General features: G+C 61.8%; 53 protein-coding genes. 28 read left to right on the plus strand and 25 right to left on the minus strand.

From position 1 onward, the window contains the following. Nucleotides 1-42: 42 nt before the first annotated feature. The gene (locus HX815_RS07385; RefSeq protein WP_177028015.1) at nucleotides 43-1,077 is read right to left on the minus strand and encodes a type IV pilus twitching motility protein PilT; all 1,035 of its coding nucleotides are present in this window, start codon (nucleotides 1,075-1,077) and stop codon (nucleotides 43-45) included. Nucleotides 1,078-1,134: 57 nt separating this feature from the next. Between HX815_RS07385 and HX815_RS07390 the strand changes: the two genes are divergently transcribed. From HX815_RS07390 to HX815_RS07430, 9 genes are all read left to right on the plus strand, one after another. Then, nucleotides 1,135-1,821, plus strand: a complete 687-nt coding sequence (locus tag HX815_RS07390; protein WP_134327465.1) for a YggS family pyridoxal phosphate-dependent enzyme — start codon at nucleotides 1,135-1,137, stop codon at nucleotides 1,819-1,821. Between the two features lie 33 nt (nucleotides 1,822-1,854). Then, the gene (gene proC / locus HX815_RS07395) at nucleotides 1,855-2,673 is read left to right on the plus strand and encodes a pyrroline-5-carboxylate reductase (RefSeq protein ID WP_177028016.1); all 819 of its coding nucleotides are present in this window, start codon (nucleotides 1,855-1,857) and stop codon (nucleotides 2,671-2,673) included. Nucleotides 2,674-2,697: 24 nt separating this feature from the next. Then, nucleotides 2,698-3,285: a YggT family protein gene (locus HX815_RS07400; protein ID WP_003213764.1), complete on the plus strand. Its 588-nt coding sequence runs from the start codon at nucleotides 2,698-2,700 to the stop codon at nucleotides 3,283-3,285. A gap of 230 nt (nucleotides 3,286-3,515) precedes the next feature. Beyond that, nucleotides 3,516-4,655, plus strand: coding sequence for a homoserine O-acetyltransferase (locus tag HX815_RS07405; RefSeq protein WP_008434158.1), 1,140 nt, complete (start codon nucleotides 3,516-3,518; stop codon nucleotides 4,653-4,655). Nucleotides 4,656-4,662: 7 nt separating this feature from the next. Continuing rightward, nucleotides 4,663-5,283, plus strand: a complete 621-nt coding sequence (gene metW / locus HX815_RS07410; RefSeq protein ID WP_003213768.1) for a methionine biosynthesis protein MetW — start codon at nucleotides 4,663-4,665, stop codon at nucleotides 5,281-5,283. A 21-nt stretch (nucleotides 5,284-5,304) separates the two neighbouring features. Then, nucleotides 5,305-5,739, plus strand: a complete 435-nt coding sequence (locus HX815_RS07415; RefSeq protein WP_003213770.1) for a DUF4426 domain-containing protein — start codon at nucleotides 5,305-5,307, stop codon at nucleotides 5,737-5,739. Then, complete coding sequence (rdgB, locus tag HX815_RS07420; protein WP_008434161.1) at nucleotides 5,736-6,332, plus strand: RdgB/HAM1 family non-canonical purine NTP pyrophosphatase; 597 nt, start codon at nucleotides 5,736-5,738, stop codon at nucleotides 6,330-6,332. Before HX815_RS07415 ends, rdgB begins: the two co-directional genes overlap by 4 nt. Then, nucleotides 6,329-7,531: a radical SAM family heme chaperone HemW gene (hemW, locus tag HX815_RS07425; protein WP_256351059.1), complete on the plus strand. Its 1,203-nt coding sequence runs from the start codon at nucleotides 6,329-6,331 to the stop codon at nucleotides 7,529-7,531. Before rdgB ends, hemW begins: the two co-directional genes overlap by 4 nt. Before the next feature lie 19 nt (nucleotides 7,532-7,550). Beyond that, nucleotides 7,551-7,874 (plus strand): DUF3392 domain-containing protein, encoded by a 324-nt coding sequence (locus HX815_RS07430; RefSeq protein WP_003213776.1) that lies wholly within the window; start codon nucleotides 7,551-7,553, stop codon nucleotides 7,872-7,874. 143 nt (nucleotides 7,875-8,017) lie between these two features. On the opposite strand, the gene trmB is transcribed toward HX815_RS07430, so the two are convergent. The 4 genes from trmB to HX815_RS07450 all read right to left on the minus strand — a co-directional run bounded on the left by trmB (nucleotide 8,018) and on the right by HX815_RS07450 (nucleotide 10,262). Then, nucleotides 8,018-8,743 (minus strand): tRNA (guanosine(46)-N7)-methyltransferase TrmB, encoded by a 726-nt coding sequence (trmB, locus tag HX815_RS07435; protein ID WP_003213778.1) that lies wholly within the window; start codon nucleotides 8,741-8,743, stop codon nucleotides 8,018-8,020. A gap of 9 nt (nucleotides 8,744-8,752) precedes the next feature. After that, nucleotides 8,753-9,547 (minus strand): thiazole synthase, encoded by a 795-nt coding sequence (locus tag HX815_RS07440; protein WP_008434166.1) that lies wholly within the window; start codon nucleotides 9,545-9,547, stop codon nucleotides 8,753-8,755. Nucleotides 9,548-9,612: 65 nt separating this feature from the next. Beyond that, entirely contained in the window at nucleotides 9,613-9,813 is a 201-nt protein-coding gene (gene thiS / locus HX815_RS07445) for a sulfur carrier protein ThiS (RefSeq protein WP_008434168.1), read from the minus strand. A gap of 71 nt (nucleotides 9,814-9,884) precedes the next feature. After that, entirely contained in the window at nucleotides 9,885-10,262 is a 378-nt protein-coding gene (locus HX815_RS07450; RefSeq protein WP_177022333.1) for a DUF423 domain-containing protein, read from the minus strand. Between the two features lie 74 nt (nucleotides 10,263-10,336). On the opposite strand from HX815_RS07450, the gene mtgA reads away from it, so the two are divergent. After that, the gene (gene mtgA, locus HX815_RS07455; RefSeq protein WP_177028017.1) at nucleotides 10,337-11,059 is read left to right on the plus strand and encodes a monofunctional biosynthetic peptidoglycan transglycosylase; all 723 of its coding nucleotides are present in this window, start codon (nucleotides 10,337-10,339) and stop codon (nucleotides 11,057-11,059) included. Between the two features lie 135 nt (nucleotides 11,060-11,194). Here mtgA and rpoH read toward each other — a convergent pair whose 3' ends face one another. The 4 genes from rpoH to ftsY all read right to left on the minus strand — a co-directional run bounded on the left by rpoH (nucleotide 11,195) and on the right by ftsY (nucleotide 15,281). Next, on the minus strand, nucleotides 11,195-12,049 hold the full coding sequence (gene rpoH, locus HX815_RS07460; RefSeq protein ID WP_003176698.1) for an RNA polymerase sigma factor RpoH: 855 nt from the start codon (nucleotides 12,047-12,049) through the stop codon (nucleotides 11,195-11,197). A 129-nt stretch (nucleotides 12,050-12,178) separates the two neighbouring features. Then, nucleotides 12,179-13,201, minus strand: coding sequence for a permease-like cell division protein FtsX (gene ftsX / locus HX815_RS07465; protein ID WP_003213783.1), 1,023 nt, complete (start codon nucleotides 13,199-13,201; stop codon nucleotides 12,179-12,181). Further along, on the minus strand, nucleotides 13,198-13,869 hold the full coding sequence (gene ftsE, locus HX815_RS07470) for a cell division ATP-binding protein FtsE (protein WP_003213784.1): 672 nt from the start codon (nucleotides 13,867-13,869) through the stop codon (nucleotides 13,198-13,200). The genes ftsX and ftsE overlap by 4 nt, the downstream gene beginning before the upstream one ends. After that, complete coding sequence (gene ftsY / locus HX815_RS07475; protein ID WP_177028018.1) at nucleotides 13,866-15,281, minus strand: signal recognition particle-docking protein FtsY; 1,416 nt, start codon at nucleotides 15,279-15,281, stop codon at nucleotides 13,866-13,868. The genes ftsE and ftsY overlap by 4 nt, the downstream gene beginning before the upstream one ends. 232 nt (nucleotides 15,282-15,513) lie before the next feature. On the opposite strand from ftsY, the gene HX815_RS07480 reads away from it, so the two are divergent. The 4 genes from HX815_RS07480 to HX815_RS07495 all read left to right on the plus strand — a co-directional run bounded on the left by HX815_RS07480 (nucleotide 15,514) and on the right by HX815_RS07495 (nucleotide 20,083). After that, entirely contained in the window at nucleotides 15,514-16,869 is a 1,356-nt protein-coding gene (locus HX815_RS07480; protein ID WP_003213786.1) for a pitrilysin family protein, read from the plus strand. Beyond that, nucleotides 16,862-18,352, plus strand: a complete 1,491-nt coding sequence (locus HX815_RS07485; protein WP_177028019.1) for a pitrilysin family protein — start codon at nucleotides 16,862-16,864, stop codon at nucleotides 18,350-18,352. The genes HX815_RS07480 and HX815_RS07485 overlap by 8 nt, the downstream gene beginning before the upstream one ends. Further along, entirely contained in the window at nucleotides 18,352-18,957 is a 606-nt protein-coding gene (gene rsmD / locus HX815_RS07490; RefSeq protein ID WP_003213788.1) for a 16S rRNA (guanine(966)-N(2))-methyltransferase RsmD, read from the plus strand. Before HX815_RS07485 ends, rsmD begins: the two co-directional genes overlap by 1 nt. A gap of 130 nt (nucleotides 18,958-19,087) precedes the next feature. Then, nucleotides 19,088-20,083 carry a hydrolase gene (locus HX815_RS07495; RefSeq protein WP_177028020.1) on the plus strand — a complete coding sequence of 332 codons (996 nt, stop codon included), beginning with the start codon at nucleotides 19,088-19,090 and terminating at the stop codon, nucleotides 20,081-20,083. A gap of 47 nt (nucleotides 20,084-20,130) precedes the next feature. On the opposite strand, the gene HX815_RS07500 is transcribed toward HX815_RS07495, so the two are convergent. After that, on the minus strand, nucleotides 20,131-20,985 hold the full coding sequence (locus tag HX815_RS07500) for a sulfurtransferase (protein ID WP_008438971.1): 855 nt from the start codon (nucleotides 20,983-20,985) through the stop codon (nucleotides 20,131-20,133). Between the two features lie 39 nt (nucleotides 20,986-21,024). Beyond that, nucleotides 21,025-21,696 (minus strand): TetR/AcrR family transcriptional regulator, encoded by a 672-nt coding sequence (locus tag HX815_RS07505; RefSeq protein ID WP_003213791.1) that lies wholly within the window; start codon nucleotides 21,694-21,696, stop codon nucleotides 21,025-21,027. A 146-nt stretch (nucleotides 21,697-21,842) separates the two neighbouring features. Between HX815_RS07505 and HX815_RS07510 the strand changes: the two genes are divergently transcribed. The 5 genes from HX815_RS07510 to HX815_RS07530 all read left to right on the plus strand — a co-directional run bounded on the left by HX815_RS07510 (nucleotide 21,843) and on the right by HX815_RS07530 (nucleotide 26,502). After that, nucleotides 21,843-23,270, plus strand: a complete 1,428-nt coding sequence (locus tag HX815_RS07510; RefSeq protein ID WP_177028021.1) for a coniferyl aldehyde dehydrogenase — start codon at nucleotides 21,843-21,845, stop codon at nucleotides 23,268-23,270. A gap of 28 nt (nucleotides 23,271-23,298) precedes the next feature. Beyond that, nucleotides 23,299-23,844, plus strand: a complete 546-nt coding sequence (locus HX815_RS07515) for a twin-arginine translocation pathway signal protein (RefSeq protein WP_087693254.1) — start codon at nucleotides 23,299-23,301, stop codon at nucleotides 23,842-23,844. A 33-nt stretch (nucleotides 23,845-23,877) separates the two neighbouring features. Beyond that, the gene (locus HX815_RS07520; protein ID WP_134327474.1) at nucleotides 23,878-25,473 is read left to right on the plus strand and encodes a GMC family oxidoreductase; all 1,596 of its coding nucleotides are present in this window, start codon (nucleotides 23,878-23,880) and stop codon (nucleotides 25,471-25,473) included. A 114-nt stretch (nucleotides 25,474-25,587) separates the two neighbouring features. After that, the gene (coaD, locus tag HX815_RS07525; RefSeq protein WP_003176711.1) at nucleotides 25,588-26,067 is read left to right on the plus strand and encodes a pantetheine-phosphate adenylyltransferase; all 480 of its coding nucleotides are present in this window, start codon (nucleotides 25,588-25,590) and stop codon (nucleotides 26,065-26,067) included. A gap of 183 nt (nucleotides 26,068-26,250) precedes the next feature. Then, nucleotides 26,251-26,502, plus strand: coding sequence for a YfhL family 4Fe-4S dicluster ferredoxin (locus tag HX815_RS07530; protein WP_003213796.1), 252 nt, complete (start codon nucleotides 26,251-26,253; stop codon nucleotides 26,500-26,502). Nucleotides 26,503-26,635: 133 nt separating this feature from the next. Here the strand turns inward: HX815_RS07530 and mutM are convergent, their stop codons facing one another. Next, nucleotides 26,636-27,448 (minus strand): bifunctional DNA-formamidopyrimidine glycosylase/DNA-(apurinic or apyrimidinic site) lyase, encoded by an 813-nt coding sequence (gene mutM / locus HX815_RS07535; protein WP_003213797.1) that lies wholly within the window; start codon nucleotides 27,446-27,448, stop codon nucleotides 26,636-26,638. A 21-nt stretch (nucleotides 27,449-27,469) separates the two neighbouring features. Beyond that, nucleotides 27,470-28,282, minus strand: a complete 813-nt coding sequence (locus tag HX815_RS07540) for an HDOD domain-containing protein (RefSeq protein WP_173882995.1) — start codon at nucleotides 28,280-28,282, stop codon at nucleotides 27,470-27,472. 313 nt (nucleotides 28,283-28,595) lie between these two features. Between HX815_RS07540 and HX815_RS07545 the strand changes: the two genes are divergently transcribed. The 4 genes from HX815_RS07545 (at nucleotide 28,596) to ilvD (ending at nucleotide 34,687) form a co-directional block, all read left to right on the plus strand. Next, nucleotides 28,596-29,792 carry a class I SAM-dependent rRNA methyltransferase gene (locus HX815_RS07545; RefSeq protein WP_003213799.1) on the plus strand — a complete coding sequence of 399 codons (1,197 nt, stop codon included), beginning with the start codon at nucleotides 28,596-28,598 and terminating at the stop codon, nucleotides 29,790-29,792. Nucleotides 29,793-30,128: 336 nt separating this feature from the next. After that, nucleotides 30,129-31,262 (plus strand): SagB/ThcOx family dehydrogenase, encoded by a 1,134-nt coding sequence (locus HX815_RS07550; RefSeq protein WP_371135984.1) that lies wholly within the window; start codon nucleotides 30,129-30,131, stop codon nucleotides 31,260-31,262. A 122-nt stretch (nucleotides 31,263-31,384) separates the two neighbouring features. Beyond that, nucleotides 31,385-32,584, plus strand: coding sequence for an MFS transporter (locus HX815_RS07555; RefSeq protein WP_177022339.1), 1,200 nt, complete (start codon nucleotides 31,385-31,387; stop codon nucleotides 32,582-32,584). A 261-nt stretch (nucleotides 32,585-32,845) separates the two neighbouring features. Beyond that, the gene (gene ilvD, locus HX815_RS07560) at nucleotides 32,846-34,687 is read left to right on the plus strand and encodes a dihydroxy-acid dehydratase (RefSeq protein ID WP_003213802.1); all 1,842 of its coding nucleotides are present in this window, start codon (nucleotides 32,846-32,848) and stop codon (nucleotides 34,685-34,687) included. A 193-nt stretch (nucleotides 34,688-34,880) separates the two neighbouring features. On the opposite strand, the gene HX815_RS07565 is transcribed toward ilvD, so the two are convergent. Next, entirely contained in the window at nucleotides 34,881-35,939 is a 1,059-nt protein-coding gene (locus tag HX815_RS07565; RefSeq protein WP_003213803.1) for a phosphorylcholine phosphatase, read from the minus strand. Nucleotides 35,940-36,180: 241 nt separating this feature from the next. Between HX815_RS07565 and HX815_RS07570 the strand changes: the two genes are divergently transcribed. After that, nucleotides 36,181-37,572 carry an L-cystine transporter gene (locus HX815_RS07570; protein WP_177028022.1) on the plus strand — a complete coding sequence of 464 codons (1,392 nt, stop codon included), beginning with the start codon at nucleotides 36,181-36,183 and terminating at the stop codon, nucleotides 37,570-37,572. A 167-nt stretch (nucleotides 37,573-37,739) separates the two neighbouring features. On the opposite strand, the gene HX815_RS07575 is transcribed toward HX815_RS07570, so the two are convergent. Then, the gene (locus HX815_RS07575; protein WP_003213805.1) at nucleotides 37,740-38,252 is read right to left on the minus strand and encodes a dihydrofolate reductase; all 513 of its coding nucleotides are present in this window, start codon (nucleotides 38,250-38,252) and stop codon (nucleotides 37,740-37,742) included. Nucleotides 38,253-38,342: 90 nt separating this feature from the next. Here HX815_RS07575 and HX815_RS07580 point away from each other — a divergent pair, with 90 nt between their 5' ends. Further along, nucleotides 38,343-39,722 (plus strand): DUF2868 domain-containing protein, encoded by a 1,380-nt coding sequence (locus tag HX815_RS07580; RefSeq protein WP_177028023.1) that lies wholly within the window; start codon nucleotides 38,343-38,345, stop codon nucleotides 39,720-39,722. Continuing rightward, nucleotides 39,715-41,088, plus strand: coding sequence for a DUF3482 domain-containing protein (locus HX815_RS07585; protein ID WP_177028024.1), 1,374 nt, complete (start codon nucleotides 39,715-39,717; stop codon nucleotides 41,086-41,088). Before HX815_RS07580 ends, HX815_RS07585 begins: the two co-directional genes overlap by 8 nt. Here the strand turns inward: HX815_RS07585 and HX815_RS07590 are convergent. The 7 genes from HX815_RS07590 to HX815_RS07620 all read right to left on the minus strand — a co-directional run bounded on the left by HX815_RS07590 (nucleotide 41,085) and on the right by HX815_RS07620 (nucleotide 50,095). Further along, nucleotides 41,085-41,639, minus strand: coding sequence for a phosphonate degradation HD-domain oxygenase (locus HX815_RS07590; RefSeq protein WP_177028025.1), 555 nt, complete (start codon nucleotides 41,637-41,639; stop codon nucleotides 41,085-41,087). The genes HX815_RS07585 and HX815_RS07590 overlap by 4 nt on opposite strands. Next, on the minus strand, nucleotides 41,639-42,763 hold the full coding sequence (locus HX815_RS07595; RefSeq protein ID WP_177028026.1) for a TIGR03364 family FAD-dependent oxidoreductase: 1,125 nt from the start codon (nucleotides 42,761-42,763) through the stop codon (nucleotides 41,639-41,641). Before HX815_RS07595 ends, HX815_RS07590 begins: the two co-directional genes overlap by 1 nt. Nucleotides 42,764-42,888: 125 nt before the next feature. Next, a complete protein-coding gene (locus tag HX815_RS07600; RefSeq protein WP_003213811.1) occupies nucleotides 42,889-43,905 on the minus strand; it encodes a putative 2-aminoethylphosphonate ABC transporter substrate-binding protein in 1,017 nt (338 codons plus the stop codon). Between the two features lie 23 nt (nucleotides 43,906-43,928). After that, on the minus strand, nucleotides 43,929-45,653 hold the full coding sequence (locus tag HX815_RS07605) for a putative 2-aminoethylphosphonate ABC transporter permease subunit (RefSeq protein ID WP_177028027.1): 1,725 nt from the start codon (nucleotides 45,651-45,653) through the stop codon (nucleotides 43,929-43,931). Nucleotide 45,654: 1 nt separating this feature from the next. Continuing rightward, complete coding sequence (locus tag HX815_RS07610) at nucleotides 45,655-46,719, minus strand: putative 2-aminoethylphosphonate ABC transporter ATP-binding protein (RefSeq protein WP_023659299.1); 1,065 nt, start codon at nucleotides 46,717-46,719, stop codon at nucleotides 45,655-45,657. A 225-nt stretch (nucleotides 46,720-46,944) separates the two neighbouring features. Continuing rightward, nucleotides 46,945-47,808: a LysR family transcriptional regulator gene (locus HX815_RS07615; RefSeq protein WP_008438952.1), complete on the minus strand. Its 864-nt coding sequence runs from the start codon at nucleotides 47,806-47,808 to the stop codon at nucleotides 46,945-46,947. 16 nt (nucleotides 47,809-47,824) lie between these two features. Further along, complete coding sequence (locus HX815_RS07620) at nucleotides 47,825-50,095, minus strand: heavy metal translocating P-type ATPase (RefSeq protein ID WP_177028028.1); 2,271 nt, start codon at nucleotides 50,093-50,095, stop codon at nucleotides 47,825-47,827. 85 nt (nucleotides 50,096-50,180) lie between these two features. Between HX815_RS07620 and cadR the strand changes: the two genes are divergently transcribed. After that, entirely contained in the window at nucleotides 50,181-50,630 is a 450-nt protein-coding gene (gene cadR, locus HX815_RS07625) for a Cd(II)/Pb(II)-responsive transcriptional regulator (RefSeq protein ID WP_017476559.1), read from the plus strand. A 124-nt stretch (nucleotides 50,631-50,754) separates the two neighbouring features. Here cadR and HX815_RS07630 read toward each other — a convergent pair whose 3' ends face one another. The 3 genes from HX815_RS07630 to HX815_RS07640 form a co-directional block, all read right to left on the minus strand. Continuing rightward, the gene (locus tag HX815_RS07630) at nucleotides 50,755-51,588 is read right to left on the minus strand and encodes a thymidylate synthase (protein WP_003213821.1); all 834 of its coding nucleotides are present in this window, start codon (nucleotides 51,586-51,588) and stop codon (nucleotides 50,755-50,757) included. A gap of 51 nt (nucleotides 51,589-51,639) precedes the next feature. Continuing rightward, complete coding sequence (gene lgt / locus HX815_RS07635) at nucleotides 51,640-52,452, minus strand: prolipoprotein diacylglyceryl transferase (protein WP_003213823.1); 813 nt, start codon at nucleotides 52,450-52,452, stop codon at nucleotides 51,640-51,642. Between the two features lie 66 nt (nucleotides 52,453-52,518). Continuing rightward, nucleotides 52,519-53,301 (minus strand): sulfite exporter TauE/SafE family protein, encoded by a 783-nt coding sequence (locus tag HX815_RS07640; protein WP_003213825.1) that lies wholly within the window; start codon nucleotides 53,299-53,301, stop codon nucleotides 52,519-52,521. Between the two features lie 89 nt (nucleotides 53,302-53,390). Between HX815_RS07640 and HX815_RS07645 the strand changes: the two genes are divergently transcribed. After that, nucleotides 53,391-54,137, plus strand: a complete 747-nt coding sequence (locus HX815_RS07645; RefSeq protein ID WP_003213826.1) for an NRDE family protein — start codon at nucleotides 53,391-53,393, stop codon at nucleotides 54,135-54,137. Nucleotides 54,138-54,166: the final 29 nt, after the last annotated feature.

Genomic DNA, 54,166 nt, shown 5'->3' on the forward strand with positions numbered 1-54,166 from the left:
GCAAGCCCGCTCCCACATTAGTTTTTCATCGCCCACGCGACCTTAAATATCCCCAGGCACCCTCGCCTTCTCCCGGGCATGTTCCCGGCTGATCAGCCCCTGGCTGACCAACGCCTTCAAACTCATGTCCAGCGTCGTCATCCCCAACGCCCCGCCGGTCTGAATCGCCGAATACATCTGCGCCACCTTGTCCTCGCGGATCAAATTACGAATCGCCGGTGTGCCGAGCATGATTTCGTGAGCCGCCACCCGCCCGCCGCCGACCTTCTTCACCAGCACCTGGGACACCACCGCCTGCAATGACTCCGAGAGCATCGAGCGGACCATGGCCTTTTCCCCCGCCGGAAACACATCCACCACCCGGTCCACGGTTTTAGCCGCCGACGTGGTGTGCAGCGTGCCGAACACCAGATGCCCGGTTTCCGCCGCCGTCAGCGCGAGCCGAATGGTTTCCAGGTCCCGCAATTCGCCAACCAGGATCACATCCGGGTCCTCCCGCAATGCCGAACGCAGGGCAGCCGAGAAGCTGTGGGTATCGCGATGCACCTGTCGCTGGTTGATCAGGGCATTTTTCGGGTGGTGGATAAACTCGATCGGGTCTTCAAGGGTGAGGATGTGCTGACGGCGATGGGTGTTGAGGTAATCGATCATCGCTGCCAGGGTGGTGGACTTGCCGGAACCGGTCGGCCCGGTGACCAGTACCAGCCCCCGTGGCAAGTCTGCGATGCGCCGGAACACCTCGCCCAACCCGAGGTGTTCCAGGCTCTGCACGGTTGAGGGGATGGTACGAAACACCGCGCCCATGCCCCGGTGCTGCTGGAACACATTCACCCGAAACCGCGCCACCTCGGGCAACTCGAAGGCAAAATCCGTTTCAAGAGATGTTTCGAAATCCTTTTGCTGGTGATTGTTCAGCAAAGGGCTGAGCAACGCCGCCACTTGCACCGGCGCAAGTACAGGCCAATCGAGTGGCCAGACCTCGCCATCCACTCGCAGCATCGGCGCCAACCCCGCCGACAGATGCAGGTCGGAGGCCCGCAGGCGTACGCCGGCGGCCAGCAGTTCAGTGATATCCATAGGGCTTTCCATTTCCAGTAGAATGCCGCGGACTCCATATCCACGGGCGCAACTTGAATGTCGACCATAGCAGACAACATCGGCCTGGTTTCCGAGCGGATCCGGGCAGCCGCCGAGGCCGCGCAGCGCGACGCAGGCAGCGTGCACCTGCTGGCCGTGAGCAAGACCAAACCCGCACAGGCCGTGCGCGAAGCCTATGCCGCCGGGATGCGTGACTTTGGCGAGAACTATCTGCAGGAAGCCCTGGGCAAACAGGCCGAATTAACCGACCTGCCCTTGAGTTGGCACTTCATCGGCCCCATTCAATCGAACAAGACTCGTGCGATCGCCGAGAATTTCGCCTGGGTGCATTCCGTGGACCGCCTGAAAATCGCACAACGCCTGTCCGAACAACGCCCGTCTGACCTGCCGCCGCTGAATATCTGTATTCAGGTCAACGTCAGTGGCGAAGCCAGCAAGTCCGGCTGTACACCCGCCGACCTGCCCGCCCTGGCCGAAGCCATCAGCGCCCTGCCGCGCCTGAAGCTGCGCGGCCTGATGGCGATCCCCGAGCCGACCGACGACCGTGCAGAGCAAGACGCAGCCTTCGCCACCGTGCGCGACCTGCAAGCGAGCCTCGACCTGGGGCTCGACACACTTTCCATGGGCATGAGCCATGACCTTGAGTCGGCCATCGCCCAAGGGGCCACCTGGGTGCGGATCGGTACCGCCCTGTTTGGTGCCCGCGACTATGGCCAGCCGTGAAATGGCTGACTTCCATCTGAGTAAGGACCTGTCATGAGCAACACGCGTATTGCCTTTATCGGCGCCGGCAACATGGCGGCCAGCCTGATCGGCGGCCTGCGGGCCAAGGGCCTGGAAGCACAACAGATTCGCGCCAGCGACCCGGGCGCCGACACCCGCTCCCGCGTCAGCGCCGAGCACGGCATCGACACCTTCGCCGACAACGCAGAAGCGATTGAAGGCGTGGACGTGGTAGTGCTGGCGGTCAAGCCACAAGCCATGAAAGCCGTGTGCGAAAGCCTGCGCCCAAGCCTCAAGCCCCATCAACTGGTGGTGTCCATCGCCGCCGGCATCACTTGCGCCAGCATGACCCACTGGCTCGGCGCCCAGCCGATTGTGCGTTGCATGCCCAACACCCCGGCGCTGCTGCGCAAGGGCGTGAGCGGCTTGTACGCCACATCCGAAGTCACTGCCCAACAGCGCGACCAGGCACAAGCGCTGCTGTCCGCCGTAGGTCTCGCCGTGTGGCTGGAACAAGAGCAGCAACTGGACGCCGTCACCGCCGTCTCCGGCAGTGGCCCGGCGTATTTCTTCCTGCTGATCGAGGCCATGACCGCCGCTGGCGTGAAACTCGGCCTGCCGCAGGAAGTCGCCGAGCAACTGGCCGAGCAGACCGCACTGGGCGCCGCGCAGATGGCCGTGACCAGCGATGTCGACGCGGCCGAGTTGCGCCGTCGCGTGACCTCGCCCGGCGGCACGACCCAGGCGGCAATCGAATCGTTCCAGGCCGGGGGCTTTGAAGCCCTGGTGGAAAAAGCACTGGGTGCCGCAGCACATCGTTCGGCTGAAATGGCCGAGCAGCTGGGCAAATAGTCGTCCCCCACATAGGAATCAAACATGCTCGGAATCAATGACGCTGCCATTTTCATCATCCAGACCCTGGGCAGCCTGTACCTGCTGATCGTGCTGATGCGTTTTATCCTGCAACTGGTGCGGGCGAACTTCTACAACCCGCTGTGCCAGTTCGTGGTAAAGGCCACGCAGCCGCTGCTCAAGCCTCTGCGCCGGGTGATCCCGAGCCTGTTCGGCCTGGACATGTCGTCGCTGGTATTGGCGCTGCTGCTGCAGATCCTGCTGTTCGCGGTCATCCTGCTGCTCAATGGCTATCAGGCCACCACGCTGCTGTTGCTGCCGTGGGCCTTGATCGGGATCTTCTCGCTGTTCCTGAAGATCATTTTCTGGTCGATGATCATCAGCGTGATCCTGTCCTGGGTCGCTCCAGGCAGCCGCAGCCCGGGTGCCGAACTGGTGGCACAGATCACTGAGCCGGTGCTGGCACCGTTCCGTCGCCTGGTACCTAACCTGGGTGGCCTGGATATCTCGCCGATCTTCGCGTTTATCGCGATTCAGCTGCTGCAAAGCTGGGTGATTCCACGTTTGGCGTTCTACGCATTCATGCCCAAAGAACTGTTCGGTCTGATCTGACAACAGTGTGGCGAGGGAGCTTGCTCCCGCTGGGCTGCGCAGCAGCCCCAAAACGGCCGACCGCGTTGCATCTGCAAAATCGCGGCAACCGGACCGGGACCGCTTCGCGCTCCAGCGGGAGCAAGCTCCCTCGCCACAAAAAGCCTTAAAAACACCAGCCGCAGGCCTTTGCTTGCCGCTGGGTGCAGCGGTCTTTAGACTTACGCCTCATTTAAACGAGAGCAGGGTCGATGCCAACTGCCTTCCCCCCCGATTCTGTTGGACTGGTCGTGCCCCAAGTGGCGCACTTCAGCGAACCGCTGGCCCTGGCCTGCGGCCGTTCGCTGCCCGCCTACGACCTGATCTATGAAACCTACGGCCAACTGAACGCCACGGCCAGCAACGCCGTGCTGATCTGCCACGCCCTGTCCGGCCACCACCACGCTGCGGGTTTCCACAGCATGGACGAGCGCAAGCCCGGCTGGTGGGACAGCTGCATCGGCCCCGGCAAGCCCATCGACACCAACAAGTTCTTCGTGGTCAGCCTGAACAACCTCGGCGGCTGCAACGGCTCCACCGGCCCCAGCAGCCTCAACCCGGAAACCGGCAAGCCGTTTGGCGCCGATTTCCCGGTACTGACCGTGGAAGACTGGGTGCACAGCCAGGCGCGCCTGGCCGACGTTCTGGGCATCGCCCAATGGGCCGCCGTGATCGGCGGCAGCCTGGGCGGCATGCAGGCCCTGCAATGGACCATCACCTACCCGGACCGCGTGCGCCATTGCCTGGCCATCGCCTCGGCCCCCAAGCTGTCGGCGCAGAACATCGCCTTCAACGAAGTGGCGCGCCAGGCGATCCTGACCGACCCTGAGTTCCACGGCGGTTCGTTCCAGGAGGCGGGCGTGATCCCCAAGCGCGGGCTGATGCTCGCGCGCATGGTCGGGCACATCACTTACCTGTCGGATGACTCCATGGGCGAGAAATTCGGCCGTGGCCTCAAAAGCGAAAAGCTCAATTACGACTTCCACAGCGTCGAATTCCAGGTCGAGAGCTACCTGCGTTATCAGGGCGAGGAGTTTTCCGGACGTTTCGACGCCAACACCTACCTGCTGATGACCAAGGCCCTGGACTACTTCGACCCGGCGGCGAATTTCGACGATGACCTGGCGCGCACCTTCGAGGCGGCCACCGCCAAGTTCTGCGTGATGTCGTTCACCACCGACTGGCGCTTTTCCCCGGCCCGCTCGCGGGAATTGGTGGATGCGCTGATGGCCGCCAAGAAAGACGTCTGCTACTTGGAGATCGACGCACCGCAAGGCCACGACGCCTTCCTGATCCCGATCCCGCGCTACCTGCAGGCCTTCAGCAACTACATGAACCGAATAGCACTGTGAGAACGCCATGAGAGCCGACCTGGAAATCATCCAAGACTGGATCCCCGCCGGCAGCCGCGTGCTCGACTTGGGTTGCGGCGATGGCGAACTGCTGAGCTGGCTGCGCGACAACAAGCAAGTCACCGGCTATGGCCTGGAAAACGACCCGGACAACATCGCCCAGTGCGTGGCCAAGGGCATCAACGTGATCGAGCAGGACCTGGACAAGGGCCTCGGCAACTTTGCCAGCAACAGCTTCGACATCGTGGTCATGACCCAGGCCCTGCAAGCCGTGCACTACCCGGACCGGATCCTCGACGAAATGTTGCGCGTCGGCCGCCAGTGCATCATTACTTTCCCCAATTTCGGCCACTGGCGCTGCCGCTGGTACCTGGCCACCAAGGGCCGCATGCCGGTGTCGGACTTCCTGCCGTACACCTGGTACAACACGCCCAACATCCACTTCTGCACCTTTGAAGACTTCGAAGCGCTGTGCGGCGAGCGCGAAGCCAAAGTCATCAACCGCCTTGCCGTCGATCAACAGCATCGTCACGGCTGGGCGAGTAAGCTATGGCCCAACCTGCTGGGTGAGATCGGGATCTACCGGGTCAGCAGCCCGGGCCTGACGGACCACCAGATTGCCGTCTAACCATTTTCAAGGAGGACGATCATGAGTCGCCTGGCTGTTTTTCTACTCACCGCGTGCCTGAGCGTCAGCGCTATGGCGGCGGATGTTATCGATGGTAATCGTCAGAAAGAATTCGGCGATATCACGGTGCACTACAACACCCTGACCACCAGCTTCCTGACGCCGGAAATGGCTCAGGAAGCCGGGATCGTACGCAGCAAAGAGCTGGGCATGATCAATGTGTTCGTAAACAAGGGCGTCGAATCGATAGACGCCACCGTTACCGGCACAATCAAGGATCTGGGCGGCAAGAGCGAGATGCTGACGTTCAAGAAAATCACCCAGAAAGGTTCTACGCTTTACGTCGCCCAGTACCCGGTGCCGCAGCAGGAAACCAAGATTTTCACCATCAACGTTGAAACCGGTGGCAAAGCCCACGGTTTCAGTTTCAACCAGGAACTGTTTCCGGCGCAATGATGAACCTTACTCAACTCGTACTGGCCAGCCATAACGCCGGCAAGCTCAAAGAACTCCAGGCCATGCTCGGCGACTCGGTGCAACTGCGCTCGATTGGCGAGTTCAGCCAGGTAGAGCCGGAAGAGACCGGCCTGTCGTTTGTCGAGAACGCCATCCTCAAGGCCCGCAACGCCGCGCGTATTTCCGGCCTGCCGGCACTGGCTGACGATTCGGGCCTGGCCGTGGACTTCCTGGGCGGCGCGCCTGGCATCTACTCGGCACGTTACGCCGACGGTAAAGGCGATGCGGCCAACAACGCCAAGCTGCTGGACGCCCTCAAGGACGTGCCCGACGCGATGCGCGGCGCGCAGTTCGTCTGCGTGCTGGCCCTGGTGCGTCACGCCGATGATCCATTGCCGATCCTCTGCGAAGGCTTGTGGCACGGGCGCATCCTGCATGCGGCCAGCGGCGAGCACGGTTTCGGTTATGACCCGTTGTTCTGGGTGCCGGAGCGCAATGTCTCCAGCGCCGAATTGAGCCCGGCCGACAAGAACCAGATCAGCCACCGCGCCCGCGCAATGGATTTGCTGCGCCAGCGTCTGGGCCTGAAATGACTCAGAACACCTCCGCGCAGCCACTGATTCTCGGTGGCGCGCAAACACCTCGGGCGGCCCTGCCTCACCTGCCGCCCCTGGCGCTGTATATCCACATCCCGTGGTGCGTGCGCAAATGCCCCTATTGCGACTTCAACTCCCACACCGCCAGCAAGGTGCTGCCAGAGGAAGAGTACGTCGACGCGTTGCTGGCCGACCTCGATCAGGACCTGCACGCGGTGTATGGCCGTGAGCTGAGTTCGATCTTTTTCGGCGGCGGCACCCCAAGCCTGTTCAGCGCCGTTGCCCTGGGCCGGTTGCTCAAGGGCGTGGAAGCACGCATCCCGTTTGCCGGCGATATCGAGATCACCCTGGAAGCCAACCCCGGTACCTTCGAGCAAGAGAAGTTCGTGGCGTACCGCAAGCTGGGGATCAATCGGCTGTCGATTGGCATCCAGAGTTTCCAGCAGGAAAAACTCGAAGCCCTGGGCCGCATCCACAACGGTGACGAAGCCGTGCGTGCCGCCGGCATGGCGCGCCAGGCCGGGTTCGACAACTTCAACCTGGACTTGATGCACGGTTTGCCCGATCAGTCCCTGGAGGACGCCCTGGGCGACCTGCGCCAGGCCATTGCCCTAAAGCCCACGCATCTGTCCTGGTATCAACTGACCCTGGAACCCAACACCGTGTTCTGGAACCAGCCGCCCGTGCTGCCGGAAGACGACACCCTGTGGGACATCCAGGAAGCCGGCCAGGCGCTGCTCGCCGAACACGGTTACGCCCAGTACGAAGTCTCGGCCTACGCCCAACCGGGCCGGCCGGCGCGGCATAACCTGAATTACTGGAGCTTTGGCGACTTTATCGGCATCGGTGCCGGCGCCCACGGCAAGCTCAGCCATCCGGACGGGCGCATCGTGCGCACCTGGAAAACCCGGGCGCCGAAGGACTACCTCAACCCGGCGAAAAACTACCAGGCCGGCGCGAAAGAACTGACCAACGAAGAGTTACCGTTCGAGTTCCTGATGAACGCCCTGCGCCTCACCGACGGCGTCGAAGCCAGGCTTTATGCCGAGCGTACCGGCCTCGACCTGGCCAGCCTCGATGAAGCTCGCCGCGAGGCAGAACAAAGTGGCCTGATGCAGGTCGAACCGTCACGCCTGGCGGCCACCGACCGCGGGCAACTCTTTCTCAATGACCTGCTGCAGAAGTTTTTGAGCTGATTGCTCTTAAGGAAATCGAATGGATCTGGTACTCGACCTGCTCGCCACCGTATCCCGCTGGAGCCGTAGCAACCTGTCGGAAATCTCCCTGGCGTTGGTAGGTTGCCTGCTGGTGCTGTTTGGCGCCGACATCAAGGGCTGGGTCGAAGCACGGCTGGGCAGCATCGCGGGTGCGCTGCGCGTGCCGCTGATGGCGCTGGTGTGCATGATCGGCAGCGGTGCTGCGCTGATCTATGCCACGCCGTGGATTGTTCGCGGGCTGAGCCAGTTCAACAACTACAGCCTGGCGCCGGTGTTGTTGGTGGTGCTGGTGTTGATTGGGGTGGTGGCGGATCGCCGCTGACCTTAAGCGCGGCACAAAACAAATGTGGGAGCGGGCTTGCTCGCGAATGCGGTGTGTCAGTCAGCGTAAATGTCGACTGATCTACCGCATTCGCGAGCAAGCCCGCTCCCACATTTTTTACTGCATTTCAAGCCTGGGACTTATCAGTCCACTTTCTCGAACTTCAAATCCCAAACCCCATGCCCGAGTCGCTCGCCGCGACGTTCGAACTTGGTGATCGGCCGCTCGGCCGGGCGCGGGACGCATTTGCCATCTTCCGCCAGGTTGCGGTAGCCAGGGGCGACGTTCATTACTTCCAGCATGTACTCGGCATACGGTTCCCAGTCGGTGGCCATGTGCAGGATGCCGCCCACTTTCAGCTTGCTGCGCACCAGTTCCGCGAAGGAAGCCTGGACGATGCGGCGCTTGTGGTGGCGGCTCTTGTGCCAGGGGTCCGGGAAGAACAGCATCAGCCGGTCGAGGCTGTTGTCGGCGATGCAGCGGTTGAGCACTTCGATCGCGTCGCAGTCGTAGACCCGCAGGTTGGTCAGGCCCTGAGTCAGCACGCCGTTCAGCAGCGCACCAACACCCGGACGGTGTACTTCAACCCCGATAAAATCCTGCTCCGGCGAAGCCGCGGCCATTTCCAGCAGGGAATGGCCCATGCCGAAGCCAATCTCCAGGGAGCGTGGTGCCGAGCGGCCAAACACCTGGTCGTAATCCACCGGCGCGTCTGCCAGCGGCAGGACGAACAGCGGCGTGCCCTGCTCCAGGCCCTTTTGCTGGCCCTCGGTCATGCGACCGGCGCGCATCACAAAACTCTTGATGCGGCGGTGCTTGGACTCGTCGCCTTCTTCCAGGGTGTTCGGCGTTTCGTTTGATTCAGTCATCAATGGCTCTTACTTGATCAGACCATCCAGCGGCGAGGAGGCGCTGGCGTAAAGTTTTTTCGGCATGCGCCCGGCGAGGTACGCCAGGCGGCCGGCGACAATTGCGTGGTTCATGGCTTCAGCCATCAGGACCGGCTGCTGCGCATGGGCGATGGCCGAGTTCATCAGCACCGCATCGCAACCCAGTTCCATGGCGATGGTGGCGTCGGAGGCAGTGCCCACGCCCGCATCCACCAGCACCGGGATCCTGGCTTCTTCGAGGATGATCTGCAGGTTGTACGGATTGCAGATGCCCAGGCCGGAACCGATCAGGCCGGCCAGCGGCATCACCGCGATGCAGCCGATTTCCGCCAATTGACGGGCAATGATCGGGTCATCACTGGTGTAGACCATCACGTCGAAGCCTTCCTTGACCAGGGTTTCGGCGGCCTTGAGGGTTTCGATCACGTTGGGGAACAGGGTTTTCTGGTCGGCCAGCACTTCCAGCTTCACCAGGTTGTGGCCGTCGAGCAGCTCACGGGCCAGGCGGCAGGTGCGCACGGCTTCGATGGCGTCGTAGCAACCGGCGGTGTTCGGCAGGAAGGTGTAGCGATCCGGCGACAGCACTTCGAGCAGGTTCGGCTCGCCCTCGATCTGGCCGAGGTTGGTGCGGCGCACGGCGAAGGTAACGATCTCGGCGCCCGAGGCTTCGATGGCCAGGCGGGTTTCTTCCATGTCGCGGTACTTGCCGGTGCCGACCAGCAGACGCGACTGGAAGGTACGACCGGCCAGGACGAAAGGCTTGTCGCTACGAACGATGCTCATGGGAAATCCTCGAGTTGGGGTGAGGTTCTGCAGAATGCGGGTTGGCGCCCTGGAGCGCCGGACGGCTAGCCGCCGCCGATGGCGTGGACCACTTCGACCTGGTCACCCTCGGTGAGCGCGGTCTCGACGTGCTGGCTACGCGGGACGATATCCTGGTTGAGCTCCACTGCGACGCGGCGTCCGGTCAAGTCCAGACGGGTCAGCAGGGCCGCAACGGTTTCACCGTCGGGCAGTTCAAAGGGTTCGCCGTTCAACTGAATGCGCATGCCACGGGCCGCCATCGTTTTTAGGGGCCAGCATTCTAGCGTGATTGACGTTGCTGGCCCAAGCCCCTTGGTCAGGCAGCCTGTAGACGCCACGCCGCCAAACCGAGGAAGAACCAGCCCAGCAGGAACGCCAGGCCACCAAACGGGGTGATGATGCCGAGCTTGCTGACGCCGGTCATGGTCAGCACATACAGGCTGCCGGAGAACAGCAGGATGCCCACGGCAAAAGACACACCCGCCCACGTCACCAGCCTGCCCGGGATGTGCGCCGCCAACAGTGCCACGCCGAACAGCGCCAAGGTGTGCACCAACTGGTAGGTCACGCCGGTGTGGAAAATCGCCAGGTACTCGGCGCTCAGGCGGTTTTTCAGGCCGTGGGCGGCAAACGCACCCAGGGCGACGCCGGTGAAACCGAAAAAGGCAGCCAGCATCAGAAAGCCACGCAACATGAGGAACTCCAGTCAGACTCAGGGGGCAGGGTCTGTATAATGGCCCGCTCAACGGGTTCGGCCAAGCCATCTCTATGCTGCGTCTCCTCTTCAAGCGTTTTCTCAAAGCCCTCAAGTGGTTTGCCATCGGCAGCGTGCTGCTGGTGCTGCTGTTCCGTTTCGTGCCGCCACCGGGCACTGCGCTGATGGTTGAGCGCAAGGTCGAGTCCTGGGTCGACGGCGAGCCGATTGACGTACAGCGCACGTGGGTGCCGTGGGATCAGATCTCCGACGAACTGAAAGTGGCGGTGATGGCGGGCGAAGACCAGCGCTTCCCGCAACATTGGGGTTTTGATTTCGACGCGATCCAGGCGGCGTTGCTGCATAACGAGCGCGGCGGTTCGATTCGCGGCGCCAGCACCTTGAGCCAGCAGGTGTCGAAGAATCTGTTTTTGTGGACCGGCCGCAGCTATTTCCGCAAAGGCCTGGAAGCCTGGTTTACCGGGCTGATTGAGACTCTCTGGCCCAAGCAGCGAATTCTTGAGGTGTACCTCAACAGCGTGGAGTGGGATGAAGGCGTGTTCGGCGCCGAAGCGGCGGCGCGGCATCACTTTGGCGTGAGCGCCAAGGCGCTGACCCGCCAGCAGGCCAGCTACCTGGCGGCGGTGTTGCCTAACCCGCGGGTGTGGAGTGCCAGCCATCCAACGTCGTATGTCGCGCGACGGGCGGCGTGGATTCGGCAGCAGATGAGTCAGTTGGGTGGCGACAGCTATTTGAATGAGCTGAACAACTCGCGCAAGGCGCCTTGGGCTGACTGACACCCCACAAAACAAAAGTGGGAGCGGGCTTGCTCGCGAAAGCGGTGTGCCAGTCAATACCTTAGGTGACTGGTCCACCGCTTTCGCGAGCAAGCCCGCTCCCACATTTCGATCGCGCTGTCCTAGCTACCTGTGTCAGGCGGCGATCGACAGTTTCAGCTTGTTCATCGCACTCTTCTCGAGCTGACGAATCCGCTCGGCCGACACGTTGTACTTCTGCGCCAGGTCGTGCAGCGTGGCTTTTTCTTCTGCCAACCAGCGCTGGTAGAGAATGTCACGGCTGCGGTCGTCCAGCACTTCCAGCGCTTCGTGCAGGTTGTGATTGGAGTTGTCGCTCCAGTCGGCATCTTCCAGCTGACGCGCCGGGTCGTACCGGTGGTCTTCCAGGTAGTTGGCCGGCGATTGGAAGGCGCTGTCGTCGTCCGCTTCGGCGGCCGGGTCGAAGGCCATGTCATGGCCGGTCAGGCGACTTTCCATCTCGCGCACTTCACGTGGCTCAACGCCAAGGCTTTCGGCCACGCGATGCACTTCTTCGTTGTTCAGCCACGCCAGGCGTTTCTTCTGGCTGCGCAGGTTGAAGAACAGTTTGCGCTGGGCCTTGGTGGTCGCGACTTTCACGATGCGCCAGTTGCGCAGGATGAATTCGTGAATTTCCGCCTTGATCCAGTGCACAGCAAACGACACCAGGCGCACACCCATTTCCGGGTTGAAGCGCTTCACAGCTTTCATCAGGCCAACGTTGCCTTCCTGAATCAGGTCAGCCTGGGCCAGGCCGTAGCCGCTATAGCTACGGGCGATATGTACGACAAAACGCAGGTGGGCGAGCACCATCTGCCGAGCCGCCCCCAAATCCTGCTCATAGTAGAGACTCTCGGCCAGTTCACGCTCCTGCTCGGGCGTCAGCAATGGAATGCTGTTGACCGTGTGCACATAGGCCTCCAGGTTCGCACCCGGGACCAGAGCATAAGCAGGTTGCAAAGAAGTGGTCATACGAAAAAACCTCCGACTCACATAACTCGTGCAGTTCAGCACTGCGAAAATTGACCGGGAACCGTAGGACAAGTTCCCTAAACCACTGATACGGTCAATACAAACGAAACCACATTACCCTGACATTAACTACTTCGGTGCCAGCTCACGTAAATGCCGTGCGACCGCAATCCAAGCACCGATATACCCCAAGAGCACTGCCCCAAGCAACAATGACAGACCATCGGCTGCCGGCACGCCGGCCAGGGCAAAATCGCTGCCGTACAAACCGGCAAGCCCCACCACCGCATCGTTCAGCCAGTTCAGGCCAAAAGCCAGTACGCCCCAGGACAAAATTCCCGCACCGAAGCCATAAAGCGCGCCCATGTACAGAAAAGGCCGACGCACATAGCTGTCCGTGCCGCCGACGAGTTTAATCACTTCTATCTCGGTGCGGCGGTTTTCAATATGAAGACGAATGGTATTGCCTATCACCAAAAGTAATGCTGACACCAGCAACACCGTCAGGCCGAACACAAACCGGTCGCCCAGCTTGAGAATCGCGGCCAACCGCTCTACCCAGACTAGATCAAGTTGTGCCTGTTGGACCTTCGGCAGCTCTGCGAGTTTTTGTCGCAGGGCTTCCAGGGTGGTCTTGTCGACCTCGTTCGGGGTGACCAGCACCACGCCCGGCAGCGGGTTTTGCGGCAACTCCTTGAGCGCCTCGCCCAGGCCGGACTGTTGCTGGAACTCTTCCAAGGCTTGATCGCGGCTGATGTACTCAGCCTCGGCCACACCCGGAATGCCCTTGATCTGGTCGCGCAGGGACTCACCGTCCTGGGCGCTGGCATCCAGGTTCAGGTACAGGGAAATCTGCGCCGCCCGCTGCCACGAACCGCCAAGGCGCTCGACATTGTTCAGCAGCAATGACAAGCCCATGGGCAGGCTCAAGGCCACGGCCATGACCAGGCAGGTAAAAAAGCTGCCGATCGGCTGCTTGCCGAGGCGGCGCAGGCTGTCTACCAGGCTGGCACGGTGGCTTTCGATCCAGGCATGCACCAGGGTGCCGAAATCCGGGCCATCGTCTTCGTCGCGTTTTTTCTTCTGTGGCTGCGGGTCGGCCGCCTTTGGCGCGACGCGCTCGGAAACCTTCGGGCTGCGTGTTGCACTCATACCCCAGCCTCCCCGTCACCGATCAGGCGGCCGCGTTGCAGGGTCAGCATGCGGTGGCGCATGCGGGCGATCAGCGCCAGGTCGTGACTGGCGATCAGCACGCTGGTGCCCAGGCGGTTGATGTCTTCGAACACGCCCATGATTTCTGCTGCCAGGCGCGGGTCGAGGTTACCGGTGGGTTCGTCCGCCAGCAGCAAGGCCGGGCGATGGACGATGGCGCGGGCGATGCCGACGCGCTGTTGCTGGCCGGTGGACAGGTCGCCTGGGTACAGGTCGGTCTTGTCCGACAGCGCCACGCGTTCCAGGGCCGAATCCACGCGCTTGACGATTTCGGCCTTGGACAGACCGAGAATCTGCAACGGCAAGGCGATGTTGTTGAACACCGTGCGATCGAACAGCAACTGGTGGTTCTGGAACACCACGCCGATCTGCCGGCGCAGGAATGGAATCTGTGCGTTGCTGATGGTTGCCAGGTCCTGGCCCGCCAGCAGCAGTTTGCCGGTGGTTGGGCGCTCCATGGCCAGCAACAGGCGCAACAAGGTACTTTTACCGGCACCCGAATGGCCGGTCACAAACAAGAATTCGCCGCGACGCACCCGGAAACTCAGCTCATGCAAGCCGACATGCCCGTTGGCGTAGCGTTTACCGACCTGTTCGAAACGAATCATGAACGCTCCCGCTCGGCAAACAGTGCCTGTACAAAGGGTTCGGCTTCAAAAGTGCGCAGGTCGTCGATGCCTTCACCGACGCCGATGTAACGAATCGGCAACCCGAACTGCTTCGCCAGGGCGAAGATCACACCGCCCTTGGCCGTGCCGTCGAGCTTAGTCAATGCCAGGCCGGTCAGTTGGACCGTCTGGTGGAATTGTTTGGCCTGGCTGATGGCGTTCTGGCCGGTACCGGCGTCCAGCACCAGCAACACCTCGTGGGGCGCGTCGGCATCGAGCTTGCCGATGACGCGGCGAACTTTCTTCAGCTCTTCCATCAGGTTGTCTTTGGTGTGCAGGCGACCGGCGGTATCGGCGATCAGCACATCAATGTTGCGCGCTTTGGCGGCCTGCACCGCATCGAAGATCACCGAGGCCGAATCGGCGCCGGTGTGCTGGGCGATGACCGGGATCTTGTTGCGCTCGCCCCAGACCTGCAATTGCTCCACGGCGGCGGCACGGAAGGTGTCACCGGCGGCGAGCATGACTTTCTTGCCTTCCAGTTGCAGCTTCTTCGCCAGCTTGCCGATGGTGGTGGTCTTGCCGGCGCCGTTGACGCCAACCACCAGGATCACAAACGGCTTTTTCTGCGTATCGATGATCAGCGGCGCTTCCACCGGCTTGAGCATGTTGGCCAGCTCGGCCTGCAGCGACTTGTAGAGCGCATCGGCGTCGGTCAGCTGCTTGCGCGCGACCTTCTGGGTCAGGCTCTGGATGATCACGGCGGTGGCTTCGACGCCCACGTCGGCGGTCAGCAGGCGGGTTTCGATGTCTTCCAGCAGCTCGTCATCGATGGTCTTTTTGCCGAGGAACAGGCTGGCCATGCCTTCGCCGATGCTGGCGCTGGTCTTGCTCAGGCCTTGCTTGAGGCGGGCAAAGAAACCGGTCTTGCCGGGTTCGGCAGGAACAGCAGGCTCTTCGATGACTGCTGGCGCGGCGCCGGCGACCGGAACAGGTTCGGCGACCACCGGTGCAGGCACCTCAACCACTGGCGGCGCTTGGACCACAACGGGCGCAGGCTCCACGAGGGCCGGAATCGGCGGCGTCACATGCGCGGCCTGCTCGTCTTCAACCAGTGCTACAGGCTCTTCTGCCACCGGCAACACCAGCCATGGCTTGTGCTCTGGCTCTGGCTCTGGCGCAGGTTCTGGCTCAACCACCGGCTGCAACACCGGCTCGGCCATCGGCAACACCACCGGGGCCGGTGTTTCGGCAACCGGTTCGGCTTCTACTATGGATTCGGGGATCGGTTCAGCTTGAACCTGCGGCTGTTCGACGACGGTTTCCTGCGGCTTTTTGCGCAGCCATCCGAACAGGCCTTTTTTCTCGCCAGCCGCAGCTGGGGTCTTCTTGTCGTCGTTGGAACCAAACATGGAGACGGCTATCTCAAGGTAGCGACGCGCCAGGGGGCGTGCCGGTAAATAAAATTCGATGCGTAACAGACTGTTTTTTAGCCAGCTCGTTCATGCGCAACATTTTGTAAGGCCTAAATAGAGCCTTAACAAGACAGCCATAGTGGCCGTCCCTAGGTCGGACCAGTATCCTAGCACCTCCTCGCCCGCCGACGCTAAGACCAAGCGGGCAGCCCAACAGGTTTAAAAACGAATGAATGCTCTAGCCCGCCGCGCCGCAGGCCTGCTGCTCAGCACAGTTTGTCTGCCCCTTTCAGCTTTGGCTGCCGACCCACAACCCACCCACGAATTCACCCTGGACAACGGCCTCAAGGTCGTCGTGCGCGAAGACCATCGCGCCCCGGTGGTGGTTTCCCAGGTCTGGTACAAGGTTGGCTCCAGCTACGAAACCCCGGGCCAGACCGGTTTGTCCCACGCCCTGGAACACATGATGTTCAAGGGCAGCGCCAAGGTCGGCCCCGGCGAGGCTTCGTTGATCCTGCGTGACCTGGGCGCCGAAGAAAACGCCTTCACCAGCGACGACTACACCGCCTACTACCAAGTGCTGGCCCGTGACCGCCTGGGCGTCGCCTTCGAGCTGGAAGCCGACCGCATGGCCAGCCTGCGCTTGCCGGCCGACGAGTTCAGCCGCGAGATCGAGGTGATCAAGGAAGAGCGCCGGATGCGCACCGACGACAACCCGATGTCCAAGGCCTATGAGCGCTTCAAGGCCATGGCCTACCCGGCCAGCGGCTACCACACGCCGACCATCGGCTGGATGGCCGACCTGGACCGCATGAAGGTTGAAGAACTGCGCCACTGGTACCAATCCTGGTACGTGCCGAACAACGCCACCCTGGTAGTGGTGGGCGACGTAACCCCGGATGAAGTCAAAACCCTGGCCCAGCGCTATTTCGGCCCGATCCCCAAGCGCGACGTCCCCCCGGCGAAAATCCCGCTGGAGCTGGCCGAGCCCGGTGAACGCCTGCTGACTATGCATGTACAGACCAAACTGCCGAGCGTGATCCTTGGTTTCAACGTGCCGAGCCTGGCCACCGCTGAAGACAAACGCTCGGTCAACGCCCTGCGCCTGATCTCGGCCCTGCTGGACGGCGGCTACAGCGCGCGCATCTCGACACAACTGGAGCGCGGCGAAGAGCTGGTGTCCGGCGGCTCGTCGAGCTACGACGCCTACACCCGCGGTGACAGCCTGTTCACCCTGACTGCCACACCGAACCTGCAAAAGAAAAAGACCGTGGCCCAGGCTGAAGCCGGCCTTTGGCGCCTGCTGGATGAGCTGAAGGCCAAGCCACCGAGCGCTGAAGAACTGGAGCGTATCCGCGCCCAGGTCATCGCCGGCGTGGTTTACCAGCGCGACTCGATTACCAGCCAGGCCACTGCCATCGGCTCCCTGGAGACGGTGGGCCTGTCCTGGAAACTCATGGACACCGAGCTGGCCGAGCTGCAAAGCGTCACCGCCGAAGATATCCAGAAAGCTGCACGCACCTATTTCACCCGCGAACGTCTCAGCGTCGCCCATGTCTTGCCTGAGGAGACCGCTCATGAGTGAACGTAAAAACAACCGCCTGGTGCTGCCCGGCCTGATCGTGGTGACTTTGGCTGCGGCCTGCGCGCTGTACTTGCTGCGCCCCAGCGAATCCGTCGCCAGCCAGGCGCTGGAGCAGGCCAAGTCCGCCAACAAGCTGCAATCCCTGGCCGAGCTGGACGACAAGGCGCCGACCAACCGCAAGCTCGACGTGCAAACCTGGACCACCGCCGAAGGCGCCAAGGTGCTGTTCGTCGAAGCCCATGAACTGCCGATGTTCGACATGCGCATCCTGTTCGCCGCCGGCAGCAGCCAGGACGGCGCAACACCAGGCCTGGCGCTGTTGACCAACGCAATGCTCAACGAAGGCGTGCCGGGCAAGGACGTCAGCCAGATTGCCGCCGGTTTCGACGGCCTGGGGGCTGATTTCAGCAATGGCGCCTACCGCGACATGGCGCTGGTTTCCCTGCGCAGCCTGAGCGCCAGCGACAAGCGTGACGCCGCCCTGTCACTGTTTGACGACGTGATCGGCAAGCCGACCTTCCCGGCAGACTCTCTGGCGCGGATCAAGAACCAGCTGCTGGCCGGCTTTGAATACCAGAAACAGAACCCCGGCAAACTGGCGAGCATCGAGCTGTTCAAGCAGCTCTATGGCGACCACCCTTACGCCCATCCGAGCGAAGGCAACGCCGAGAGCGTGCCGAAGGTGACTCTTGCGCAATTGAAGGACTTCCACGCCAAGGCCTACGCCGCCGGCAACGCAGTGATTTCTGTAGTCGGCGATCTGACCCGCGCCGAAGCCGAAGCCATGACCGCCAAGGTTTCCGCGTCCCTGCCAAAAGGCCCGGCGCTGGCGAAAATCGCCCAACCGGTCGAGCCCAAGGCTGGCACCACGCACATCGAGTTCCCGTCCAAGCAGACAACCCTGCTGCTGGCGCAACTGGGTATCGACCGTGCCGACCCGGATTACGCCGCGCTGTCACTGGGTAACCAGATTCTCGGCGGCGGTGGCTTCGGCACCCGTTTGATGAGCGAAGTGCGCGAGAAACGCGGCCTGACCTACGGCGTATACTCCGGCTTCTCGCCGATGCAGGTACGCGGTCCGTTCATGATCAACCTGCAAACCCGCGCCGAAATGAGCGCCGGCACGCTGCGATTGGTGCAGGACGTACTCGCCGACTACCTCAAGACCGGCCCGACACAGAAAGAACTCGATGACGCCAAGCGCGAACTGGCCGGCAGCTTCCCGCTGTCCACCGCGAGCAACGCCGATATCGTCGGGCAGCTGGGCGCCATGGGTTTCTACAACCTGCCGCTGAGCTACCTGGAAGATTTCATGAAACAATCCCAGGCGCTGACCGTTGACCAGGTCAAAGCTGCTTTGAACAAACATTTGAGTGCCGACAAGATGGTCATCGTGACCGCCGGCCCGACGATTGCGCAAAAGCCACTACCGCCCCCCACTGATAAACCCGCCGAGCAACCGCTCGGGGTTCCGGAGCATTAATGGCCCGTCCATCCCGTCCCAAAAAACCTGTCCACAACGTTCACAACGGTGTGGGCCAACTGCGCATCATCGGCGGAGAGTGGGGCAGCCGTAAGCTGAGCTTCCCCGATGTCGTGGGCCTGCGCCCGACGCCAGACCGCGTGCGTGAAACCCTGTTCAACTGGCTCGCGCCGTATATCGCCGGGGCCAAGGTGCTGGACCCGTTCGCGGGTAGCGGCGCGCTGTTCCTGGAGTCGCTGTCCCGTGGCGCGGCGCTGGGCCAGGCGCTGGATGCCAGCAATGTGGCGGTCGCCAGCCTCAAAGAACACCTGGGCACCCTGCGTTGCACCACGGGGCAAGTGCAGACGGCTGATGCGCTGCGCTACCTGGAAACCCAGGAAGCCCGCGAGTTTGACGTGGTGTTCCTCGATCCGCCGTTTAATCAGAACCTGCTGCCGACCGTTTGCGCGTTGCTGGAAGAGCGCCAGTGGTTGGCACCGGATGCCTGGATCTACACTGAAAGCGAAACCGCACCGTCCACACTCGGTCTGCCGGGCACCTGGCGCCTGCACCGCGAGCAGAAATCCGGGCGGGTGTATTACGCGTTGTGGCAACGCACCGTGTAGGAGCGAGCTTGCTCGCGAAGATCGTTAACGATGACGCGGGAAACCAGGGGAACGCGGTGATCTTGAGTTTTTCGCGAGCAAGCTCGCTCCTACAATGATTGGAGCAAGCCCATTCGGCACCGAGAATTTCATGACTCCGCCCCTCGACCGCTTCTCCCCCGCCTTCGGCCTCGGCAACCCGCACCTGCAAACGCTGTGGGGACCGCTGTGGCGCAAAACCACGCACATCGAACGCCAGCGCGAACGGCTGTGGCTGGCAGACGGCGATTTTCTCGACCTCGACTGGCATGGACCCCATGACGCAACCACCCCGCTGGTGCTGGTACTGCACGGGCTGACCGGCTCGTCCAACTCGCCCTATGTAGCCGGCCTGCAAAAAGCCCTCGCAACCCAAGGCTGGGCCAGCGTCGCGCTGAACTGGCGTGGCTGCTCCGGCGAACCCAACCTGCTTGCCCGCAGCTACCATTCCGGCGCCAGTGAAGACCTGGCCGAAACCATCGTTCACCTGCGGGCCAAGCGCCCGTTGGCGCCGCTGTATGCGGTGGGGTATTCACTGGGCGGGAATGTGCTGCTCAAGTACTTGGGCGAAACCGGCGAAGCCTGCGGGCTGCAAGGCGCGGCCGCCGTGTCGGTACCGTTTCGCCTGGATCAGTGCGCCGATCGCATTGGCCTGGGCTTTTCTCGGGTTTATCAGAAGCATTTCATGCGCGAAATGCTGGCCTATATCCGCGTCAAACAAAGCCGGTTTCTCAAGGATGGCCGCGAGGCAGGCCTGAAAACCCTCGCCGACCTGGGCTCGCTGGAGAAGATGCGCACGTTCTGGGACTTTGACGGCCGCGTCACCGCGCCGCTGCACGGGTTCCTCAGTGCCGAGGACTACTACCGCCGCGCCTCCAGCCGCTACTACCTCGGGGGCATTCGCACACCAACCCTGATCATCCAGGCCGCGGACGACCCGTTCGTGTTCGCCCACAGCCTGCCCGAGGCCAGCGAACTGTCGGATTGCACCGAGTTCGAACTGCTGGCCAGGGGCGGGCATGTGGGGTTTGTGGACGGCTCACTGAAGCAGCCAACTTACTACCTGGAACGGCGAATCCCGGAGTGGCTACTGACACAACGCCGATAAAAATGTGGGAGCTCCCACACTTTGGCTCAGACCGGGTCAGGCAGACCTCAGTCGCCTGTTGCAACTTCCCGCTTTGGATCAGTGATCCACTCGCTCCACGACCCCGCGTACAACTTGCCCAACGGGTAACCCGCCAGGCACAGCGCAAACAGGTTGTGGCAGGCAGTCACGCCCGAGCCGCAGTAGGCCACCAGGTCATCCGGCGAGCGGCCTTGCAGCTTGGCGGCGAAGCGTTGCTTGAGCTGGTCCGCCGGCAGGAAACGGCCGTCGCTGCCCAGGTTTTCATTGAATGCGGCACATTGCGCGCCGGGGATATGCCCGGCAACCGGGTCGATCGGCTCCACTTCACCACGAAAACGCGGCTGGGCGCGGGCGTCGATCAGGGTCAGGCCGGGCTGGCCAAGGCGTTTCTGCAGGTGTTCGGCGTCCAGTTGCAAGTGGTTGTCCGGCGTGCCGCTGAAGGTGCCGGGCTCGATCACCGGCGCATCCAGGCTCAACGGGAAGCCCGCCGCGTGCCAGGCTTTTAGGCCGCCATCGAGGATGAACACGCCGTCGCGCTTGCCCAGCCAGGCCAGCAGCCACCAGGCACGGGCGGCATAGGCACCCGGGCCGTCGTCATACAAAACGATATCGCTGTCGGCGTTAACGCCCCATGCCCGCAGTTGCCGGATAAACGCATCCGGCGCCGGCAACGGATGGCGACCGGTCACGCCCTTGATTATCGGCCCGCTGAGGTGGCGCTCCAGGTCGGCATACTGCGCCCCTTCGATATGCCCTTCGGCGTAGCTGCACAGGCCGTAGTCCGGGTCTTCCAGGGCAAAGCGGCAATCGAGGATCACCAGCCCGCCGGACTTCTGGCGCTCGGCCAGTTGCTGGGGGCTGATCAGTTGGGCAAGCGGCATGACTGACTCCTGTGGCTAGGTTAGCGTTCGGGAAACATCCTACTTCACTTCTTCCAGCGCCTGATTCAACGGCACGTAAAACTCTTTAAACAGCGCATCCACCGCGTCCTTGGCCTTGGGGGTGATAAACCCGGCTTCCAGCACCAGCACCTGGTATACACCGCGTTTGATGGCCTCAGCGCTCAGGTGCGTGGACTTTTCATTGGTGGTGCACAGGAAGCGCACCCATGAGGTGAGGATGATCCAGGCGTTGAGGGTCAGGGCTTCGGTTTGCACCGGGTCCATGTTCAGGATGCCGGCATCGACAAACCCCTGGTAGATGGCTGCGCCCTGGATCAGGCAACGCTGGGAGAACCGCCGGTAGCCGGTGGCCAGCTCCGGGTCGCTTTCCAGCAGGTGTTCGAGGTCACGGTGCAGGAAGCGGTAGCGCCACATGCCGGCGAGCACCGCCTGCAGGTAGAAGCGCTTGTCTTCCACGGTCACCGCACGGCCCTGGGGCGGGCGCAGGAAACTGTCCACCAACGCTTCGTACTCACGAAACAGCACCGCGATAATCGCCTGCTTGTTGGGGAAGTGGTAGTACAGGTTGCCCGGGGAAATTTCCATATGGGCGGCGATATGGTTGGTGCTGACACTGCGCTCGCCCTGCTGGTTAAACAGCTCCAGGCTGGTTTGCACAATGCGCTCGCTGGTCTTTACTCGTGGTGCCATGGGAAATCAACTTCTAGACCCGTGATGGCGGCATCTTACGGACTATCCTTGTCCGGATAAATCGGCACGTTGTGCAATGTTATTTGACAATTTAGAGCAATGACTCTAAAAACTGAAGCATTCCAATAACAATCGGGAACTTCGCCATGTCTGCCAACGTTGCCTACCTGCAAGATTCCCAGGCGCTGGACCAGCTCCAGGAACTGTTCGACGCGCAGCGCCAAGCCTACGCCGCCAACCCGATGCCGCCGGCCGCCCAGCGCCAGCAATGGCTCAAGGCCTTGCGCGAGCTGCTGAGTGACGAGCGCCAGGCGCTGATCAACGCCATCAGCAGTGATTTCAGCCACCGCAGCGCCGACGAAACCCTGTTCGCCGAACTGATGCCCAGCCTGCATGGCATTCACTACGCCAGCAAACACCTCAAGGGTTGGATGAAACCTTCCCGCCGCGCTGTAGGCATTGCCTTCCAGCCCGCGTCCGCCAAGGTCATCTATCAACCCCTGGGTGTGGTCGGGGTGATCGTGCCCTGGAACTATCCGTTGTACCTGGCCATCGGCCCGCTGGTGGGTGCATTGGCGGCCGGCAACCGGGTGATGCTCAAGCTCAGCGAATCCACCCCCGCCACCGGCCAGTTGCTCAAGACGCTGCTGGCGAAGATCTTCCCCGAGGACCTGGTGTGCGTGGTGCTCGGCGAGGCTGAAGTGGGCATGGCGTTTTCCAAGCTGCGCTTCGACCACCTGCTGTTCACCGGCGCCACCAGCATCGGCAAGCACGTGATGCGCGCGGCGGCCGAACACCTGACGCCGGTCACCCTGGAACTGGGCGGCAAATCACCGGCGATTGTTTCCGCCGACGTGCCGCTCAAGGACGCCGCCGAACGCATCGCCTTCGGCAAGGCGCTGAATGCCGGGCAAACCTGCGTGGCGCCGGACTACGTGCTGGTGCCGGAAGACCGTGTAGACGGCTTCGTCGAGGCCTACAGCAAGGCGGTTCGCGGGTTCTATCCGACCCTGGCCGACAACCCGGACTACACCGCCATCATCAACGAACGACAGTTAACCCGGCTCAACGGCTACGTGAAAGACGCCACTGACAAGGGTGCCACCCTGGTCCCGCTGTACGACCAGGGCCAGGACCGCCGCATGGCCCACAGCCTGCTGCTGAATGTCAGCGACGAGATGACCGTGATGCAGGACGAAATCTTCGGCCCGGTGCTGCCGATCGTGCCGTATCGCGGCCTCGACCAGGCCTTTGCCTACATCAATCAGCGCCCTCGCCCACTGGCGCTGTATTACTTCGGCTACGACAAGGCGGAACAGAACCGCGTACTGCACGAAACCCATTCCGGCGGCGTGTGCCTGAACGACACGTTGCTGCACGTAGCCCAGGACGACATGCCCTTCGGCGGCATCGGCCCGTCGGGCATGGGCCATTACCACGGCCATGAAGGTTTCCTGACCTTCAGCAAGGCCAAGGGCGTGCTGATCAAGCAACGCCTGAACGCGGCCAAGCTGATTTACCCGCCCTATGGCAAATCCATCCAGAAGTTGATCCAGAAGCTGTTCGTCCGCTAACAAACCCATCACCGGGATAACAATAAGAATGAACCCTAGCCTGACTGAATCACCCGCGCTGTCACGGCGCGGCGTCTTGAAACTCGGCCTGTGCGCCAGCGCCTTCCTGGCCACCGCCGGGCTGGGCGCCAGCCTCAGCGGCTGCTCCAGCAGCACCCCGGCCAGCGGCTTTGCGATGTTGCGCAGCAGTGACCTGCCGTTTTTGCGGGCAGTGATTCCGGTGCTGCTGGAGGGCGTGGCCAGCGCCGAGGTAGTGGTGGCCGGGATCGACGACACCCTGAAAAAGCTCGACTTCAGCCTGCAACACCTGTCGCCCGAGATGTTCAAGCTGACCCAGCAACTGTTCGACGTATTGGGCATGGCCGTCACCCGTGGGCCGCTGACCGGGGTGTGGGGCAGCTGGGAAAACGCCAGCGGCGAACAGATCCGCAACTTCCTGCACCGTTGGGAAAACAGCTACCTGAACCTGCTGCGCATGGGCCAGGGCTCGTTGCTCAAACTGGTGATCATGGCCTGGTATTTCCGCCCCGAGTCCTGGGCGCATTGCGGCTACCCCGGCCCACCGAAAATCTGATCTGCATCCCGATAAAAACAAGAGACGACCCTGATGCCCGTACCTGATCTGTTCCGCGATGGCATGGCCCGCGGCTGGAAGACCCACAATGGCGCCGCCCTCGACCAGGACCTGACCCTGGAAGCCGACGTCGCGATCATCGGCAGCGGCGCCGGCGGCGGCACCACCGCCGAAATCCTCAGCGCCGCCGGCTACAAGGTGCTGCTGATCGAAGAAGGCCCGCTGAAGACCAGCAACGACTTCAAGCTGCTGGAAGACGAGGCCTACGCCAGCCTCTACCAGGAAGGCATCGGCCGCATGAGCAAGGACGGCGCTATCACCATCCTGCAGGGCCGCGCGGTCGGCGGCACCACGCTGATCAACTGGACCTCCAGCTTCCGCACCCCGGACCCGACCCTCGCCCACTGGGCCAGCGAGTACGCGGTCAAGGGCCACAGCAGCGCCGAAATGGCGCCCTGGTTCGAAAAAATGGAACAACGCCTGGGCATCGCGCCTTGGGCCATGCCACCGAATGCCAACAATGACGTGATCCGCAAGGGCTGCGAAAAGCTTGGCTACAGCTGGCACGTGATCCCGCGCAATGTGCGCGGCTGTTTCAACCTGGGGTATTGCGGCATGGGTTGCCCGGTCAACGCCAAGCAATCAATGCTGGTGACCACCATTCCGTCCACCCTGGAGAAAGGCGGCGAGCTGCTGTACCTGGCCCGCGCCGAACGCCTGAAGTTCAGCGGCGACACCATCACCAGCCTCGAATGCGTGGCCATGGATCAGTTTTGCGTGGCACCCACCGGCCGCAAGATCACAGTCAAAGCCAAGCATTACGTACTGGCCGGCGGCGGCATCAACAGCCCGGCGCTGCTGCTGCGCTCGGACGCACCCGATCCCCACTCGCGCCTGGGCAAGCGAACCTTTTTACACCTGGTGAATTTTTCCGCCGGGTTGTTCGACGAGGTGATCAACCCGTTCTACGGCGCGCCGCAGTCGATTTATTCCGATCACTTCCAATGGCAGGACGGCACTACCGGCAAAATGTCCTACAAGCTCGAAGTACCGCCACTGCATCCGGGCCTGGCCAGCACCTTGCTCGGCGGCTACGGCACGCAGAACGCGCTGGACATGGGTCAACTGCCGAAAACCCACGCCATGCTGGCGCTGCTGCGGGACGGCTTCCACCCCGACAGCCCGGGTGGCACAGTCGAATTACGCGGCGATGGCACACCGGTGCTCGATTATCAGGTTTCGCCCTACGCCTGGGACGGCCTGCGCCGGGCATTCCACAGCATGGCGGAGATTCAGTTTGCCGGCGGCGCCAAGTCGGTGATGCCGCTGCACGGCGATGCGCGCTACGTGAACACCTTGGCTGAAGCCCGCAGCATGATCGACGGGTTGAACCTCGAATTGCACCGAACCCGGCTCGGCAGCGCTCATGTAATGGGCGGTTGCGCGATGGGGGAAGAACCGAAAAACGCCGTGGCCGACAGCCTTGGGCGCCATCATCAACTGCGCAACTTGTCGATCCACGATGGCTCGCTATTCCCCACCAGCATTGGCGCTAACCCGCAGTTATCGGTGTATGGATTGACGGCGCAACTGGCGACGGCATTGGCCGAACGTCTGAAAACGGCCTGAAAAAACCGGGTATTCGCGGTGTCTATAGTGCTTTCTTCTGAATAAGTTGACTTGGCCGACCGGGATGGCTGCGATACCATCCGGTTCCCCAACGGACTCCGCCAGGACGACGCGATGAACCGAGTGTTGTACCCAGGTACCTTCGACCCAATCACCAAGGGCCATGGCGATCTGGTCGAACGCGCCTCGCGCTTGTTCGACCATGTGATTATCGCGGTCGCTGCCAGCCCCAAGAAAAACCCGCTGTTTCCCCTGGAACAGCGCGTGGAGCTGGCCCGTGAGGTCACCAAGCATCTGCCCAACGTTGAAGTGGTCGGCTTCTCGACGCTGCTGGCGCACTTCGCCAAGGAACAGAACGCCAATGTGTTCCTGCGCGGCCTGCGGGCGGTGTCGGACTTCGAATACGAATTCCAGCTGGCCAACATGAACCGCCAACTGGCGCCGGACGTGGAAAGCCTGTTTCTTACGCCTTCGGAACGTTATTCGTTCATTTCCTCGACGTTGGTCCGGGAAATCGCGGCGTTGGGCGGGGATATCACCAAGTTCGTGCACCCGGCTGTGGCGGATGCTCTCACCCTGCGATTCAAGAAATAATCCCGGACAGTAGGAGCTGGCTTGCCAGCGATCCAGGCGCCACGGTGCAACTGACCCATCGCCATCGCCGGCAAGCCGGCTCCTACTGTCCATCGCTGTGACTCGCACTGCGGGCGCCAATGCGGCACAATTGCGCGCATTAGTTTTCAGATGCCTTGGCTGACAGCCCTGGCAGGAGTTTCCATGTCCCTGATCATCACCGACGATTGCATCAACTGCGACGTCTGCGAACCCGAGTGCCCGAACGCTGCCATTTCCCAGGGTGAAGAGATCTATGTGATCGACCCCAACCTGTGCACCCAGTGTGTCGGCCACTACGACGAACCCCAGTGCCAGCAGGTTTGCCCGGTGGATTGCATTCCGCTGGACGAGGCTCATCCGGAAACGGAAGAGCAACTGATGGAGAAGTACCGGTTGATTACCGGGAAGGCCTAAGTCCCTTGGCGCTTCATTAAGCCCCTTCGCGAGCAAGCCTGCTCCCACATTCGACCGAGTTCCACCTTTGGAATGCAGTCGAATGTGGGAGCGGGCTTGCTCGCGAATAGGCCATCAGCAGCACCACAAATTGTCAGCTCTGACACTTCGGGCAAAACACACTCGCCCGCTGCCCCAGTATTACGTTGCGCAACTCAGCCCCACAGACCTTGCACGCCTCGCCACCACGGCCATAGACGAACAATTCCTGCTGGAAATACCCCGGCTGTCCGTCGCCACCGATAAAGTCCCGCAGCGTGGTGCCGCCGCGCTCGATGGCCGCCGCCAGGATGCGTTTGATCTCGATCGCCAGCTTCAGGTAACGCCCACGGGAAATGCCCTTGGCTTCACGACGCGGATCAATCCCGGCGGCAAACAGCGCTTCCGTCGCATAGATATTGCCCACGCCCACCACCACCGCGTTGTCCATGATGAACGGCTTCACCGCCATCGAGCGTCCACGGGACAGCTGGAATAGCCGCTCGCCGTCGAACAGGTCGGTCAACGGCTCCGGCCCCAGGCGGATCAGCAGCTCGTGGTTCAGCGGGTCGAGGCTCCAGAGCATCGCGCCAAAGCGTCGCGGGTCGGTGTAGCGCAGGGCCAGGCCCGACTCCAGTTCTATATCCACATGCTCATGCTTGGCCGCCGGGCTGCCGGCTTCCACCAGGCGCAAATTGCCCGACATCCCCAAGTGGCTGATCAGCGTGCCGACCTCGGCATTGATCAACAAATACTTGGCCCGCCGCTCCACCAGCACGATGCGTTGCCCGGACAGCCGCACATCCAGGTCTTCCGGGATCGGCCAGCGCAGGCGCCGCTCACGCACCACCACACGGCTGACCCGCTGGCCTTCCAGGTGCGGCGCAATTCCGCGCCGGGTGGTTTCGACTTCCGGTAACTCGGGCATGTGTACCTCTTGGAAAAAGGGTTAGTGCGCGCCCAGCTCGCGGATCGACAACTTCAAGCTCTCGAAGTCGTAGTCCGACAGGCCGATATGGTCCAGCACCAGCGGGCCGATGGCGTTCCACTCATGGTCATCCACCTGGTTGCCCAGCACGCGGTACGACGCACAAATGTGCTCGGCCATCTTCAGGATCGCCAGCAGGTTTTTCAGCTGCGGCTTGTGGTTGGACTCGTCGCTGAAAATCGCCAGGGCATTGTGGTGATTGGCGATGGCATCGGTCACATGTTCCGGCAGGCGCCAGGATTTGGCGGTGTAGTAACCCACCACGGCATGGTTGGTGTTGAACGCCTGGTTCTCGGTGTCGACCACACGGCACTCCGGGCCGGCGTTGGCATAGGCCTCTTCCAGCACACTCATGTAGTTCGGGAAACGCTTGAGCATCAACGGCACGCCACAATCGTGGAACAGCCCCAATGCGTAGGCTTCATCGACCGCCTGGCTGCCGGTGCGCTTGGCCAGGGCCAGGCAGGTCATGGCCACGTCCTGGGCGGTGTCCCAGAAACGGTTGAGGGTGACGATCGTGTCGTCGCTCATCTCGCCCTTGATCGACTGCGCGTTGATCAGGTTGACGATGGAGCGGCTGCCCAGCAGGTTCACCGCGCGCTGGATCGAGACGATCTTGTTGCTCAGACCGTAATACGGCGAATTGACGATCTTCAGCAGCGAGCCGGAGAGGCCCGGGTCCTGGGCGATCAACCGGGCGATCACTTCCAGGTCCGGATCGGGCATGTACTGCTCCATCTGCAAATCCACCATGATTTGCGGTTGAGGCGGCACACTGATGCCTTGGAGGCTCTGTTGGATCTGTTCGGCGGATAGCTCTTGGGACATAGGGGGCACACTCTGGACTAGGCGGCGATTCTAACCTTTATGGCAACCAGGCTGACACCTCAAAAACCCGAACTGAAACCGGACCGAATATGGGAGCGGGCTTGCCTGCGATGCAGACGGCTCGGTCTTTCAGATAACCGAGGTGATGCTATCGCAGGCAAGCCCGCTCCCACAGGGACATCACAACCCACATGTCCGGCGGCGCCGCCAAGTACCGCACAACACGGTATACTCCCGCTCTTTTTTCCGGAGCGACGTCATGTCCCTGCCAAGCCTGCGTCTCAAAGCCAACGCCGATCGTCGTTTGCGCAACGGCCACCTGTGGGTCTACAGCAACGAAATCGATGTGGCCGCCACACCTCTTCACGGCTTCCAGGCAGGCGACCAGGCGATCCTGGAAGCAGCCGGCGGCAAGACCCTCGGCATCGTGGCCATGAGCCCGAACAACCTGATCTGCGCCCGCCTGCTGTCCCGCGACATCAAGTTGCCGCTGGACAAGTCGCTGCTGGTACACCGCATCAACGTGGCCCTGTCCCTGCGTGACCGCCTGTTCGACAAGCCGTTCTACCGCCTGGTGTACGGCGATTCCGACCTGTTGCCGGGCCTGGTGGTCGACCGTTTCGGCGACATCCTGGTGGTGCAGATCGCTTCGGCGACCATGGAAGCCCACAAGGAAGACGTGATCGCCGCACTGACCCAAGTGCTCAAGCCAAGCGGCATCCTGTTCAAGAACGACTCCGCCGCGCGTGATGCCGAAGGCCTCAACCGCTACGTCGAAACCGTATTCGGCCTGGTGCCGGAGTGGGTTGCCCTCGAAGAAAACGGCGTGAAGTTCGAAGCGCCGGTGATCCAGGGCCAGAAGACCGGCTGGTTCTACGACCACCGCATGAACCGCGCCCGCCTGGCCCCGTATGCCAAAGGCAAACGCGTACTCGACCTGTACAGCTACATCGGCGGCTGGGGCGTGCAAGCGGCCGCCTTCGGTGCCAGTGAAGTGTTCTGCGTCGACGCCTCCGCCTTCGCCCTCGACGGCGTGGAGCGCAACGCGGCACTGAACGGCGTTGCCGAGAAAATGACCTGCATCGAAGGCGACGTGTTCGAAGCCCTCAAAGAGCTGAAAGCCAGCGAAGAGCGTTTCGACGTGATCGTGGCCGACCCGCCTGCCTTCATCAAGCGCAAGAAAGACATGAAGAACGGCGAAGGCGCCTACCGCCGCCTGAACGAGCAAGCCATGCGCCTGCTCAGCAAGGACGGCATCCTGGTCAGCGCTTCGTGCTCGATGCACTTGCCGGAAGACGACCTGCAAAACATCCTGCTGACCAGCGCCCGTCACCTGGATCGCAACATCCAGATGCTGGAACGCGGCGGCCAGGGCCCGGACCACCCGGTGCACCCGGCGATTGCCGAGACCCGGTATATCAAGAGCATTACTTGCCGGTTGTTGCCGAATAGCTGAGTTTTTCCCGCGATGCTGCCCGACTGGCTCCGGGCAGCATCAATTCACAAAGCCGCCCCTTCAAATAAAAGCAAACTTTTTCATTTCTTGTACAACGTCAAAAACCACATATAGCTTCATCGTTACAGCAAAAACATACTACAACGCCATCAGAATCCTCCCACGCCTTCTGACTAGATAAATCTAAAACCAGCGCCTAGCCTAGCTTCTGTCACAATCATTTTGTGTGACAGCCATTTAACTTAATGAAATGGAGAGCTGATATGTACGCAATCGTTCTTGAGTCAAAAGCACTGGCAGCATTCGCATTGATTGGAATGCCTAAATAAGTCGTTGATGACAAGCTGGGTTGTACGCCAACCCAGCCCTAAGAATGGGAAGAAAACAATGCACATAAATCCCAACTTATTTTTCTTAACCAAATCACAACATCTGATTATCTGGAACTACAAAACTCATGAGCAATTTGAATTAGATCGCGTGCACTCGCAGCGACTGCTAGAGCTAATATACGACCTTTCGCTTTATAACCCTGAGTTTAGGATCGACTCGACGTTCACTCACCATGCAATTATTCAACAAGGTGCGCCAACGTTAGATAACCAGTGGGGATGGGATGACTTGTCGAGGATATTCCACATCGGTACAAAAGACTTATCAGACGCTGATCAACCTACAGACAGCGTCAGTTGGGCAGCTCATTATTTGGCCCACTGCCAGGGCGTAATGCGCAAGAGTCCTCCTGACTCGAATCGGTTCGCCCATCTCCAATCAGAAGACTTCATCAGTCTACCGCAACCCTCACCAAACGATTCTCTCAGAACATACCCGTTACTGCAACACACGTTAATTAAGCGAAAAACCTGCCGCACCTATTTAAACAAAAGCATTTCTTTAGAAGACCTGAGTACGTTGCTCTACCTGTCTCTAGGGCACTTGAAAGAACGCCTGCAAGACACCTCACATTTAACGCCCCCCTCTTTCCGCGCTAGACGAAGCAGCCCATCAGGTGGTGGATTAAGCTCCAGCGAAGGTTATGTGTATGCGCACAACATAAGAGGCGTAAATCCCGGATTTTATTATTATCACCCGGAGTTACACGCACTCAGGCTGATTCGTCGAATACAAGAGCCTCTTGGAAACTACCTTAACGGCCAGCACTTCATCGACAATCTTCCGTTTGGTATTTTCATTACATCACGATTCGACAAACTGTGGTGGAAGTACCCACACTCCAGAGCCTACCGAGTTGCCCTGATAGAAGCCGGACACATCTCACAAACAGCTCAGCTCATTTCAACCGCCATAGGGCTTAACACTTGGATTTCCTCCGCTCTCAACGACACCAAGATCGAGAAAGCCCTTGGCATACAGGACCTTAAAGAGCAGTTGGTACTTTTCGTAGGCGCCGGTTACAGCGACGGTCAGGTTTTCAGCGATGAATTCGAAAAGCTTTTGAGGACTGATTGAGGCCTTGGCGATGCAGCCTTTTACAGCATGCCTTTGGAAGAGAATGACTCCACCTTTATTGATTGAATTCTCGCCACCCAAGGCTAATATCGGTTTTTGGCACCCCACCGGAAATAAAAACAATGTCTGAGTCTTCCTGCTCGCCCTTACTCGGCAGCGAGATAAAACGCCACCAATTCTCACGCTTCATCCTCATCACTTGCATCTCACTTATCAGCTTCTTCCCGATCAACATCCTGCTGCCCTCCTTCCCCGCCTTGGCTGAAAGGTTCGATACACCCACCGCCGATGTGGCGCTGTCCATCAGCCTGTTCACGCTGGTTTTTTCGATTTCCCAACTGGTCGCCGGACCGCTGTCGGATAAATGGGGCCGCAAGGAAGTCCTGCTCGGTTGCATCACGCTATCGATCCTGGGTGCGATAGGTTGCGCATTATCGACGGACTACCTGAGCTTCCTGCTGTTTCGCTCGGTCCAGGCCATGGGTTGCGGCTTCTTCGTACTGGGCCACGCGTTAGTGGAGGACCTGTTCGAAGAACAGGATCGCGCCCGTGTGCGCCTCTACTACATGACCCTGAGCGGCTCGTTCGTCGCCTTGTCACCGCTGATCGGCTCCTGGTTGCAAACCACCTTCGACTGGCAAGGTAGTTTCTATGGGTTCGCACTGATGGCGTCGGGCATGTTGATCCATGCGTTCTGCATACTGCCCTCCAAGTCCGCCAGCCCGCACCGCACGCAGGTGTCGATCATCGGCACGCTGAAAGATGTCGCAACCAATCGCGACTTCCTGCGTTACTGGTGGATCGCCGCGTTGGTGTTCGCCTGCTACTTCGCCTTGATCAGCGTGACACCGTTGATTTTCATGGACTCGCTGAAACTCTCCGAATACCAGTACGCACTGGTACTCATGGTGTATGGCGTGGCCTATCTGCTCGGTGGCTTGGCGGCGTCGTATCTTCAAAAACGCATCTCGCTGTCCCGGCAAATCAACATCGGCCTTGGATTGCTGCTTGTCGCAGGCGTGCTTCTGATGCTGATCGTCGGTCTTGGAGCTATCACCACCATCACCCTGCTGATCCCGATGCTGATCAGCGCCCTGGCCGTGACCCTGGTACGCCCCGCCGCGATTTCCGCGGCCATGTTGCTGTTCTCCAGCAGCGCCGGCACCGCCGCGTCGGCCGGCAACAGCATCATGTTCATCACCGCCGCCGTCAGCAGCGCCGCCCTCGCCCAAGCCGGGGCCAACCTGCTGATGACCATCGCCATCAGCTTCATCGTGTTCAGCGTTTGGGGCGTGGTGACGAACGCCCGGGTCGGTCGCTGACCATGAAACTTGCACACCCACACGTCTCGTAAGCGCTATCTACACGCTGGCGGCCATTCCCTCCGGCCGCCAGCGGTGTAGAATCGGACCTATTCATCGCCAGTCATCCCCCGGCGGGTTTATGAGCTCGAGGCCCAAGCAAGCGGCGATCCCGCGACGCGAGTGGCAACTTCCGGACACACGGCCATTTATCGGGTGTTCCAGTCGTCAATTAGAAGCTCACTCCCCTTTAGTACTTGATTAGCCGCCCGGAGTGCTCCAATGCCTGATTACCGCTCGAAAACATCCACCCACGGCCGCAACATGGCCGGCGCCCGCGCACTGTGGCGCGCCACGGGGATGAAAGATGACGACTTCAAGAAGCCGATCATCGCGATTGCCAACTCGTTCACCCAGTTCGTACCCGGCCACGTCCACCTCAAGGACCTGGGCCAACTGGTCGCCCGCGAGATCGAACGCGCCGGCGGTGTAGCGAAAGAATTCAACACCATCGCCGTGGATGACGGCATCGCCATGGGCCATGACGGCATGCTGTATTCCCTGCCGAGCCGCGAGATCATCGCCGACTCCGTGGAGTACATGGTCAACGCCCACTGCGCCGACGCCATTGTGTGCATCTCCAACTGCGACAAGATCACCCCCGGCATGCTGATGGCCGCCCTGCGCCTGAACATCCCGGTGATCTTCGTCTCCGGCGGCCCGATGGAAGCCGGCAAGACCAAGCTCGCCTCCCACGGCCTCGACCTGGTGGACGCCATGGTCATCGCCGCCGATTCCAGCGCTTCTGACGAGAAGGTCGCGGAATACGAGCGCAGCGCCTGCCCTACCTGCGGTTCGTGCTCCGGCATGTTCACCGCCAACTCGATGAACTGCCTGGTGGAAGCCTTAGGGCTCGCCTTGCCGGGCAACGGCTCGACACTGGCCACCCACAGCGACCGCGAGCAACTGTTCCTGCAGGCCGGCCGCACCATCGTCGAGCTGTGCAAGCGCTACTACACCGAGAACGATGAGTCGGTGTTGCCGCGCAACATCGCCAACTTCAAGGCGTTCGAAAACGCCATGACCCTGGACATCGCCATGGGCGGTTCCACCAACACCATCCTGCACTTGCTGGCCGCCGCGCAAGAAGCCGAGATCGACTTCGACCTGCGGGACATCGACCGCCTGTCGCGCCACGTGCCGCAACTGTGCAAAGTCGCGCCGAACATCCAGAAGTACCACATGGAAGACGTGCACCGCGCCGGCGGGATCTTCTCGATCCTCGGCTCCCTGGCCCGTGGCGGCCTGTTGCACACCGACCTGCCGACCGTGCACAGCAAATCCATCGCCGAAGGCATCGCCAAGTGGGACATCACCCAAACCACTGACGAAGCCGTGCATCACTTCTTCAAGGCCGGCCCGGCCGGCATCCCGACGCAGACCGCGTTCAGCCAGTCGACCCGTTGGGAAACCCTCGACGACGACCGTGAAAACGGCTGCATCCGCAGTGTCGAGCATGCCTATTCGAAAGAGGGCGGCCTGGCCGTGCTGTACGGCAACATCGCGCTGGATGGCTGCGTGGTGAAAACTGCCGGTGTCGACGAGTCGATCCACGTGTTCGAAGGCCGCGCCAAGATCTACGAAAGCCAGGACAGCTCGGTACGCGGCATCCTCGCTGACGAAGTGAAGGAAGGCGACATCGTCATCATCCGTTACGAAGGCCCGAAAGGCGGCCCGGGCATGCAAGAGATGCTGTACCCGACGTCGTACCTGAAATCCAAGGGCCTGGGCAAAGCCTGCGCCTTGCTGACCGACGGCCGTTTCTCCGGCGGGACCTCGGGCCTGTCCATCGGCCACGCTTCGCCGGAAGCTGCTGCGGGCGGCGCCATCGGCCTGGTGCAGGATGGCGACAAGGTGCTGATCGACATTCCGAACCGCTCGATCAACCTGTTGATCAGCGATGAAGAACTGGCGGCACGCCGGGTCGAGCAGGACAAGAAAGGCTGGAAGCCGGTGGAGAAGCGTCCGCGCAAAGTCACCACCGCCTTGAAGGCTTATGCCCTGCTGGCCACCAGTGCCGACAAAGGTGCTGTGCGTAACAAGGCGATGCTTGACGGTCTGTAAGCCTCGCCCATAAAAATGCCCCGCCATGTGCGGGGCATTTTTTTGTCTGGAGATAATTCCCCAAACAAAGAAGATCAACTGTGGGAGCGGGCTTGCTCGCGAATTGCGGTGTGCCAGTTACTGAATAAGCTGGCTGATCCACCGCCTTCGCGAGCAAGCCCGCTCCCACATTTTTGACCGAGTCCAGCCGTAATTACTGAATCTCGTCCGGCTTGACGATCACCCAGTTTTTATCCGCCGTCACCGGCAACCCTTCCTTGGCCTGGGCCGCAGCGTGCTTGGCCATCATGCCGTTGAGCTGGGTCATGTATTTGTCTTTACGGTTGATCCACAGGTGGATGCCGCCCTTGGCCACGTCCACGTCATGGAACAGCATGTAGCCGTCACTGGTCGGCGTGTCGCCACCGACGATCACCGGTTTTTTCCACTCGTCGATATAGGTCAGGATCGCTGCGTGCTTGCCGGCCATCCAGGTGGCCGGGGTCCACAGGTACGGGGTCAGCTCCAGGCCGAGGTTGGCCTTCTCGTCATACTTGCCGGCGGCAATCTGTTTGCGGGCGGTGGTCAGCTCGCCGGTCTTGCGGTCCTTGAGCAAGGTGCTCACGCCGATGACGTTCTCGGGTTTGACGTTGTAGCCGTACTTCGGATCGGCCGCGACCATGCGCACCAGTTCCTCGGACGCGGCGGTCATCACGTAGACCTCGATGCCGTTTTCCATCAGCTTGTTGAACAGCTCAGCCTGGCCGGTGAAGACCTTCGGCGGCTGCACTTCCATGTTCTTGACCACGTCACCGTCGTAATAGGTGACCGGCACCGGCTTGCCCGACGCCATCATCTCGTCGACGTAGCCCTTGAGTTCCTTGAGGGTGAAGCCGGAGAAAATCTGCGCGACCCACGGGTAGCAGACCATGTCGTCGACTTCGCAGAGGCGGTAGTAGTAACTGAAGAGGCTTTCCTTGTGGTCAGCGGTGTCTTTGAACGGGATCAGCTTCAGGGAAGGGTCCATGGTGTCGCGGGTGATCAGGCCCTTGTTTTCCAGGTACGGCAGCAACGACTCTTCAAGGTCGTAGCGGTAACTGGTGTTGTCCATGTCGAACACCGCGAAGTTGCCCTTGTTGGCATTGGCGGCAATCATCGTGTCCAGTTGCTTGGCGGCAGCCGCCGGCCAGTGTTTCAACTCGGTGGCGGCAAAGGCCTGGCTCGCAAGGCCCAGGCACAGCGCGGCGGCAAACAGTTTCGGCGCTAGCTTCATGTGCGTTTTCTCCCTGAGTGAAAGACATCGACGCTAACAAATCTGTATGACAGTTATCGCCCGAGCGCGACCGCTTTCGTCGTGATCGCGCCAATGCCATACGCCTGCGCGTCATTCGCTTATTCCAAAAACGACAGTCACCATGCGATAACGTTATTAAATCAATATATTTCAAGCTGTTAGGCTTGCCGGTTCGCAATCGCAGGCTCCTGCGATTGGCTGCCTTCTCAACGGAGCTTCAATGAATCTGCCCCTGATTCTCAACTTACTGGTGTTCGTGGCCCTGCTGCTGGGCCTGGCACAAACCCGTCGAACCAACTGGAGCCTCGCCAAGAAGGTCTTGTTTGCGTTGGTACTCGGCGTGATCTTCGGTGTGGTGCTGCACGCGATCTACGGTGCCGGCAACCCGGTGCTCAAGGCCTCGATCGGCTGGTTCGACCTGGTCGGCAACGGTTACGTGCAGTTGCTGCAAATGATCGTGATCCCGCTGGTGTTCGCCTCGATCCTCAGCGCCGTGGCCCGTCTGCATAACGCCTCGTCCCTGGGCAAGATCAGCTTCCTGACCATCGGCACGCTGCTGTTCACCACGGCGATTGCGGCGCTGATCGGTATCGGCCTGACCAACCTGTTCGGCCTCACCGCCGAAGGCCTGGTGGCCGGCACCCAGGAAATGGCGCGCCTGCAAGTGATCCAGAGTGATTACGCGGGCAAGGTCGCCGACCTGAATATCCCGCAACTGCTGCTGTCGTTCATCCCGCAGAACCCGTTCGCCGACCTGGCCCGGGCCAAGCCGACGTCGATCATCAGTGTGGTGATCTTCGCTGCATTCCTTGGGGTTGCCGCGCTGCAACTGCTCAAGGATGACGTGGAAAAAGGCCAGAAAGTCCTCAACGCCATCGACACCCTGCAAGCCTGGGTGATGCGCCTGGTGCGCCTGGTGATGAAGCTGACCCCGTACGGCGTATTGGCGCTGATGACCAAAGTGGTCGCCAGTTCCAACCTGCAAGACATCATCAAGCTCGGCAGTTTTGTGGTGGTGTCGTACCTGGCCCTGGGCCTGATGTTTGTGGTGCATGGCCTGCTGCTGTCGCTGGCCGGGATCAACCCGCTGCGGTTCTTCCGCAAGGTCTGGCCGGTGCTGACGTTCGCCTTCACCAGCCGCTCCAGCGCCGCGAGCATTCCGCTGAGCATTGAAGCGCAGACCCGTCGTTTGGGGATCCCGCAGTCCATCGCCGGCTTTGCCGCCTCGTTTGGCGCGACGATTGGCCAGAACGGTTGTGCCGGCCTTTATCCGGCGATGCTGGCGGTGATGGTTGCGCCGACCGTGGGTATCAACCCGCTGGACCCGCTGTGGATCGCGACCCTGGTGGCGATTGTGACCTTGAGTTCGGCCGGTGTGGCGGGCGTGGGCGGCGGTGCGACGTTTGCCGCGCTGATCGTGCTGCCGGCGATGGGCTTGCCGGTATCACTGGTGGCGCTGCTGATTTCGGTTGAGCCGCTGATCGACATGGGCCGTACGGCATTGAACGTGAACGGTTCGATGACGGCGGGGGCGATTACCAGCCAGATCATGCAGCAGACGGATAAAGCGTTGTTGAATGCGGATGAGCATGGGGAGTTGGCGCAGGCTTGACGGCTGAACGTTGTGGCGAGGGAGCTTGCTCCCGCTGGGCTGCGCAGCAGCCCCAAAGCAGGCGACCGAGTTTTCTGAGAGATTGAGGGATCAGCTTTCAGGGCCGCTTCGCAGCACAGCGGGAGCAAGCTCCCTCGCCACAGCAAGCTCCCTCGCCACATGGATTTTTAAGCTTTTTCCCAGACTTCGAAGTTGTACGCCGGCTTGTCACCCTCAGCCGGATTCTCGACATTCGACACCAGCTTCCACTGGTTCAAATCAAACTCGGGAAACCACGCATCCCCGTCCGGGCTCAACGCCACCCGCGTCAAATACAGGCGATCCGCCTGCTCCAGCCCCTGGGCATACAACTGCGCGCCGCCGATCAGCATCAGCTCATCCACGCCCTGCGCCTTGGCCCATTCCTCAGCCCGCTCCACGGCCGCGTCCAGTGACGGAAAAACTTCCGCACCTTCCAGCGCCAGATCGGTCTGACGGCTGACCACAATGTTCAACCGGCCCGGCAACGGTCGCCCCAGGGAATCCCAGGTCTTGCGCCCCATGATGATCGGCTTGCCCAAGGTGGTGGCCTTGAAATATTTGAAATCCCCCGGCAAATGCCAGGGCATGCTGTTGTCGACGCCGATCACACGGTTTTCACCGAGGGCTGCGATCAGGCTTAAAGGGAGAGTTTTTTTCATGGCGACGAGAATACCAGAGCCGCGCGCGGCATACCCCAACCGGCGTTCCAGCGGTTATGCTCCAGACTCACTGGCTCAACAGGACGGCGCGTGACAGCTCTGACCCCCCTGCAAACACTCTGGCTGACCGAGACCGTGCGCCTGCGCGAGGAACACGCGGGCGCCCTGGAAGACCAGGAAGCCAATCGCCTGGCCCGCAGCGCCGGCGGCGATTTGCCCACGCGCATTCAAAACCGCGCGCTGTGGCTGGCCGAACGCGATGGCCTGACCGCCGCCCTGACCCGCTGGCTGCAAGGTGCGCGCCTGGCGCTGATCCTGCTGGCGGCAGTCGCCATTATCAGCGGCGCCGGCCTGGCGTTTGCCGCGCTGGGCAACGGGTTGGCGCCGGTCAATGTGTTCTGGGCCCTGGGCAGCCTGCTGGGTTTGAACCTGATCCTGTTGTTGAGCTGGGCCCTGGGCCTGCTGTTTGCCGGCGAACACGGCGCCAGTCTTGGCCGCCTGTGGTTATGGCTCAGCGAAAAACTCGCCCGCGACGCCAAGGCCGCGCAACTGGCGCCCGCCCTGCTGCTGTTGCTGCAACGGCGCAAGCTCAATCGCTGGGCCGTCGGTGTGCTGGTCAACAGCCTGTGGCTGCTGGCCCTGCTCAGCGCCCTGGTGATCCTGCTGACGCTGTTGGCCACCCGGCGCTACGGCTTTGTGTGGGAAACCACCATCCTGCGGGCGGACACCTTTGTCGCCGTGACCCAAACCCTCGGCGCCCTGCCCGCCTTGCTCGGCTTCAATGTGCCCACTGTCGAGATGATCCGCGCCAGCGGCGATGCCGCCCTGAATATCGAAAGCGCCCGCCAGGCCTGGGCCGCCTGGCTGGTGGGCGTGCTGCTGGTGTACGGCATCCTGCCGCGGCTGATCCTTGCGTTGCTGTGCCTGTGGCGTTGGAAACGTGGGCGCGCCGCCTTGAGCCTCGACCTTAACCTGCCCGGCTACAGCCAACTGCGTGAACGGCTGATGCCCAGCAGCGAACGGCTTGGGGTCAATGATGCGGCGCCCGAACAGTTGCACCACGTAACCGGCGGCGTCAGTGAACTGGAAAGCGACGGCGCCCTGCTGGTGGCCATCGAGCTGGACGACCAGCGCCCATGGCCGCCGAAGCTCCCGGCCAGCGTCAAGGACGCCGGCATCCTCGACAGCCGTGAATCCCGCAACAAGCTGCTGGAGCAACTCACCCGCTTCCCGCCCGCGCGCCTGGCCATCGCCTGCGACCCACGCCGCTCGCCGGATCGCGGCAGCCTTGCGCTGATTGCCGAACTGGCCCGCAGCGCCACCGCCACTCGGGTCTGGCTGCTGCAAGCGCCCGCCGGCCAAGCCCTGGATGCTGAGCGCCTGGGTGATTGGCACACGGCCTTGCAACAACTGGAGATACCGTTCGCCGATTGCGCGCCGCTCACCTGGCTGGAGACCGGTCATGACTAAGCCCCTGAAACTTGCGGTGGTCGGCCACACCAACGTCGGCAAGACCTCGTTGCTGCGCACGCTCACGCGAGACGTCGGCTTTGGTGAAGTCTCCCATCGTCCCAGCACCACCCGGCATGTCGAAGGTGCGCGCTTGTCGATGGACGGCGAAGCCTTGCTGGAGCTGTACGACACGCCGGGCCTGGAAGATGCCATCGCCCTGCTCGATTACCTCGAACGCCTGGACCGCCCCGGCGAACGCCTCGACGGCCCGGCACGGCTGGCGCGTTTTCTGGAAGGCAGCGAGGCCCGGCAACGCTTCGAACAGGAAGCCAAGGTGCTGCGCCAACTGCTCGCCTCGGATGCGGGCTTGTATGTGATTGATGCAAGGGAGCCGGTGCTGGCCAAGTACCGCGATGAGCTGCAAGTGCTGGCCAGCTGTGGCAAGCCGTTGCTGCCGGTGCTCAATTTTGTCAGCAGCGCCGACCACCGCGAGCCGGACTGGCGCGAAGCCCTCGCCCGCCTCGGCCTGCACGCGCTGGTGCGTTTCGACAGCGTCGCGCCGCCGGAAGACGGCGAGCGCCGGCTCTATGAAAGCCTCGCCCTGCTGCTGGAAAACTCCCGTGGGCAACTGGAACGGCTGATCCTTGATCAGGAAGCCCAGCGTCAGGCCCGCCAGCAAAGTGCGGCGCGGCTGATCGCCGAACTGCTGATCGACTGCGCCGCCTGCCGCCGCAGCGTGGTCAGCGAAGCCGTGGTAGAACAGCAAGCCATCAGCGAACTGCGCAAAGCCGTGCGCCAGCGCGAACAGCGTTGCGTGGAAGCCTTGCTCAAGCTGTTCGGCTTCCGCCCGCAGGACGCCGCCGCCAGCGATTTACCGCTGCTGGACGGGCGCTGGGGCGATGACCTGTTCAACCCCGAGACCCTCAAGCAACTGGGCGTGCGGGTCGGTGGCGGTATCGCAGCCGGCGCGGCGGCCGGCGCAGGTGTGGATCTACTCGTAGGCGGCCTGACCCTCGGCGCCGCCGCCCTCGCCGGAGCCATCGCGGGAGGCGCGCTGCAAACTGCCCGCAGTTATGGCAGCCGCCTGCTGGGCAAGATCAAGGGCCAGCGCGAGCTGACCGTCGACGACAGCGTGCTGCGCCTGTTGGCCCTGCGCCAGCGGCAACTGCTCAAGGCCCTGAACCTGCGGGGCCATGCGGCGATCCACAGCATCAAGGTCGACACGCCACAGGACAAGACCTGGCGCGAAGGCAAATTGCCCGAAGCCCTGAACAAGGCCCGGGCTCATCCGCAATGGTCGTCCCTCAACCCGCACCCCAAATTGAGCCAGGCCGAACGCCAGGAACAGATCGAAGCCCTGGCCCAGCGCCTGGACGAGACCTAAGCCGCCAACAACTGCCGGGCCTTGGATTTCAACACTTCAAGGTCCAGCACCGGCACGTGCATTTCCTTGGCTTGTTCATCCCAGTGACGCATGCGCAGGCTGACGGCGCACAACGGGTCCTGCTCAAACTCCCGGGCTTCCTCGGCGGTCATCACGCCGCCCTGGTAACCCAGGGTGCGGCGGCTGGCCTCGCTCAACCGCGCATAGTAGTCCGGCTGGCTGAAGGTCAGGTAACGCTTGGCCTGCACGTGGTATTCGACCAGTTTTGCCAGGCGCTCGCTGAAGCCCGCCCGGCGCAGATAATCGGCGCCCAGCCGTTCATGGCTGACCACGCCATAACCGCCCATGTTCTCGCCACCTTGGCCGCAGATATGCCCGATATCGTGGAAGAACGCCGCCAGTACCACTTCATCATCGAAGCCTTCAGCCATGGCCAACTGCGCGGCCTGGGACATGTGTTCGATCTGCGAGACCGGCTCGCCAATGTAATCGGCGGTGCCGTGTTGTTCGTACAGGCCAAAGACCTCGGCGATTGTCTGCTCTGCTTTCATCACGCACTCCCCCACAGCTCAGTGATATTGCGCTCGGCCATCGCCGGCCCGACGCTCATGCCCACGCCGGTGTGCATCAACGCCGCGCTCACCCCCGGCGCCGCCCGCGTGAACGAAAACGGCCCCGGCCCACGGGAACCATAGACGCCCTGCCAGCGCTCCACGACCTGGATCTTGCAGCCCAGGGTATGTTCGGCCAGTTCGATCATCCAGTTGTCCACCTGTTCGGCGTTGAACGGTGAAGGATCGCTGCCGTAATGGTGAGAATCCCCGATGATCAGTTCGCCATAGGGTGTCGGGCTGATCAGCAGGTGAATACCGTTTTCATGCAGGTGCGGTACATCCCGCAGAATTTCGGCCTGTACCGGCGCGGCTTCCGGCAAGTCGGCGAAGGCGCCGTAGTGCACGCAGCTGAGGCCGGTCAGCAGCGCGTGTTGCAGGTTCAACTCCACCACTGGCCGGGCGCGCAGCATTTGCAGGCGGCAGATTTGCGGGTTGAGTTCGGCAATCTGCTCGGCCAGCAGCGTCTGGTAGTCGTGACCGGAGCAGACAATGATCTGCTCGCCGCGAAAGGAGCCGGCAGTGGTGTGCACCTGGCCGGGTTCGATGTCGCGCACCAGGGTGGAGAAATGAAACTCCACGCTCAGTTCGCGGCTCAGGTAGTTGATCAGCGCCGGGATAGCCTCGCGCGAATACAGTTGTTGATCATCCAGGCCGTGAAGCGCAGCGCGGTGATGGGCGAACTGGCCACCGTACAGCTCGTGCAGGGCGGCGCCTTGCAGCAACTTGACGCGATAACCGTGTTCTTGCGCGCGACCGGCGCAGAAGGCTTCAAGCAAGTGCTCTTCGGCTTCGGTGCGGGCGAACAAATAAGAGCCGTTGCGCTTGAGCTGGATGCCGGCGAGTTGCGCCCACTGACCCCAGATCTCGCGGCTTTCCCGCGCCAGGTCGAGCATTGGCCCGGGCGGCTGGCCGGTGACCAGTGCCTGGCCAAAGTTGCGCACGGAAGCACCCAGCGGTGTGGCGCTACGCTCGAAGACCTTGACCTTGAGGCCGCGTTTGGCGGCCGCATAAGCGTGGGACAGGCCGAGGATGCCGGCGCCGATGATCAGCAGTTGTGTCATGAAGACCTCTCGTTCCCACGCTCCGCGTGGGAATGCATCCTGTGACGCTCCGCGTCACGACTACAAAAGCGGACGCAGAGCGTCCAGAGCCGCGTTCCCACGCAGAGCGTGGGAACGATCGGTGGTTATTGTTTTTCCGACTTGCCGTCATAGCGCTTGCGCCATTCGGTCAGGATGCTGTCGCGGTTTTTCGACGCCCAGGCAAAGTCATTCTTGATCAACCGCTGCTCGTAGTCCGCCGGCAACTCGGTCTGCGGCTTGGCGATGCCCGGCTGGGCCAGTACCGCGAAGTTTTCCTTGTACAGCTCCATCGCCGCGGGGCTGGCGGAGAAGTCGGCGAGTTTCTGTGCCGCGTCTGCGTGGGCAGTGCCCTTGATCACGGCAGTGGCTTCGATATCCCAGCCCAGGCCTTCTTTCGGCAGGATGATGTCCAGCGGTGCGCCCTGGCGCTTCAGCTGAACGGCCGGGTATTCGAAGGAAATGCCGATCGGGAATTCACCCGAGGCCGCCAGCTTGCAGGGCTTGGAACCGGAGTGAACGTACTGGCCGATGTTCTGGTGCAGGTCGTCCATGTACTGCCAGCCCTGCTTCTCGCCGAAGGTCTGCAACCAGGCGCTCACATCCAGGAAACCGGTGCCGGACGAGGCCGGGTTGGGCATCACGATCTTGCCCTTGTACTCAGGCTTGGTCAGGTCCTGCCAGCTCACCGGCTTGCTCAGGCCCTGCTTTTCGGCTTCGACGGTGTTGAAGCAAATGGTCGCAGCCCACACGTCCATGCCGACCCAGGCCGGCGGGTTGGCGGCATCGCGGTAGTTCGCACCGATCTTGCTCAAATCTGCCGGTGCGTAGTTTTGCAGCATGCCCTGCTGATCGAGAATCGCCAGGCTGGAAGCCGCCAGGCCCCAGACCACATCAGCCTGCGGGCGGGCTTTTTCGGCAAGCAGCTTGGCGGTGATGATGCCGGTGGAATCGCGCACCCATTTGATCTCGATGTCCGGGTTAACCTTTTCAAAGGCCTGTTTGTAGGTCTTCAATTGCTCGGCTTCGAGGGCCGTGTACACGGTCAACTCGGTCTTGGCGGCAAAGGCATTCAGGCTGAACGCAGTGAGCACAGCAGCGGCTAACGCCAGGGGCTTGAACATGGTGCAGTTCCTTTATGGGTGAATTATTGGCCGGGCGCGGTTTGGCGCCAGGCCTGGGAGCGGCGCAACAAGCCGCGTGAGGCCCACGCCAGCAGCAAGGACACGCCCGCCGAGGTGAACAGGATCAGGGTCGACATGGCCGCCGCGCCGCCGACGTTGCCGGCGTCGTCCATGTTCAGCACGGCGACTGCCGCGAGGATCGTGTCGGGGCTGTAGAGGAAGATCGCGGCGGAGACGGTGGTCATCGCCGAGACGAACAGGTAGCGCACGATGTCCAGCAGCGCCGGCAGGCAGATCGGCACGGTGACCCGCAGGTAATGCCGGTACAGCGGCGCCTTCAGCGACAGCGCGGCGGCTTCGAATTCCGCGTCCAGTTGGCGCAGGGCCGTGGTGGCGGTCATTTGGGCGGTGGTCAAATAGTGAGCAATGGTGCACACCACCAGCAACGTCATGGTGCCGTAGAGCACATGCAGCGGGTTGCCGTTGAGGTTGAAAAAGAACACGTAGCCCAAGCCGAGCACCAACCCCGGCACCGCCATCGGCACGAAGCTGAGCATGCGCAGCGCCAGGTTCAGGCCCTTCTGGCCCCTGGTTTTTTCCATCAGGTAGGCGCCGGTGAAGATCAGCACGCTGCCGATCAACGCGGTGCACAGGGCCATGGTGATGCTGTTGCGGTAGGCCAGCCAGCCGCCGCCGGCCGTGTCTTCGAACTGGTAGTGGGCCAGGGACAGCGACAGGTTGTAGGGCCAGAATTTCACCAGGGATGAGTAGACCGCCATGCCGAACACCAGCAGCAGGATCGCGCAGATCAGCAGGACGATGGCCAGGTAGCAGCCATCCCGCAGTTCCGACGGCGCCGGCTGGAACACCTGGGCGCGGCCGCTCATGGAGTCGCCATGGCGGCGGCGCAACCAGGCGTCGACACCGAAGCTGAACAGCGCCGGCAGCAGCAGGACCATGCCGATCAAGGCACCGCGGCCGAATTGCTGCTGGCCGACCACAGCTTTGTAGGCTTCCAGCGCCAGTACTTGATAGTCGCCACCGACTACCACGGGCACGCCAAAGTCGGTGATGGTCAGGGTGAACACCAGGCAAAACGCGGCAAACACGGCCTGGCGCGTCGCCGGCCAGGTGATGCTGCGAAACGCCCGGGCGGGACTCGCGCCCATGCTCGATGCGGCATCGAACAAACGTGCATCCGCCAGGGAAAGCGCCGACAACAGGATCATCAAGGCATGGGGAAAGGTGTAGATCACTTCGCCGAGGACGATGCCCCAGAAGCCATAGATGTTGTCCGACAGCAGCCCGCGCAACATGCCCTGGTTGCCGAACAGGTAGACCAGCGCAATCCCGGGCAACATCGACGGCGCCATCAACGGCAGCAGCGACATGCCGCGCCAGATCGCCTTGCCCGGAATAAGCGTGCGTTGCAAAGCGTAGGCAAACAGATAAGCCAGTGGTACGACGATGGCGGCAACGCTGCCGGAAACCTTCAGGCTGTTACCGAGCAGCCAGTGGAAGTTATCGCTGGTGACCAACTCCCGCGCCGCCACCAGGCCACCGCCCTGCCCGGCTTCACTGCTGAAGCCGCGCCAGAAGATCGCCAGCAGCGGCATCAGCACCGCGACGCCCAGCAGGCACAGCCAGAGCAGCTTGCCGCCGACTACAAAAATACGGTCGCCGAGTTCGGCACGGGAAACCTGACGAGCCACGTTATCGGGTATCGGCAGAGTCATATCGCGGGCCATCTCAGGCAAACACCTGCAGGCTGCGCGGGGGCAGCGCGACCCAGATGTCCTGGGCGCCAAGGCGCGGCATGGCTTCCGGGGCCAATTCGGCCAGCAGCGGATGGCCGGGCAGTTGGTCCAGCTCGAAGCTCATGCGGCAGCGGTTGCCGAGGAAAGTGATCTCGCGGACCTTGGCCGGGAACAGGTTTTCTTCATGCACTGGCGGGTTGACGCTGATGGCTTCCGGGCGGCAGAACAGACGGCCCGATTTCGCGACGCCTGCGTTGTCCGCCAGGCGCATATTCATGCCGCCAACCTGAGCGTGGCTGGCGCTGTTGCGACTGAACGGCAGCCAGTTGCCCTGGCCGACAAACTCGGCCACGAACGGTGTGGCCGGGCGGTCGTAGATTTCCTGGGGCGTGGCGTACTGCTCGACCTTGCCGTTGTTCATCACAGCGATGCGGTCGGCCATCAGCATGGCCTCGTCCTGGTTGTGGGTGACCATCAGGGTGGTGATGCCCAGGCGGCGCTGCAGTTGGCGCAGCTCGGTGCACAGATGCTCGCGCACCCGGGCGTCGAGGGCCGACATGGGTTCGTCCAGCAGCAGCAAGGACGGCGCCGGCGCCAGGGCGCGAGCCAGTGCCACACGCTGTTGTTGGCCGCCGGAAAGTTGGCCGGGGTATTTCTTTTCGCTGCCCACCAGGCCTACGAGTTCCAGCATCTGCCCGACGCGCTTGCGCACTTCATCGCGGCCACTGCCGGTGAGGCCGTAGCCGATGTTCGCTTCGACGGTGAGATTGGGAAACAGCGCGTAGGACTGGAACAGAATGCCGTAGTCCCGAGCCTGGGGTGCCAGTAGGGAAACATCGCGGTCGCCGAGGTACAACTCGCCGCTGTCCTGGCGCTCCAGGCCGGCGATGCAGCGTAGCAAGGTGGTCTTGCCGCAGCCCGACGGGCCCAGCAGGCACACCAGTTCGCCAGCGGCGACGTCCAGGGACACGTTATCCAGCGCGGTGAAGGCGCCGAAGCGTTTCTGTACACCGCGCACCTTCATTGGCGCGCCGGGATTAGTCATGGCTGTGTTCATGGAGGCACCTCATCAAACTGATGAAGGTCATCCTAGGCAGGCAATGCGTCCCTCTTGTGGCAGAAAGGCAAAACGTGGCGATAGTGGTATTGGTGGATTTGGGTTGTGCCAACAGATTGTTCCTACGCTCTGCGTGGGAATACATCCTGTGACGCTCCGCGTCACGACCTTAAGAGCGGACGCGGAGCGTCCAGGCCAGCATTCCCACGCAGAGCGTGGGAACGATCAGAGAGGGGACATTTCCTGCGCCAACCCCAGGAAAGCCGCCGGCAACCGCGCGCCCTTTCGCTCTTTGAGGCAGTACAAATACTCGGGAATCTGCGGTGCATTTTCGATGGTCAGCACGCGCAATTGCGGGTCGTGGGGCACTTCCTGGCGGGCAATGATGCTGATGCCGATATTGCGCAGCACTGCCTCACGGATCGATTCCCGGCTGCCGATCTCCAGCAGCGGCCCGTAACTCACACCGGCGCCCTGCAACATCTCTTCGGTCAATCGACGGGTGGTCGACCCCGGCTCGCGCATCAGCAAGGTATGCCCGGCCAGCGCGGTCAGCGGTACATGTTCAAGTACCGCCAGCGGATGATTGCGATGCACCGCCAGCACCAGCGGGTCCATGCCCAGTACCCGGCGGATCAGGCGCGGGTCTTCAAGCAATTGGGACGAGGCGGCGACGTCGACGCGGTAGTCATCCAGCGCTTCCAGCACCTGCTGGGAGTTGCCGATCTCCACCGAAACCTCGACCTGCGGCAGCCGCTCGCGGAAGGTCTTGACCAGGTCGAGGATGTAATAAGGTGCCGTCGCGGCAATCCTCAAGGCTCCTTGTACCTGGCCACTGTTGCGCAGGAAAAACTCGATGTCCGCTTCCTGCTGCAACAGCGCCTTGACCATCGGCAACAGCCGCGCGCCTTCGTCGCTGACGGTCAGGCGGCGCCCGCCACGGTAGAACAACTCCACCGAGTACTGGCTTTCCAGGTGACGAATCTGGGTGGTCACCGTGGGCTGGCTGAGCCCGAGCTTTTTCGCCGCCTGGGTAATGCTGCCCAGGCGGGCGACCATGTAAAACGCCTTCAGCTCGGCACTCAGCACACCACCCTCTCATCGACTATTTGCGCAGCAGGCGCAGACCATTGAATACCACCAGCAGGCTCACGCCCATGTCGGCGAACACCGCCATCCACATGGTGGCCATCCCAAGGAAGGTCACCGCGAGGAAGATCGCCTTGATCACTAGGGCCAGGGCGATGTTCTGCTTGAGGATACTCGACGTTTGCCGCGACAGCCGAATGAATGCCGGAATCTTGCGCAGGTCGTCGTCCATCAGGGCCACGTCGGCGGTCTCGATGGCGGTATCGGTACCGGCCGCAGCCATGGCAAACCCGATCTCGGAACGGGCCAGCGCCGGGGCGTCGTTGATGCCGTCGCCGACCATGCCGACCCGGTGGCCCTTGGCGTAGAGCGCTTCGATGGCTTGCAGTTTGTCGGTGGGCAACAAGTCGCCCTGGGCCTGGTCGATACCCACCTGATCGGCGATCGCCTTGGCCGTGTGGGTGTTGTCGCCGGTCAGCATCAGGGTCTTGATGCCCAGATCATGCAACTGCTGGATGGCTTCGCGGCTGGTGTCCTTCACGGTGTCGGCCACGGCGAACAGCGCCAGCGGGCCGGACTTGTCCAGCAGCAGGACCACGGACTTGCCTTGTTTTTCCAGGGCGAAGAGCTTCTTCTCCAGGGCCGGCGAGCACAGGTTCAGCTCTTCCACCAGACGGTGGTTGCCCAGGTAATAGACCTCTCCATTGATCTCGCCCTTCACACCGCGCCCGGTCAGGGCCTCGAAGTTATCCACAGTGTGCACGGTGAGGTTTTTGTCCACAGCCGCGTTCGCGATGGCCAGGGACACCGGGTGATCGGAGCGCCCGGCCAGGCTCGCGGCCAGGGCCGGTGCGCTGTCTTCCATGTTCGGGAACAGCGCCAGGTAATCGGTTTGCACCGGTTTGCCGTGGGTGATGGTGCCGGTCTTGTCGAGGGCCAGGTAGTCGAGTTTGTAGCCACCCTCCAGGTACACACCGCCCTTGATCAGGATGCCTTTGCGCGCCGCGGCGGCCAGGCCGCTGACGATGGTCACCGGGGTGGAAATCACCAGCGCACACGGGCAGGCGACGACCAGCAATACCAGCGCACGGTAGATCCAATCAAACCACACGCCTGCCATGAACAGCGGCGGAATCAGCGCCACGCCCAAGGCAAAGATAAACACCGCCGGGGTGTAGACCTTGGCGAAGGTGTCGACAAAACGCTGGGTAGGCGCACGGGCGCCCTGGGCCTGTTCCACGGCGTGGATGATCCGCGCCAGAGTCGAGTTATTGGCGGCGGCGGTGACTTTGTATTCCAGGGAACCGGCCTGGTTGATGGTGCCGGCGAAAACTTTGTCGCCCACGGTCTTTTCAATCGGCAGGCTTTCACCGGTAATCGGCGCCTGGTCGATGGTGGACTGGCCGGAGGTGACTTCACCGTCGAGACCAATACGCTCGCCGGGACGAACCCGCACGATGGCACCCAGTTCGATGATTTTGACATCCTGTTCAACCCAACTGCCGTCGGCCTGACGAACCGTGGCCTGTTCCGGGGTCATCTGCATCAAGCCACTGATGGCATTGCGCGCGCGGTCCAGGGACTTGGCTTCGATCAGTTCGGCCACGGTAAACAGGAACATCACCATCGCGGCTTCCGGCCACTGGCCGATCAGGATCGCGCCGGTCACGGCGATGCTCATCAGGGCGTTGATGTTCAGGTTGAGGTTTTTCAGGGCGATCCAGCCCTTTTTGTAGGTGGTGAGGCCGCCGCTGAAGATCGAGATCAGCGCGACCAGGGCAATCACCCACGTCGGGGCTGCGTTGGTGAAGTGCAGCACTTCAGCACCCAGCGCGCCCACGCCGGACACAGCCAGCGGCCACCAGTGCTTCTTCGCCGGCGGCTCAGCCGGGGCGACGCCTTCTTCGATGGGGTCCGCCTGCATGCCCAGGGACTTGATGGCGTCGATGATCGGCGCGGTCGTCGGCAGGTCGTGAGTGACGCCGAGAATGCGGTTGATCAGGTTGAATTCCAGCTGCTGCACACCCGCAAGCTTGCCCAGTTTGTTCTGGATCAGCGTCTGCTCGGTGGGGCAGTCCATGGCTTCGATGCGGAAGGTGCTCAGCCGCGAGCCCGCTGTCGGGGCTTCGGTCAGCTTCACCAGCGCCGGCGCGGCCTTGCTGGAACAGCAGGAATCGCCATGGCTGCCATGGTCGTGCTTCTGCACAGGTTTGAGCTTGGGGCCGTGATCGTGCGCGTGGTCATGATCATGGTCGTGCTTGTGCGGGGTGTGGATGGAATCGCTCATTCTGTCGCGTCCGTAAAGGTGCCTGTTGCCAAGTAAAGACCCTGTAGCCACTATAGGGTCAAGCATCCTTTTGGAGATTGCTGCGATGAAGATCGGCGAATTGGCAAAATTGACGGATTGCCAGGTGGAAACCATCCGTTATTACGAGAAAGAAGGCCTGCTGCCGCCGCCTGCGCGCAGTGACGGTAATTACCGGCTGTACACCCAGGCGCACACCGAACGGCTGGTGTTTATCCGCAACTGCCGCAGCCTGGACATGACCCTTGAGGAAATTCGCAGCCTGCTGGGCCTGCGTGACAGTCCTCAGGACCAGTGCGAAAGCGTGAATGCATTGATTGACGAGCATATCCACCACGTCAAGGCGCGGATCGACGGGCTGCTGGCGTTGCAGGAACAGTTGCTCGACCTGCGCCAACGCTGCGGCGGCGGGCCGGATCTGGATCAGTGCGGGATTTTGCAGCGGCTGGAAGTCAGCGGGAGTGTCGCGGCCAGCGAGGCTGAGCCATCACATGTGGGCAGAAGCCACGGGCATTGAATGTGTACACAAAAAAATGTGGGAGCGGGCTTGCTCGCGAAAGCGGTGTGTCAGCCACTGAATGTGTTTCTGATACACCGTATTCGCGAGCAAGCCCGCTCCCACATTTGGACCGAGATCGCTTTTAGATCGCTACATCGGCCTTGATGCTCGGATCAGCGTCATAGCCCACGATTTCAAAATCTTCGAATTTGTAATCGTAGATCGACGCGGGTTTGCGCTTGATCACCAGTTCCGGCAGCTTCTTCGGCGTGCGCGCCAGCTGGGTCTGGATCTGTTCCATATGGTTGCTGTAGGCATGGGTGTCGCCCGTTGTGACGATGATCTCGTGAGGGATCAGGTCGCACTGCTGGGCCAGCATATGGGTGAGCAACGCCAGGGCAGCGGTGTTGTACGGCAGGCCGAGGAATACATCTGAGCTGCGGATGTACAACTGCATCGACAGATGACCGTCATGCACAAAAGCCTGGTACAGCAGGTGGCAAGGTGGCAGCGCTTGCTTGCCGTCCCGGGCGTTCTGCTGCGGGCTTTTGGTCTCGTCCGGCAGGTACTCGACGTTCCAGCCGTGAAACAGGATGCGGCGGCTGTTGGGGTTGGTCTTCAGCGTCTCGACCATGTAGTCGATCTGGTTGATCTTGCCGCCGTCCTTGGTGGGCCAGGCGGTCCACTGCTCGCCGTACACCGGGCCCAGGTCGCCGTCTTCGGTGGCCCATTCGTCCCAGATACGCACGCCATTTTCGTTCAGCCACTTGATGTTGGTGTTGCCACTCAACATCCAGATCAATTCATTGGCGATGCTTTTGAAGTGAAGCTTCTTGGTGGTCAGCAGCGGGAAGCCGTCGGCCAAGCTATGCCGAAACTGACGGGCAAACACGGCCTTGGTGCCGGTGCCGGTGCGGTCGCCCTTGGTCAGGCCATTGGTCACGACATCGTTCAGTAGTTCGAGATATTGCTTCATGTGTATACCTGTATCGTTGAAGCCGGGACCCTCGGGCCCCGGCGTTCGAATTTAAAGCGCGGTGTTCTTGATGCCTTGCGGGCGATTGTAAGCCCACCACAGCAGGCCCAGGCCGGCGATGATCATCGGCAGGCTGAGAATCTGACCCATGGTCACCCAGCCCCACGCCAGGTAGCCCAGCTGCGCATCCGGCACCCGTACGAACTCGACGATAAAGCGGAAGATCCCGTAGAACAACGCGAACATCCCCGAAACGGCCATGGTTGGGCGTGGCTTGCGCGAGAAGATGTAGAGGATCAGGAACAGCGCCACGCCTTCCAGGGCGAACTGGTACAGCTGCGAGGGGTGGCGCGGCAATTGCGCCGGGTCGCTGAACGGCGGGAACACCATGGCCCACGGCACGTCAGTCGGCTTGCCCCACAGCTCGGCGTTGATGAAGTTACCGATGCGCCCGGCACCCAGGCCAATCGGCACGAACGGCGCGACGAAGTCCATCAGCTGGAAGAACGACTTACCGTTACGCCGGCCAAACCACCAGGCGGCGATCATCACCCCCACAAACCCGCCGTGGAACGCCATGCCGCCCTTCCACACCTCGAAGATCAGCGTCGGGTTGGCGATGTAGGCTGGCAGGTCGTAGAACAGCACATACCCCAGGCGTCCGCCGACGATGACCCCCATCGACATCCAGAACACCATGTCGGAGAGCTTCTCCTTGGTCCAGGTCGGGTCGAAACGGTTCAGGCGCCGGGAAGCCAGCAGCCAGGCACCGCCGATGCCGATCAGGTACATCAACCCGTACCAATGGATTTGCAGCGGACCGATGGCCACGGCCACCGGGTTGATCTGCGGGTAAGGCAGCATTGCGACTCCTCGTTAAATCAATAGTCATGGCGCATCGGACCATGCCGGTGCGCGATTAAGCCTGCGTTACAGCAAAAAATTCAGCCCTACGCAAAACAGCAGCCCGGCGAACAGCCGCTTGAGCAAGCGCGGCGACAACCGGTGCGCCAGGCGCGCGCCGAAACGGGCCGCCACCATGCTGGTCAGGGCGATGCCCAGCAGCGCCGGCAAGTACACAAAGCCGAGACTATGATCGGGCAGCAGCGGATCATGCCAGCCCAGAATCATGAAACTTAACGCACTGGCCAGGGCGATCGGCAAGCCGCAGGCCGACGAAGTGGCCACTGCCTGCTGCATCGGCACGCTGCGCCAGGTCAGGAACGGCACGGTCAACGAACCGCCGCCGGTGCCGAAAATCGCCGACGACCAGCCGATCACGCCGCCCGCCAGGGTCAGGCCGAGCTTGCCCGGCACCTGGCGGCTGGCCTTGGGCTTGAGCTCCAGGGTCATCTGCACGGCGATCACCAGGGCGAACACACCGATGATCTTCTGTAGATGCGGCCCGGAGATCGCCTCGGCGGTCAGCGCGCCAACGCCCGCGCCCAGCAGGATACCCACGGCCATCCATACGAAGATCGGCCAGCGCACGGCGCCGCGCCGATGATGCTCACGCACCGCATTCACCGACGTGAAGATAATAGACGCCAGGGACGTGCCGACAGCGAGGTGGGTCAGCACCGCGGGATCGAAGCCCTGCAAGGTGAAGCTGAACACCAGCACCGGCACAATAATGATGCCGCCGCCCACGCCGAACAGCCCGGCGAGCATGCCCGCGCAGGATCCCAGCAGCAAATACAGCAGAAATTCCATGGGAGCCCCCGAAAACAGACCGGCATGTTAACGGATGCAAAGCACAGGGTTCTATGGGTAGAGTGGGCAAAACACAAAGGGATCGCCTTATGTGCCTGATTGTTTTCGCCTGGCGGCCGGGCCACGCCCAGCCGCTGATCGTCGCGGCCAACCGTGATGAATTTTATGCCCGGCCCAGTTTGCCGTTGGCCCAGTGGCTGGATGCGCCCCATGTTTACGCGGGCAGGGACCAGGAAGCGGGCGGGACCTGGCTGGGAGTTGGCGCAGACGGGCGCTTTGCGGCGCTGACCAATATCCGTGACCCGCACCAGCCGCCGGCGCGCAAGTCGCGGGGTGAGTTGGTGGCGCGCTTTCTCAGCGGTTCGCTGTCGATTGACGACTATTTGGCCGACGTTAATGGCAGATCGATTGAATATGCGGGGTTTAACCTGCTGGTCGGGACGCGGGACGAGCTTTGGCATTACAACGCCAAGGAATCTGCGCCGACACCATTGGTGGCGGGGGTTTATGGGTTATCCAATGCAGGGCTGGATACGCCGTGGCCGAAGTTGTTGAAGGCCAAGGCGGCGCTGACAGAAGTGCTGGACGATCCGCAGCCTGAAGCCTTGCTGGGGATTTTGAGCGACCCGCAGACCGCGCCGTTTGCTGACTTGCCGGACACCGGCGTGGGCTTGGCGACGGAGAGTTTGCTGTCGAGTGTGTTTATTGCCAGTCCCAGTTACGGGACGCGGGCGAGTACGGCGTTGATTGTGAATGCCGACGGTACGCGGCATATCGTGGAGCGCAGTTTTGGGCCGTATGGTGGGCAGTTGGGTGAAGTTGAACTCAAAATCTGAACCTCACGCAAATCAAATGTGGGAGCGGG

The organism is Pseudomonas sp. E6002 (assembly GCF_013385565.1).
In the GTDB taxonomy this organism is placed as follows: Bacteria; Pseudomonadota; Gammaproteobacteria; order Pseudomonadales; family Pseudomonadaceae; genus Aquipseudomonas.

Coding starts and splice junctions, on each gene's coding strand:
- HX815_RS07385 (WP_177028015.1), bottom strand. CDS start 1,077: ATGGATATCACTGAACTGCTGGCCGCCGGCGTACGCCTGCGGGCCTCC.
- HX815_RS07390 (WP_134327465.1), top strand. CDS start 1,135: ATGTCGACCATAGCAGACAACATCGGCCTGGTTTCCGAGCGGATCCGG.
- proC (WP_177028016.1), top strand. CDS start 1,855: ATGAGCAACACGCGTATTGCCTTTATCGGCGCCGGCAACATGGCGGCC.
- HX815_RS07400 (WP_003213764.1), top strand. CDS start 2,698: ATGCTCGGAATCAATGACGCTGCCATTTTCATCATCCAGACCCTGGGC.
- HX815_RS07405 (WP_008434158.1), top strand. CDS start 3,516: ATGCCAACTGCCTTCCCCCCCGATTCTGTTGGACTGGTCGTGCCCCAA.
- metW (WP_003213768.1), top strand. CDS start 4,663: ATGAGAGCCGACCTGGAAATCATCCAAGACTGGATCCCCGCCGGCAGC.
- HX815_RS07415 (WP_003213770.1), top strand. CDS start 5,305: ATGAGTCGCCTGGCTGTTTTTCTACTCACCGCGTGCCTGAGCGTCAGC.
- rdgB (WP_008434161.1), top strand. CDS start 5,736: ATGATGAACCTTACTCAACTCGTACTGGCCAGCCATAACGCCGGCAAG.
- hemW (WP_256351059.1), top strand. CDS start 6,329: ATGACTCAGAACACCTCCGCGCAGCCACTGATTCTCGGTGGCGCGCAA.
- HX815_RS07430 (WP_003213776.1), top strand. CDS start 7,551: ATGGATCTGGTACTCGACCTGCTCGCCACCGTATCCCGCTGGAGCCGT.
- trmB (WP_003213778.1), bottom strand. CDS start 8,743: ATGACTGAATCAAACGAAACGCCGAACACCCTGGAAGAAGGCGACGAG.
- HX815_RS07440 (WP_008434166.1), bottom strand. CDS start 9,547: ATGAGCATCGTTCGTAGCGACAAGCCTTTCGTCCTGGCCGGTCGTACC.
- thiS (WP_008434168.1), bottom strand. CDS start 9,813: ATGCGCATTCAGTTGAACGGCGAACCCTTTGAACTGCCCGACGGTGAA.
- HX815_RS07450 (WP_177022333.1), bottom strand. CDS start 10,262: ATGTTGCGTGGCTTTCTGATGCTGGCTGCCTTTTTCGGTTTCACCGGC.
- mtgA (WP_177028017.1), top strand. CDS start 10,337: ATGCTGCGTCTCCTCTTCAAGCGTTTTCTCAAAGCCCTCAAGTGGTTT.
- rpoH (WP_003176698.1), bottom strand. CDS start 12,049: ATGACCACTTCTTTGCAACCTGCTTATGCTCTGGTCCCGGGTGCGAAC.
- ftsX (WP_003213783.1), bottom strand. CDS start 13,201: ATGAGTGCAACACGCAGCCCGAAGGTTTCCGAGCGCGTCGCGCCAAAG.
- ftsE (WP_003213784.1), bottom strand. CDS start 13,869: ATGATTCGTTTCGAACAGGTCGGTAAACGCTACGCCAACGGGCATGTC.
- ftsY (WP_177028018.1), bottom strand. CDS start 15,281: ATGTTTGGTTCCAACGACGACAAGAAGACCCCAGCTGCGGCTGGCGAG.
- HX815_RS07480 (WP_003213786.1), top strand. CDS start 15,514: ATGAATGCTCTAGCCCGCCGCGCCGCAGGCCTGCTGCTCAGCACAGTT.
- HX815_RS07485 (WP_177028019.1), top strand. CDS start 16,862: ATGAGTGAACGTAAAAACAACCGCCTGGTGCTGCCCGGCCTGATCGTG.
- rsmD (WP_003213788.1), top strand. CDS start 18,352: ATGGCCCGTCCATCCCGTCCCAAAAAACCTGTCCACAACGTTCACAAC.
- HX815_RS07495 (WP_177028020.1), top strand. CDS start 19,088: ATGACTCCGCCCCTCGACCGCTTCTCCCCCGCCTTCGGCCTCGGCAAC.
- HX815_RS07500 (WP_008438971.1), bottom strand. CDS start 20,985: ATGCCGCTTGCCCAACTGATCAGCCCCCAGCAACTGGCCGAGCGCCAG.
- HX815_RS07505 (WP_003213791.1), bottom strand. CDS start 21,696: ATGGCACCACGAGTAAAGACCAGCGAGCGCATTGTGCAAACCAGCCTG.
- HX815_RS07510 (WP_177028021.1), top strand. CDS start 21,843: ATGTCTGCCAACGTTGCCTACCTGCAAGATTCCCAGGCGCTGGACCAG.
- HX815_RS07515 (WP_087693254.1), top strand. CDS start 23,299: ATGAACCCTAGCCTGACTGAATCACCCGCGCTGTCACGGCGCGGCGTC.
- HX815_RS07520 (WP_134327474.1), top strand. CDS start 23,878: ATGCCCGTACCTGATCTGTTCCGCGATGGCATGGCCCGCGGCTGGAAG.
- coaD (WP_003176711.1), top strand. CDS start 25,588: ATGAACCGAGTGTTGTACCCAGGTACCTTCGACCCAATCACCAAGGGC.
- HX815_RS07530 (WP_003213796.1), top strand. CDS start 26,251: ATGTCCCTGATCATCACCGACGATTGCATCAACTGCGACGTCTGCGAA.
- mutM (WP_003213797.1), bottom strand. CDS start 27,448: ATGCCCGAGTTACCGGAAGTCGAAACCACCCGGCGCGGAATTGCGCCG.
- HX815_RS07545 (WP_003213799.1), top strand. CDS start 28,596: ATGTCCCTGCCAAGCCTGCGTCTCAAAGCCAACGCCGATCGTCGTTTG.
- HX815_RS07550 (WP_371135984.1), top strand. CDS start 30,129: ATGACAAGCTGGGTTGTACGCCAACCCAGCCCTAAGAATGGGAAGAAA.
- HX815_RS07555 (WP_177022339.1), top strand. CDS start 31,385: ATGTCTGAGTCTTCCTGCTCGCCCTTACTCGGCAGCGAGATAAAACGC.
- ilvD (WP_003213802.1), top strand. CDS start 32,846: ATGCCTGATTACCGCTCGAAAACATCCACCCACGGCCGCAACATGGCC.
- HX815_RS07565 (WP_003213803.1), bottom strand. CDS start 35,939: ATGAAGCTAGCGCCGAAACTGTTTGCCGCCGCGCTGTGCCTGGGCCTT.
- HX815_RS07570 (WP_177028022.1), top strand. CDS start 36,181: ATGAATCTGCCCCTGATTCTCAACTTACTGGTGTTCGTGGCCCTGCTG.
- HX815_RS07575 (WP_003213805.1), bottom strand. CDS start 38,252: ATGAAAAAAACTCTCCCTTTAAGCCTGATCGCAGCCCTCGGTGAAAAC.
- HX815_RS07585 (WP_177028024.1), top strand. CDS start 39,715: ATGACTAAGCCCCTGAAACTTGCGGTGGTCGGCCACACCAACGTCGGC.
- HX815_RS07590 (WP_177028025.1), bottom strand. CDS start 41,639: ATGAAAGCAGAGCAGACAATCGCCGAGGTCTTTGGCCTGTACGAACAA.
- HX815_RS07595 (WP_177028026.1), bottom strand. CDS start 42,763: ATGACACAACTGCTGATCATCGGCGCCGGCATCCTCGGCCTGTCCCAC.
- HX815_RS07600 (WP_003213811.1), bottom strand. CDS start 43,905: ATGTTCAAGCCCCTGGCGTTAGCCGCTGCTGTGCTCACTGCGTTCAGC.
- HX815_RS07605 (WP_177028027.1), bottom strand. CDS start 45,653: ATGGCCCGCGATATGACTCTGCCGATACCCGATAACGTGGCTCGTCAG.
- HX815_RS07610 (WP_023659299.1), bottom strand. CDS start 46,719: ATGAACACAGCCATGACTAATCCCGGCGCGCCAATGAAGGTGCGCGGT.
- HX815_RS07620 (WP_177028028.1), bottom strand. CDS start 50,095: ATGAGCGATTCCATCCACACCCCGCACAAGCACGACCATGATCATGAC.
- cadR (WP_017476559.1), top strand. CDS start 50,181: ATGAAGATCGGCGAATTGGCAAAATTGACGGATTGCCAGGTGGAAACC.
- HX815_RS07630 (WP_003213821.1), bottom strand. CDS start 51,588: ATGAAGCAATATCTCGAACTACTGAACGATGTCGTGACCAATGGCCTG.
- lgt (WP_003213823.1), bottom strand. CDS start 52,452: ATGCTGCCTTACCCGCAGATCAACCCGGTGGCCGTGGCCATCGGTCCG.
- HX815_RS07640 (WP_003213825.1), bottom strand. CDS start 53,301: ATGGAATTTCTGCTGTATTTGCTGCTGGGATCCTGCGCGGGCATGCTC.
- HX815_RS07645 (WP_003213826.1), top strand. CDS start 53,391: ATGTGCCTGATTGTTTTCGCCTGGCGGCCGGGCCACGCCCAGCCGCTG.